Source organism: Devosia sp. Root105 (assembly GCF_001424865.1).
Lineage (GTDB): Bacteria > Pseudomonadota > Alphaproteobacteria > Rhizobiales > Devosiaceae > Devosia_A.
This window is the reverse complement of the sequence record NZ_LMCR01000012.1, coordinates 55,235-110,633: the sequence shown is the minus strand read 5'-3', so window position 1 is coordinate 110,633 and position 55,399 is coordinate 55,235. Positions and strand designations below refer to the sequence as shown.

The following is a 55,399-nucleotide window of genomic DNA, read 5'->3' as shown; positions in this document are numbered from 1 at the left end:
CGACATGGCGTCGCGAATCTTGCCCTTCGGCGCCCATTTGATCCAGACCCTCTCGCCGACCTTCAGCTTGGAGAAGTCGCACCTGGGTCCGAACTGATAGACGTTCCTGCTGCTGAGCGTGACGAGGCACGCCTTGGCGTCGATCAGCTTGATGGTGCCGCGGGCGGTCCTGAAATGCATCGGGGCCGGGACCACTGGCGCGTGTGCGGCGGGGGCGACGGGTGCGACCATGGTGCCGCCGCCACCATAGCCGGCAGCCATTGCGCCGGACGAGGCGCCGAGGGCAGCAACGAGCAGAAGCGGGAGGACAAGTTTGCGCATGACAACTCCAATCGGGTTACGGCCCGGCCGACCAATCGTCGACCTTTCACGGCCGAAAGGATCGTAGGTTCGCGCGCTTACACTGCCCTGTCCGCCGCCTTACATCCGCGCAAGGTTGGCGACGCGGCCCCGCCATTTGGCCGACGCGGCGATCGCGGGCGGCACGCAGTACGCGGTCCTGGCGTCAGAGCCGGATCCCCTTCTCGGCGAGCCCGGCCAGCATCCGGCCGTTGAAGGCCCGGGCGATTTCCGGCTGGCGGACCGGACTGGTGCGGAGCGAGCCGCTCACCACCACCGATCCGGCATTGATCTCGTCGATCCCGAGGTCATGCATATCGCTGGTAATGGCTTTGGCGAACTTCGGGTCAGCCCTGAGCTCGGTGGCCGCCGTCCGCATCTCGTCGATTACGGCCAGCGGATCGGTGCCGCTCGGCACGGTGAAGCGCGGGCGGAGCACGCCAAAATTCCGCGAACTGTTCTTCAGCGCCTTGACGGTCGAGAAGGGAATCGAGTGCAGCGCCCCATCGCTGTCGCGCAGCCGCATGCTGCGCAGCGACAGGCTCTCGACCACCCCGGTGCGATCGCCGGTGCTGATGGTGTCGCCGACGGCAATGGTGTCCTCGGCGAGGATGAAGAAGCCGGTGATCACATCCTGCACCAGCTGCTGCGAGCCAAAGCTCAGGGCGAGACCGAACACCCCGGCGCCGGCGATCAGCGGCGTCACGTCGACCCCGATATTGGCCAGCACCGCAATGCCGCCCAGCACCACCAGGAGGATCAGCACGCCATTGCGCATCAGCGGCAACAGCGTCTGCAGCCGGCTCGAGCGCTGCGCTCCCGGGCGCGTGCCCTTGTCGGGCGCCAGGGTCGTGGCGATCCAGGCATCGAGCGTCACCCAGATCAGCCAGGCCACCGCGACAACCGTCGCCGCGGCCAGCAACGGTCCGACGATGACGCGGCCATCGGTGGTCAGCCAGCCCCAGATATTGAAGCCCCAGACGCCGGCAATGGTGATGGCCATGGCGAAAAGCGTCAGCGCGTCGGCGGCCACCCGCAACAGTTTCAGAATCTTGCCGGCCACGATCTGGCGCAAGGTATGCCTTTGATAGCGATAGCGCGGCGGCGTTGAGGTGGTGAGCCGGTGCAGCCCGGCGATGGTCACCATGCCGACCAGCACCACGGCGAACGACCACAGCATCTGGCTCAGTACATCATTGTCGCGCTGCCCCGCCAGGAGGCTGAAAATGCTGAGGATCAGAAAGCCATAGGCGATGAGGTGCCAGTGTCGCGCCAGGCGCCGGGTGGCGTTGCGGAGCGGGTTGTCGGAGTCCGGGGCACGGGCGGCGGCGCCGAAGATCAGCCGGCCTAGAGCAATTCGGTGGCGCGAGATGAACCCCAGCATGGTGAGCGCCGCAATGCAGTTGAGGATCAGCCCGGCAAAGTCGGCCGCCGACCAGCCGAGCACCTGCCGCAGCGACGGGTCGGCGCTGAGCGCCGCAAAAGTCGCAAAGCTCGCGACCGCCAACCACCACGGGTAGAACCGGCGCTGGCCATAGCGGATCAGCCGCACGCTGCGCACGCTGCCGAAACCCGAAAGCGCCGAGGTCGCAAGATCCGCCGTCAGCATGGCGAGGAGGATGCCGACCGCGAGGCTGGTGAAACTGGTGCTCGCCACCTTCGGCACCGGCAAGAAGCTCACCAGCACCGCAACCACGAACAGCGCCGCCGCCGCCAGCACCACCTTCAGCATCAACCCCATCGCCAGCTTCCGCTTCCGCACCGGCTTCGTCGGCGACACCAACCCGCGCCCAACCCGGCGCAGTCCAATGCCGATGCCGGCCACGATCGCCAGGCCGGGCAGGGCCCAGAGCAGGAACTGCAGCAATTGCCCGCTACTGACCCCACTCTGCACCCGGCTCCCGATCTGCGTCCCGGCCTGCGCCAGCTTCCGGTCGATCGGCACGCCGAAGGTCGCGGTGGGCAGCGAGGTGACGAGCTCGTCGGACCAGCGGTACAGGGTTCCGACTAGGCCGGTGCTACCGCCGCTGTCGGTCTCCTCGGCGCCGGCTGCTGGCGTCGCTGGGTCGGTAGGAGCGGACCGCAGATGCTCGAGTAACTGCTCCCGCAGCACCGGATCCTCCAGCACGACGATGAGCCGATCGACCGCGTCTGAGGATGTTGGCGGAGCCGGTTTGGCCTGCTGGGCATAGGCACTGCCGATCGACAGCATGACAAAGAGAACGGCAATCAGCTGCTTCACGGGTGGGTCTCGCTTGGTCCGGATCCACGCAGATCCTTGGAATCGAAAGGCAATGTGCTTTGCGATTAGACAAACAAGTTGGCGGCATCGTGCCGCTCAAGCGACCCGATGAGATCGCGGTGGCCGTCGAGCATCCAAAGCTCCGCGCCCGGTGCTGGTTAGGGGAGGGTGTGCCCGGCGGCGCGGAACAGGCGGTACCATTCTTCGCGCGTGAGAGTGATGTCCGAGCCGGCGGCGCTCTCGCGGACGCGCCCGGGCTTGGTGGTGCCGAGGACGACTTGCAGGTTGGCCGGGTGCCGGGTGATCCAGGCGATGGCGATGCCCATGGGGGTGATGGCGTATTTCCTGGCCAGCTCATCCATCACGTCGTTGAGCTCGGCATAGTGCTCGCGGTCGCCGATGAACACGCCCTCGAAGAAGCCTTTCTGCACCGGCGACCAGGCCTGGAGCGTCATGCCCTTGAGGCGCGAATAGTCGAGCAGCCCGATATCGCGGGAGACCGACTGCTCGAGCCCACCCATGTTGGCGGCGACGCCTTGGGCGAAGAGGTTGGCGTGGGCGATCGAGAGCTGCAGCTGGTTGAACAGCAGCGGCTGCTTTACCGCCGACTTCAGCAGCTCGATCTGGCCCGGCGTGTGGTTCGACACGCCGAAATGGCGAACTTTGCCGCTGGCGTGGAGCGTGTCGAAGGCCTTCGCCACATCGTCGGGTTCGACCAGCGTGTCGGGGCGGTGCAGCAGCAGCACGTCGAGATAGTCGGTACGGAGCGCCTTCAGCGAGCCATCAACCGATTGCAGGATGTGCTCGGAGGAAAAGTCGAAATAGCCGCGGCGAATGCCGACCTTGCTCTGGATCTGGATCTTCGCCCGGTCGGACGCCGAAAGTTTCAGGGCGTCGCCGAACCGCGCCTCGCAGACATGCGGCGCGCCGCCATAGATATCGGCGTGGTCCATCATGGTGACGCCCACGTCGACTGCTGCGTCGAACAGCGCGCGAACCTCGGCGTCGCTCATCTTGGCGATACGCATCAGGCCCAGCACAACGCTCGACACGGTGACGTCGGTATGGGGAACGGTGAAGGTCTTCATGGCGGGAGCCTGCGCTGGCGGATGGGGGGAGACGCTGTGTATCACAAGCCGGTGGGTGGCGTCGGCAATACGACGCTCGTCGTGGGTCGCGCCAGAACGGGACGAGCGATGCGTCCGGAGGCCCTGGGCCCGGAGGATGAGAACGAAGCGAAGGACCGGAGAGGCGTTTGCCCTCGCGGGTAGTCCGCAGGAAAATATTAGGTTCACGTCTCGCCGGCCAATCGGGGTTTTGGGCTTCATAGCCGCGGATCCGGGGGATTCCCCAGCGCCATCCGCCCGACCCGGCGCCTTATCCCCCGGGCCAGATCCGCGGTGTGTCGCCATTCCGGACGTTTCCGAGCAGGCAGTTCCTCTCCCCGTGGGAGATGACCGCTGGACCGGGGGGATGGTCTCCCCGGCCGTGGCGACGTCTTCTGGCGCGACTGCGGCCTGACAGGGCTACGGCACAATCGGCTGCAACTTGGGTCTGGGCCGGCACGACCGCCAGCCCACCCAACCTCTACCGCAACCAACCACTCGTCCTGATCTCGCTTCGGTGCAGCGGACGAGGGGAGGATGGCACGGGGTGGAAGGGGCGGGGATAAGTTCGGTGAGGGGGCAGGGTCGGATGGGCAGCGACGGCCCCAGCCGGACCGGCAAGCCCTCCATCCTCACCAACCTCGTTAGAACCTGATCCAGTCGCCGATGCACCGTGGTCGCCACAGCGTTTCTGGAGCAGTGACACGCAACGCTCATAGGTAGTCAGGCGGCGGGGGCCGGTCTAGAAGCGAAGGCCGCCGTGCATGTGCCCTTGCTTTCGGAAGTCACGGTAGGCCTCGACAGCCGCCTCAGCAGTAGAAGAGGATCCTCCAAGTAGTCCCGCGGTCGTGAGAAGTTCGTAGCCGTCTTGGAACAGGTTCGCGAACATGCGGTTGTTCTCTGTTCGCCACAGGAATATTCCACCTGGCGCCCAATACCAGATACCGCTGTTTGTCATCTCCTGGAGTCGCAGATGCGAGAACTCAAGAGCAACTAAGTGCTCAACGTCCGCATATAGTCGGCTGGCGGCTTGGTTTGGGAGCGCAATGACGGCGGCATCTGACGTGAAGAGCGGCTCAGCAAATTCACTTTGTGGATAATACTTCCTCTCGTGCCCTTCCAGCCATTTCCATACGTCTTGCTCAAGCACCAAATTTAGAGCGAGCACGAAGTGGCGACTTGTCTTTCCGTCCTGGAGGCGGAAGTGCATTATGTCCTTTGCGCGTTCCAGGTCGCCGCGTGCTAGTGTACCAGCCAATAGCCAATAGAAGCTGATGATCGCAGGCAGTTCCCTGAGGGCTACCCAGACGACATAGCCGGACTGCGAGTCGGTGACATAGCTAAGCGACCGAATTGCTTCAGCCGCTGCTTTGAGAGCTTGCGGGGTACCCCACCGGCCACAGATAAGCATCATCCGGCGAAGCTTTTCAGTCTGTGCCGCAATCTTACCGAGGAGAGCATTGAAGGAGGGAGCAGCAGGCGTATCCGTTGGCCACTGCTCGTCGACGAATGCTCGCAGTGCGGCAACTTCCTCTGAAAGGAGTTCAGTCCACTCCAACTCGAAGGTATCATCCCGCGAGTACTTCTTTGCGAGTGCCGTCGAGACAGATACCGAACTGGGGTGCGGACGATCGTACCTCTCCAGGGACGTTGTTGCGTCAACCAACCGAGAGGAGAATGAGTCCGCGTCGGTAATCTCAACGACACGTGCGCCACGGTGCTCGATTAGGTCACGTGCTGACGTTGACGGCTCGCCACGAGACGCCCAAAAAATGGGGTATCTGCGTGTCGGAGACCGAAGTAGCGCGTTTCGCAGCGCAGCATCCCAATCGCTCGACCAACCGGCGACCACAAGCCCGAACTGGTCGAATATGGTCTGTAGGAAGCCGTCCATTTGCTCGGAGTAACTAGATAGCTCCGTCTCTGTGTTCTTGATCCGGGCGTCCAAATAGTCGCCGTGCACCTTTACGACGGTGCAGGTTGAGTGGACTAGCGGAACCGCGCCGGCTAAGGCGTCATCGCTGGAGATTATCGTCGGCTCGATACGCGCGTTGCGTAGAGCGGTCTCAATGAGGCGGTCGAAGTTGGTCGTGATGATGACCCTGACTTTGCCGCTGGCGACCAACTGTGCGACCGCATCGTGGGCCTTTGTTGGCCGACGCAACTGGTCGCCTTCCGCGGGTTCGATAAACGAAGCAATGATGCTTCTTCTCTCCGCGGCAGTGCTACCCAAGGCATCAAGGACCTCGGAATAGGAGGGTTCGGACCCGTACTTTGTCTTGTACCACTTCGCTGGATCCGAGACGTCCGATGGTGACTCCAGCGTCCCCAGGCGACGGATCAACTCCAGAGTGATCTCCCACCCCGTCGGTATGCCAGCGCTTCGCGACAAGCCTGAGCCAAGCAGGAGTGCATACGCACCCCCGCCATGATGCATCGATAGAGCCAGAGCATCCAGTGGTGGAATCTCGGGCATTCTGCGCTACCGCTGCAGTAGCTTCTACCTCAGCTACACCCAGTCGTCGTCCCGCAATCCTCACAGACCATGCAGTGGCCCGACACCTTCATCCGCATCGAGTTACAGTTGCTGCACTGGTCCCCCGTATAGCCCTGCATCAGCGCCTGGGCGCGGAGCTGCCCAGCGTCCTGCTGGGTCGGCGGGCTCGGGATCGGGTTCAACTCGGCCTCGTTGAGCACGGTCGGACTGGTCTCGATCTTCAACGCCGTTGCGGCCTTCAGCGCCGTGACGGTTGAGGTCTGCATCGAGGCGACGGGGTTATAGGCCTGGGCGGCGGTGAGGCCGCCGGAGACCAGCATCAGGTTCTGGTCCTTCACCTTTCCTCGTGTCATCCCACGAGAAACCAGGTTCTGCGCCGGGATCGGGGCAGGGCGCTGGCCTTCGCCGCTCTGCGACAGCGCCGTCGGGCTGTCGGCGTGGACATGCGCCAGATCCTCGCGGTCGAGATAGGAGACGGCAAGCTCGCGGAAGATGTAGTCGAGGATCGAGGTGGCGTTCTTGATCCGATCGTTGCCCATCACCATGCCCGCCGGTTCGAACCGGGTGAAGGTGAAGGCCTCGACATACTCGTCGAGCGGCACGCCATACTGCAGGCCGAGCGAGATCGAGATGGCGAAGTTGTTCATCATGGCGCGGAAGGCAGCGCCTTCCTTGTGCATGTCGATGAAGATTTCACCCAGCCGCCCGTCATCGAACTCGCCGGTGCGCAGATACACCTTGTGGCCGCCGATATTGGCCTTCTGGGTATAGCCCTTGCGGCGGTTCGGCAGCTTCTCACGCTCACGGCTGACGCGCTCGATGATGCGTTCGACGATCTTCTCGGTGATCTGCGGCACGCGCGCCATCTGGTTGGCGGCGTTCAGCAGCTCGACCGCATCTTCTTCCTCGTCGTCCTCATCGGCGACCAGCGAGGAATTGAGCGGCTGGCTGAGCTTCGAGCCATCGCGATAGAGCGCGTTGGCCTTGAGCGCCAGGCGCCAGCTGAGCTGGTAGGCCTCCTTGGCGTCGGCGACGGTCGCGTCGTTCGGCATGTTGATGGTCTTGGAGATAGCGCCCGAAATGAACGGCTGCGCCGCCGCCATCATCAGGATGTGGCTCTCGACCGACAGGAAGCGCTTGCCGGTCTTGCCGCAGGGGTTGGCGCAATCGAACACCGGCAGGTGTTCGTCCCTGAGGAAGGGCGCGCCTTCCAGCGTCATCGAGCCGCAGACATGGATGTTGGCGGCCTCGATGTCCTTCTTGGAGAACCCCAGGAAGGCGAGGAGGTCGAACGTCATGTCGCCGAGCTGGGCGTCGGTGACGCCGAGGCTCTTCAGGAAATCAGCGCCAAGGGTCCACTGGTTGAAGATGAACTTGATGTCGAAGGCCGACTTGGTCGCGGCGTTGAGCGCGGCGATCTTCTCGTCGGTGAAGCCCTTGCTGCGCAGCGTTGAGGGGTTGATGCCCGGCGCCTGGTTCAGGTTGCCGTGGCCGACGGCATAAGCCTCGATCTCGGCGATCTGCGCCTCGGAATAGCCCAGCGTGCGCAGCGCCGGCGGCACCGCGTTGTTGATGATCTTGAAGTAGCCGCCACCAGCCAGCTTCTTGAACTTCACCAGGGCGAAGTCGGGCTCTATACCGGTGGTGTCGCAATCCATGACGAGGCCGATGGTGCCGGTCGGGGCAATCACCGAGACCTGCGCATTGCGGTAGCCGTGCTTCTCGCCCAGCGTCAGCGCATCGTCCCACACCGCCTTGGCGCGGGTCGAGAGCGTATCGTCGCCGATCGAGGCGTGGTCGAGCGCCACCGGGTTGATCGAGAGGCCCTCATAGCCGTCGGTCTTGCCGTAGGCAGCGGTCCGGTGGTTCCGGATGACGCGCAGCATGTGCTTGGAGTTGCGCGGATAATCCTGGAACGGGCCGAGTTCGCCGGCCATTTCGGCCGAGGTCGCATAGGAAACGCCGGTCATCACGGCGGTGATGGCGCCGGCAATGGCGCGGCCCTGGGCCGAGTCATAGGGAATGCCTGAGGTCATCAGCAGGCCGCCGATATTGGCGTAGCCGATGCCCAGCGTGCGGTAGATGAACGAGCGCTCGGCGATCGCCTTGGACGGGAACTGCGCCATCATCACCGAAACCTCGAGGACCACGGTCCAGAGGCGGGTGGTGTGCTCGAACGCCGCGACATCGAACGACGAGTCGGCGTTGCGATAGGGGAGCAGGTTCACCGAGGCGAGGTTACACGCCGTGTCATCGAGGAACATGTATTCCGAGCAGGGGTTCGAAGCGACGATCTCGCCGGCCTCGGGGCTCGTGTGCCACTCGTTGATGGTGGTGTGGAAATGGATGCCCGGATCGGCCGAAGCCCAGGCGGCGTAGCCGATCTGTTCCCACAGGTCGCGCGCCTTGACGGTCTTGGTCACCTTGCCGGCCTTGGTGCGGCTCAACAGGTCCCACGTCCCATCGGTCTCGACGGCCTTGAGGAAATCGTCGGTGACGCGGACGGAATTGTTCGAGTTCTGCCCTGATACGGTGAGGTAGGCTTCGCTATCCCAGTCGGTGTCGTAAACCGGGAAGTCGATGTCGGTGTAGCCCTGGCGGGCGAACTGGATGACGCGCTGGATGTAGTTCTCGGGAACGAGCGCCTTCTTCGCCGCCTTCACTTCGCGCTTCAGCGCCGGGTTCTTGTTGACGTCGAAGCAATCGTCGCCGGTGCCTTCGCAGTTCACCGCGGCCTTCATGATGGCCTTGAGCGCCTTCGACACCACCTTGGAGCCGGTGACGAGCGCCGCGACCTTCTGCTCCTCCTTCACCTTCCAGTTGATGTAATCCTCGATATCGGGGTGATCGATATCGATCACCACCATCTTGGCGGCGCGGCGGGTGGTGCCGCCCGACTTGATGGCGCCGGCAGCGCGGTCGCCGATCTTGAGGAACGACATAAGGCCCGAGGACCTGCCGCCGCCGGAGAGCTTCTCACCCTCGCCGCGGAGCTTGGAAAAGTTCGAGCCGGTGCCCGAGCCATATTTGAACAGGCGCGCCTCGCGCACCCACAGGTCCATGATGCCGCCCTCGTTGACGAGGTCGTCGGTCACCGACTGGATGAAGCAGGCATGCGGCTGCGGATGCTCGTAGGCGGATTTGGACGAGGTCAGCTTGCCGGTGAAGGGGTCGACATAGAAGTGACCCTGGCCGGGGCCGTCGATGCCATAGGCCCAGTGGAGGCCCGTGTTGAACCACTGCGGGGAATTGGGGGCAACCCGCTGCGTGGCCAGCATGAAGCAGAGCTCGTCGAAGAAGGCGCGCGCATCTTCCTCGCTGGCGAAGTACTTGCCCTTCCAGCCCCAGTAGGTCCAGGTGCCGGCGAGACGCTCGAACACCTGGCGGCTGTCGGTTTCCGAACCATAGCGCTCCGCTTCGGGGAGCTTGGCCAGCGCCTTCTCGTCGGGAACCGAACGCCACAGCCAGCTCGGCACGTCGTTCTCTTCGACGCGCTTCAGGATCTTGGCGACGCCGGCCTTGCGGAAATATTTCTGCGCGATGATGTCGGCAGCCACCTGCGACCAGGTCGAGGGGACCTGCATGCCCTCGAGCTTGAACACGATCGAGCCGTCGGGGTTCTTGATCTCGCTCGTCACCGAGCGGAATTCGATCCCCGCATAGGCGCTGTCATTGGCTTTCGTGAACCGACGTTCGATGCGCATTTGTCTATATATTCCCCAATAAAGCGGACAGGAAAGCCCGCGAGCCGCCAAGGACGGCTTCTGCCTCTTTGTATGACGCTGTCTAACTGACCGTGAAAAACGGCCTAGGAGCCCCGTTTGGGACCTTCGGCGAACTGTCGCCGCCGCGTGGTCCCGGTCGTCCGTCGTGCCGTCTGAACAAGCCCGGCGCAACCCCGAAAGGATGCGTCCGATGCTTCGAGTCGGTCAATGCCGAGGCATGATCACAACATACAACTGCTAGTGGCATTGCTCGGATCCAACGGCTAAATCCAGTATCTCATATGTGGATTACGGGGAAAAGTTCCAACCCCGATTCGACGCGTAAGAGGGTCAATTTTCGGTACCGCACCCTCGCGAACCGCTGGTGGAATCGGCGCTAAACCACGGGAAATCGGCCACTCTTTCGCCACCTTTGAGCACCGCTTGAAGATGAACCGGCCGGGCTAAGTGAGGGGCAGTTTTCGGTGCGAATCCTGTCAAGCGCATTATTTCCGTCACAAATCGACGACCATACACAGCGCCCTCTGGTGGGTCGGCACACCATAGGTAGAGGGCAGGGCAGGCTCGCCTTTATGCTAGGCGGGTGCGCCCCGGCATGTTAGAGCCACAGGCAGAAATGGCGGGCGATTTGTCCCGCGCGAACGGCTTCTGAGACGGGTTCAGACGGTATGGCGAACGGCGGCATGAAGGACTTCCTGATCGAGATCCTGGCCTGGTGGCGGGGCAACACCTGGGGCACGCGCCTCTGGATCGCCACGCAGGGCGAGTTTGTCGGCGAAGACGAGACCGGCAACCGCTACTACCGCTCCAAGAAGGGTTCGAAGCCCGGCCCCAACGGCTACGAGCGCCGCATGGTGATCTATGCCGGCGGCTATGCCGAGCCCACCACCATCCCGCCCGGCTGGTATGGCTGGATGCACTACCGCACCAACACCCCGCCGACCGAGCAGGATTACACCGCCCGTTCCTGGCAACTGCCGCACCAGCCCAACCTCACCGGCACCGCCGCGGCCTATCGCCCGGATGGCAGCCTGCTCAGCAAGGGCGAGCGCCCGCGCGTTACCGGCGATTACGACGCGTGGTCTCCAGAATAATCCCGACCATCGTCCAGCCCATGCAGATGGTCCGCAAGGCAGTTGCCGTCGTTCTCGCCAGCCTTGCGCTGGCGACGCCTGTGCTGGCCGAAACGATCGCCAATCCGGTCGCCCAGTTCTCCGGGCTCGACAAGATCACCGGCCGCATCACCACGTTCGATGTCTATATCGATGAGACGGTGCAGTTCGGGGCGCTGCAGATCACCCCGCGCGCCTGCTACACCCGGCCACCCACCGAGACGCAGCGCACCAGTGTGTTCGTCGAGGTCGACCAGGTGAGCCTCAAGGGCTCGATCGACCGCATCTTCACCGGCTGGATGTTCGCCGACAGCCCGGCGCTCAACGCCATCGACCACGCGGTCTACGATATCTGGCTGCTCGACTGTAAGCAGAGCTCAGATGTTCCGCCGCCATCGGCTGACGCAGGCACGGGCGGCTAACCACCACCGCAACCACGATCAAGTCAGGCGCCTGCCTCTTGCGCTTAGCTCCTCCCGTCCCGACGAGAGGAGCCCAAAATGCTCAGCACCCCTGAGATCGTTAGCCGCCCCGACCAGCCGTTTGCGGCGATCCGCATCAGCCTCGACCGCGGCGAAATCCCAAGCAAGGCGCCGCCGCTGATCGGCGAGGTGGCCGGCTGGCTGGCTGCGCAAGGCGCCGCCCCGGTAGGCGCGCCATTCTTCAGCTATCTCGAAATGCCGGAGGACGGGCCGATGGTGATAGAGGTCGGCTTCCCCACCGCAACGCTGCTCGCCGGCGATTCGAGGGTGAGGACCGGCACCATCCCGGCCGGCCGCTTTGCGACGCTGATCCACACCGGACCTTATGACGGGCTCTATGAGGCCAACGTCGCACTCGGCGAGTGGCTCGGGAAGCAAGGTATCCCGCATCCGATGCCGGAAGACGCCCCCGGCGAATACGACGCGGCCCTGCTGGAAATCTATGCCACCGACCCGGCCGACGAACCCGACCCGCAGAAGTGGGAAACCGAGGTAGCGTTCCGGCTGGGCCGCTAGTGCCCTTCATGGATGAGTTGAACCACCGGCAGAGTCAGTGAGTGATCGCAGGTGGGTGGTATGGCACACGGTGGTCGAGCTGACCCACTGGCATCACCCCACCTACGATGTCATCCCAGCGAAAGCCAACGCGCCGCGGCGCAAGTGGGTAGATGGGTACCAGCTTTCGCTGGGATGACAGCCGGTGGTAGGGCCGGTACCGAGCCCAACCCTTGGGCCGGGCGCCTCATAGTGAATGCTCTAATCCGAGAAAAGTACCGGCCGGCCCGGGAGAGGAACCGGCCGGCCGGAGTTATCCTGCCCGGGCGAGGATGTCTTTTGCGCCGCTCACCAGTTGCGCGGCGGCGTCCTCCGGCGCTTTGGCGCCAAAGCCGATCTCCTGGCTCAACGTGCCCAGCAGCGACAGGCTGATCTCGCCCGCCGCGGCTGGCGGCGGCGGCGGGATTGGTCCAAGCAGCTCGCCCAGATTGGCGAAGAAATCGAGGGTCTGCCGCTCGAGGTCGTTGAGGCCATCGACGATATGGTCGCGTGAGGCCGCCGAACTCGGGATGCCGCGCTCGAGGCCAAGCAGGCTCGCCGCTTCGAGATCGCGCACGAAGAAGTTGATCAGCTCGACCGCCTCGTCCTTGACCCCGGAGGTCGCTGCCAAGGTCCACATCATCGTCGGCTTGCGGTATTGCCCGCCTTTGCCGCCTGCCATCGCCAGCGGCATGTTGCTGACGGCCAGCTTGTCCTTGACCAGCGCCTGGTAGGCGATCAGTTCGTTGACCCCGGTAAAGCCGCTGGCGGCGCGCCCGGTCACCAGCATGCTGGTGTCGATGGTGCCCGTCGAAATCGCCTGCTCCTCGGCGGTCACGCACGCCTCTTTGCTGCGGAGGTCGGCCCAGAGGGTAAACCACTCGGCCGCATCAGCCGTGTCGAAGGCCAGCTCACCTGTGGGGGTATAGAGCGCCTTGCCGCGCTGTCGCAGCCAGTTCTCCAGCGCCGGCTCGTTGCCCGATCCATCGGGCAGCATGCGCATCCCGGCATTGGCAGCGTTGAAATCGCCGACCATCCCCGCGAGGTCGGCATAGGTGGTGGTCGCCCCGGGCACCGGCAGGCCGGCGCGTTCGAAGGCGCTGGCATTGACCTGCAGGCAGAAGCCGCCGGCGCCCATGCTCACGCCGTAGAGTTTGCCGTCGACCCGCCCGGCCTCGATCTGGTCGGCATCGAAATCGCCGAGATCGAGCGTCTTGCCGAGGTAGTCGTCGAGCGGCGTCAGCGCGCCGCGCTGGGCGTATTCGACGATGTAGCGGTAATCCATCTGGATCAGGTCGGGCGCGTTGCCGCCGGCGGTCTGCGTCGCGACCTTGGTCCAGTAGTCGTTGAACCCCATGAACTCGCTGGCCACCGGTGCGGTGCCGAACTTCTTCTGGAACAGGTCGAACACCGCGAAGGTTCGTTCGGCGCGCGCCTGGCCGCCCCAGAAGATGGCGCGGACGCCGTCCGACTGCGCCCGCGCGGCCGGCGCCAGCGCTGCTGCTCCCAGCAGCGCCAGGGCGCCCTGCAGCACGGTTCTGCGACGTGTGGTCATATCGTCTCCTCCTCGTTTGTTTGCGTGTTGTGTTGCGCGCGGCGCCGGTCCTCCCCGGGCGTCGTCGCGAAGTAGGATTTGTACTGGCGCGAAAAGTACTGGGTCGTCGAATAGCCCAGGATCGAGCAGATCTCCCCGATGCTCATCGAGGTGGTCTGCAACAGGTTGCGCGCCTTCAACAGCTTGGTGGATTTGACGAAGCTCGCCGGGCTCACCCCATAGATGCGCCGGAACGTGCGGGTGAAATGCGAGCGGCTGCGAAACACCGCTCCGGCGAGCTCGGAGACATCGTCGTGCTCGGCGGGCATTTCGAGCACCTTGTTGGCCAGCTCGATCACGTCGCGGTCGAGCCGCGAGCTCGGCACGTCTCCGGGCTGCAGCTGCAGCGCCGCGCCCTGCAGTTCGTCGAGCACCGCCCGCAGCAGCATGGCGCTGCGCCGGCCATTGGCGGCGAGGCCCGCCAGCTCCGCCGCATGCAGCTGCACGACCTTGCGGGTCACCGCATCGATGAACAGGAAGTCGGGCGTCCAGCACCAGACCGGGGGCAGGGGGGCGTCGCCTGCCTCATAGGCGTAGTTGAGAAAGGTGACGCCCAGCGGATTGGCTGGGTTGTGCTGCGCCCGGTAGATACCGTCCGGCCGCATCACGCACGTTACCCCGGGCAGCAGGGCAATGTGCTCACCGCCTGATGTCACCAGTTCGCCTTCCCCAGCCCAGATCAGCCAGATGCGATAATTGTCGTGCTTGGCCGGATCGGAGACGAACGACCAGCCCGGATCGCACCGGATCCGCCCCACCGGCGCGCGCAGTTCGACGCCCGGCTCGCCGGTCTCCGATGCTCTGGCGGCCCTCTCGTTCAACAGGTTGCTCCGGCGCCTTCACCGCCGAATATGGCCAGTCGCTCCACCTGATCGCTCGGTTGCGCCTTCTGGTCCATGTAGTGGAACTGCAGCGCTCGGCGCCGCTGCGCCGAGTTGTTCGATGGCGTGCCATGCGGCAACAGGCCATCGAAGAACATGCCGTCGCCCGGGCGCAGCGGGAAGGCTACGGACTTGCGTCCCGCGATGTCGGTATCGCAGATCTGCCAGTCGCGGCGCCGGAAGTGGTGGATGGGCCCAAGCTTGTGCCCGCCATCCAGCACCTGCATGCAGCCATTGGCGATGGTGGCCTCGTCGACCGCGATCCACACACCCACGATGCGGGTGCCCAGCGGATAGTCGAAAAACGCATGGTCCTGGTGCCAGGGTTTTTCGCGGCCGCCGCGCGGCGGCTTCAGCAGCGCCATATCCTGGAACAGCCGCACGTCGCGCTCGAGCAGGTGCCGGCAGATCGCGCCGATCCGCTCGCCCAGCGCGATCCCGGCCAGCCGCTCCTCGTGCGGCACGAAATCGTAGAGCTTGCGCACGGCGTCATAGCGCTCGGCCGCCGTCATCGTATCGATGAGTTCCTTGTATCCTTTTTCGTAAGACACGCCGGAGAACAGCGGCACCCGACCCTCGATCAGGTCGTCGATCGCGGCTTTGGCGCTGGCCAATTCGCCTGCATCCAGCAGCCCTTCCACCGATAGCCAGCCATGCTCGCGATAATGCTGGCGCGATGCCGCGGTCAACGCCGTGGCGATATTCACGCGCGGGGCACTCGATTCCGGGTCGTAGAGCCCGTCCTGGTAGGTCCCGCCCTGTTCCTGGTCGAATTGCAGCATCGTCCGTGATCCCACTCTCCGGAGCTCGCCTTCGGCTCTCGTTGCTAGCGATAGTCACGCCAAACCGCAGCCGATCCAAGGCTACGAAGTCAGCGAAGTTGTGCACTTTTCGCGCATTGTGACGACGCGGCGGACGCGGCCTGGCCCAAGACTTGGCCCAGGACTTGACTCGATGCGCTACCCGGTATTTAACAATCGTGTTATTTAACACGCGTGCAAAATATGGTCACCGATGCCCTCAGCCTCACTCTGTCCGCGCTCGCCGACCCAACGCGGCGGGCGATCTTGCAGCGGCTGAGCCAGGGGGAGGCGTCGGTGAGCGAGCTGACCGCGCCGTTCGACATTTCGATGCCGGCCATCTCCCGCCATTTGAAGGTGCTGGAGCAGGCCGGCCTCGTGGCGCGCACCCGGCATGCACAATGGCGCCCGGTGCAGCTCAACGCGGCGCCGCTGGCGGAGCTGGCCAACTGGGTCGAGCGCTATCGCCGGCACTGGGACCAGAATTTCGCGCGCATGGATGCGTACCTCGCCGAACTTCAGAAGGGGAACCCCAATGGCCCAAAGCAATAGCGTCACGGCCGAACAGGCAGCCCTGGTGCTGGAGTTCGACCGGCTGTTCGACGCGCCACGGGCCCTGGTCTGGCTGATGTTCAAGGAGCCAGAGCACATGGTGCGCTGGCACGGGCCGGAGGGCTATGCGCTCCTCAACTGCGACATCGATTTCCGTGTCGGCGGCAGGTGGCGGCGCTGCATGAGCAACGGCCCGGGACACGCCCACTGGATCCGCGGCGAGTATCTCGAGATCGTCGAGCCGCGCCGGCTCAGCTTCAGCTACATCAACGAGTATGACGGGTTCGAGACCGTGGTGACGATGGATTTCGTCGACGAGCACGGCAAGACCCGCATGTATTTCCGCCAGACCCCGTTCATCAGCGTCGAGGAGCGCGATGGGCATGGCTGGGGCTGGAAGAGCGGCTTCGATGTGTTCGACCGCTATGTGGCGCAGTTCATCGACGACGACTGGAGCCCCAAGGGCCGGCCGCGCAGCGATGGCGTCGCCGAGGATATCGTCGCGGCGCGGCGCCGGGCCGTGGAGAGCAAGCGGGAGGATGACAATGCTCACTCTACCAACGATCGTTGAGCGGACGGCTCAACCCTATGTCGCCATCCGCAAACGGGTGACGATTCCCTTCGGCGAAGTGATAGGGCCGACCATGGATGCCATGTTTTCCGCCGTAAAAGCCAAATCCCTGCAACCGGTTGGGCCGGCATTCTTCAAGTACAACATCGTCAATATGCCCGATCTCGAAATCGAGTTCGGCGTGCCTGTAGGCGCTCCGGTGGCGAGCGACGGCCAACTGATCGGCGGCACGCTGCCGGCCGGCCGCTACGCCCAGACCACCTATTGGGGGCACTACGACAACCTGATGGATGTGAACGCCATCCTCATTGGTTGGGCCAAGGAAAAGGGCCTGGCGTGGGATGCGATCGCCGGCAGCGATGGCGATCATTTCGCCGCGCGGCTCGAAATCTATCCCAACAGTCCGGACGAAGAGCCCGACCCGGACAAGTGGGAAACCACCGTCGCCATCAAGATCAGGGATTGAGCCATGCTGCTTAAGGGTCGGACGGCCATCGTTTATGGCGCCTCCGGCGCAGTCGGCGGCGCCGTCGCCAAAGCCTATGCCCGGGAGGGCGCGCGGGTGTTCCTCGCTGCGCGCAACCGCGAGCGGCTTGAAGCTGTAGCGGCTGAGATTGCCGCAGCCCGCGGCAGGGCCGAGGTCGCTCCGGTCGATGCGACCGACCACGATGCGGTCGAGGCGCACCTCCAGGCGATTGTCGCCAAGGCCGGTCGGGTGAAGGTGATGTTCAATGCCGTGGCGGTTGACGACACCCAGGGCCAGAAACTCATCGATATGCCGCGCGACAAGTTCATCGCCCCGATCGTTACCGGAATGAAGACCTGGTTCTCCACCGGCACGGCCAATGCCCGTCACATGGCGGCCAATGGCGGCGGCGTCATCGTCGGCATTTCGGCGAATGCCGCCCGCGAGGCCTATGACATCATGGGCGGCTTCGGCGTGGCGATGGGCGCCATCGAACACTTCCTCCGCCACCTCGCGGTCGAGAACGGTCCTGCCGGCGTGCGCTGCGTCTGCGTCCGCTCGCCCGGTTCGCCCGACGCGCCAGGCGTGCGGGAGGCGTTCCTGCTGCACGCCAGGGAGGAGGGGATCACCCTCGAGGAAGCCGAACGCCGGGCCGGCGAGCGCACACCACTCCGCCAACTGACGCCGCTGGCCCAGATCGCCGATGTCGCAGTGCTGCTGTCCTCGGACCTCGCGGCTTCCATGACGGCGACGGTGGCGAATGCCACTGGCGGAGCGCAGGTGGATTAACGTTAGTTGCGATGCGTCACGGAGCGAGCCCCCCTCTCCCCTCAGGGGAGAGGGTAGTGCAGCCCGGACCTTTAGGTCCGTAGCGTAACTCGGGTGAGGGGTTCAGCTTCTCAGCGAGCGCTCGTTGCGCCGCTTCACCCCTCAACCGGCCTTCGGCCACCTTCTCCCCTGAGGGGAGAAGGAATGGAGTTGCTCGGCACCGCCCAACCGCTCAGAAAAACTCATCCAGCAGCGTGTACCACTCGAGCTTCGCCCGGTCCGGCTCCGCAATGCCATAGGCCGCGAGGAACGCCGGGATCGAGGCCGCCCCATAGTTCCAATCGAGGCTGCGGCAGGCCAGCGCCAGGTCCTGGTAACGGTCGGCTACGCCCAGCCGGCCGCAATCGATGAAGCCGGTAAAGTGCCCATCCTCAGCCATGAAGTTGGGAAAGCAGGCGTCGCCATGGGTGACGACGAGGTCCTCGGCTGTCGGGACGCCGGCGATGAGCCGGGCATAGTCCGCCGGGCCCTGGTCGGGGTCGTCGCCGTCATAGAGCCCGGCATGGTAGCGCGCCGACGCAGCGGCAACGCGGATGCTGGCGCGATGATCGAACGGGCAGCTCGCGGGATCGAGCCGGTGCAACTGCCGCAGCGCTTCGGCGACCAGCCGGACAGCCGTCTCGGCCGTCACCTCTGAGGTGGACGCCAGGTCATGCCCGGGCATCGCCGTCATCAGCAGCCAGTGCCGGCCGCCATGGTCGGCCGCGTCGATCACCGCGGGGCAGGGCAGCCCGGTATCATGCAGCCAGCGCAGCCGCTCGATTTCGCCCGGCAGCTCGGCCAGCGGCGAGATCGGCTCGGACTTGATGAAATGCGCGGTTCCGGCCCGATACACCCACGCGCCGGATTCGCCGATGGTCTGCGGCACGAGGTCGATGTTGCACACCCAGCCGGGCGGCAGGTCTAGTGGTCGCATGCGAAGAAATCACCCTGGTGCCGCAGCGCCTCGGCGAGGCGCGCCTCATAATCCTCGCGCGGGATCTCGATGCCGCCGAAGGTGCGAAGGTGATCGGTGACGAACTGCGTGTCGAGCAGGTGATAGCCGCCGGCCACCAGCCGCTCGAGCAGATGTGCCATGGCGATCTTCGAGCAGTCGGTCTTGCGATGAAACATCGACTCGCCGAAGAACGCCGCGCCCAGCGATACCCCGTAGAGCCCGCCGACCAGCGCAGCCCCATCCCACACCTCGACGGTGTGGACGATGCCGCGCTCGAACAGCGCGCCATAGAGGCGGCGAATCTCGGGGTTGATCCAGGTCGACTCGCGGTCGACCCCCGCCGTGGCGCAACCCTCTATGGTGCCGGCGAAATCGGTATCGACCTTCACCTCAAAGGGGTGGGTGCGCAGCGTCTTCCTCAGGCTTTTCGAGATGTGGAAGTCGTCGAGCGGGATGACGCCACGCTTCTGCGGGCTGACCCAGAACAGGTCCGGCGAATCCGCATCCTCCGCCATCGGGAAAATGCCCGCCTGGTAGGCCCGGATGATCAGCTCGGGCGTCAAATCGATGGCGAACGGATCGGGCTTCTTGCTCATGGACCGAATATGGGCCTGGCCGGTCGACGAAACAACGCCAAAGCGGGCTTGCAACCGCCGCAAACGCACGCGATATCCCTGACACCGTGGTAGTCAGATGAACAAGTGAGTGCGGCGCATCCTCATCGCGATCGTTACCTTCGCAGTCCTGTTCGTCGCCGCGGGCGGTGTCGGCACCTCCATGCTGATGAACCACCTCTTAACCCCCGGCGGGGTCGACTGGAGCGGCGCCAATAACCCCAACCCGCCAACCGACCCCTACGAGCTCGGCTATCGCGGCGACCCGCTGACCGCGTTGGGGCTGCCGTTCGAGACGGTGAGCTATACGACCGAACTTGGCGCGGCCGAGGCCTGGTTCGTGCCGGCCGCCAATATGGACGGTCCCTGGGCGATCTACGTGCACGGCATCGGCGGCATCCGCGAGAACGGCTACCGGCAGCTGTCGATCCTCAATGAGGCCGGCATCCCGACGCTGCTGATCACCTATCGCAATGACAAGGGCGCGCCGTCACCGGAGAATGCCATCTACAGTTTTGGCGTCGAGGAGTGGCGTGACCTCGATGCGGCGGTGCGCTGGATATCGGAGCGTGGCGCTCCGAGCATCATCCTCGCCGCGGATTCGATGGGTGGCGGTATCGTCGGGCAGTTCCTCAAGCACTCCGCCGAAACCGACAGGGTGGTCGCCCTGGCGCTCGATGCCCCGGCGCTCGATTTCACCGAGGTGGCCGCCGACAAGATCGGCGCGCGGATGATCCCGCTGGCCCGCACCCTGGCGCGCGCCGGCATCATCGCTTTCGACACCTATCGGAAAGCCCGGCTCAACGAGGCGATCAGCCTCGACGCAGTGGCAAAATTCCCCGGCCCGGTGTTTCTCGCCCACGGTACCGCCGACGCGCTGGTGCCGATCACCATCAGCAAGCGCCTGATCGCGGCGCGGCAGGAGCCGACCACGTTCCTCCAGACGAAAGCCAACCACCTGCTGTCGTTCAAGGAAAGCCCCGCGCGCTATCGCGCCGAGATGGGTGGGTTTCTGAAGAGTCTCGGAAGCTAGAGCGTTTCGTTGAAACGCTCCGGGCTCAGCGGATCACCAGCCGCACCAGCAGCGGCAGGCTGATCGCGGCAAGCACGACCGGCAGCATCAGGACGAGGGCGTCGAGGTAATCGATCATGTGCGGCATGGCACGATCTCCTTAGGATGGCGATCCATGCCACCCCACGGCTGAACCGACGCTGGAGTGCTCGTTCAGATTTCGTTAACGAGTCAGGGGCCCCGGGGCAGCGCGGCGATTGCCTTCTCCCCTTGCGGGAGAAGGCGAACCGGTGCCCGTTGCAGCCGCGTGGTCCGCACCGAGGCATCCAAAAAGAACATCCCCGCTTTCGCGGGGATGCATCGAACTTGGGGACGTGCCATCGCCTGACTGTCAGGCCTTGTTGTCCTTGAGGAACTTTTCCAGCCAGTGGATGTCGTAGTTGCCGGCGATGATGTCCGGTTCCTTGATCAGCCGCTGGAACAGGGGCAGGGTGGTCTTCACCCCATCGACCACGAACTCGTCCACCGCGCGGCGCAGGCGCTGCAGGCATTCGGCGCGGGTGCGGCCATAGACGATCAGTTTGCCGATCAGCGAGTCATAGTAGGGCGGGATCGAGTAGCCCTGGTACACTGCACTGTCGACACGCACCCCGACCCCACCGGCAGGATGGTAGAACTGGATCTTGCCGGGCGAGGGCGCAAAGGTCTGCGGGTCCTCGGCGTTGATGCGCACTTCGATAGCGTGGCCGGTGAACTGGACGTCCTTCTGCGCCAGGCTGAGCTTTTCGCCCGAGGCGACGCGGATCTGTTCGTAGACGATGTCGACGCCGGTGATCCGCTCGGTCACCGGGTGCTCCACCTGCAGGCGGGTGTTCATCTCGATGAAGTAGAACTTGCCGTCCTCGTACAGGAACTCGATGGTCCCGGCGCCCGAGTATTTGAGCTTGCGCATCGCGGCGGCGCAGATTTCGCCGATCTCGGCCTGCTCGTCGGCGGGGACGGTCGGCGCCGAAGCCTCTTCCCACACCTTCTGGTGCCGGCGCTGCAGCGAGCAATCGCGGGTGCCGAGGTGCACCGCGTTGCCCTGGCCGTCGCCGAGCACCTGCACTTCGATGTGCCTGGGCTTGCCGAGGTACTTTTCCATATAGACGGATTCATTGCCGAAGGCGGCCTTGGCCTCGGCCCGCGCCGTCGACCAGGCGATCAGTACGTCGGCTTCGGTCGCGGCAACCTTCATGCCGCGCCCGCCACCACCGGCAGTCGCCTTGATCAGCACCGGGTAGCCGATCTCGGCTGCGGTCTGCTTGGCCTCGGTCTCGGTCTTCACTTCGCCTACCGAGCCGGGGACCACCGGAATGCCGAGCTCCACCGCCGTCTTCTTGGCGGTGATCTTGTCGCCCATGATCTCGATATGGTGCGACGAGGGGCCGATGAAGGTGATCTTGTGTTCCGAGAGGATGCGGGCAAAGCGCGCATTCTCCGACAGGAACCCATAGCCTGGATGCACGGCGTCGGCGCCGGTGATCTCGCAGGCCGCCATGATCGAGGGGATATTGAGGTAGCTGTCCTTGGCCGGCGGCGGCCCGATGCAGACGCTTTCGTCGGCGAGGCGCACATGCATGGCGTTGGAGTCGGCGGTCGAATGGACGGCCACCGTCTGAATGCCGAGCTCCTTGCAGGCCCTGAGGATGCGGAGCGCGATCTCGCCGCGGTTGGCGATGAGGACCTTCTGGAACATCCTGGGTTTACTCGATCACGACGAGCGGCTGGCCGTATTCGACCGGCGAGGCGTCTTCGACGAGGATGCGGGTGACGGTGCCCGAGCGATGCGCCGGGATCTGGTTCATCGTCTTCATCGCTTCGATGATGAGGACGGTCTGGCCTTCCGACACCTTGGTGCCGATGCTGGCGAAGGCGGGCTTGCCCGGCTCGGGCGAGAGATAGGCCGTGCCGACCATCGGCGAGGTCAGGGTGCCCGGGTTCGAGCTCAGGTCGTCGCTGGCGGGCGCGATGCCTGCCGCGGAGCCGGCCGGAGCCGTCGGCGCTGCGGCGGCATAGGCCGCGGGAGCCGGCGCGTAGGCCGGCACAGCGACCTGCTGCACCGCCTGGCTGGCATAGGAGCGGGTGACGCGGACGCGCAGGTCGTCGCGTTCGATCTCGATCTCGGCAAGGTTCTGCTCGTTGAGCAGCTTGGCGATGGCCTCGATCAGTTCCTGATCGGTATTCGGGGACGACGCCTTGGTCATATTCTGCCTCTTAGAGTTTTTCGGCCAGTGCGTGGAGCGCCAGCCTATATCCGGTAGCGCCCAGACCGCAAATCACCCCCATCGCCACCGGCGAAACGTAGGAGTGATGGCGGAACGCCTCACGGGTGTAGATGTTGGAGAGGTGAACTTCGATCACCGGCAACGCCACGGCGCGAAACGCATCGTGGATGGCGATCGAGGTGTGCGAATAGGCGCCCGGGTTGATGACGATGGCGTCGAAATTGCCCAGCGCCTCTTGGATCCAGGTGACCAGTTCGCCTTCGATATTGGATTGCTTGCAGGTGACCTCGAGGCCGAGCGTCTTGCCTTCGGCAATCGCCATCTTCTCGATGTCGGCAAGCGTCTGCGAGCCGTAGGTCTGGGGCTCGCGGGTCCCGAGCATGTTGAGGTTCGGGCCGTTGAGAACAAGGACGCGGTGAGCCATGGTTCGTGCCTTTTGCACTGGCCCCCCAGCGGGCGCAAGCGTGGCGCGGAGTAATGCACGAAAAAGGGCGGATTTGCGGCGGCTGGGCGGGTCAAACGCCGCTTTACGCGGTGGCTGTGGACCCCCACCCCTGTCCCCCCCCGCAAGGGGGGAGGGAGACGCTCCCACCGGCGTCAGTGTTTTGGTCTCCCTCCCCCTCAGGGCGACATCTTGTCGTCCCTTGCGGGGAGGGGACAGGGGTGGGGGGCGGCTCGCGCCGGCGGAGAGGTTGATCGCCTAAGTCACTCAGCCCGGCTGCTCCGTGGTGCACACCGTCGCCCCGCACGCCCGCATATTGGCGATGCGCTGCTTCAGGGCGTCGAGGCCGATGGCGCCGGGGATGATCTCGTCGCCGATGATGAAGGTCGGGGTGCCGGTGATCTTCAGCCGGTCGGCGATGCGGTAGCTTTCCTCGATCACCTTGTCGACTCTCGGCGTCGCCATGCCCATCTCGAGGGTGATGGGGTTGAGCCCGAGGTCCGCCGCAGCCTTCAGCGCCGCCGCCTTGTCGACCTGGCCGCGGCTGGTGAACAGCGCCTGGTGGAAGGCCCAGTAGTCGACATCGGCGTCAGCCACCTGCGCGGCGATGCGCGCGGCATCCACCGAGCCCTGCGACAGGATCGGGAACTCCTTGAGCACCACCTTGAGGTTCTTGTCGCTGTCGAGCAGCGCCGCGAGATCGGGCAGGGCCTGCCGGCAATAGCCGCAATTATAGTCGAACATCTCGACCAGCGTGACGTCGCCATTGGGGTTGCCGAGCACGATGCCGTTCTCGGACTCGAAGATCGCGGGCTTGAGCTCGACCATCGCGGTGCGCGTCGCGGCCATGCGCTCGGCGGTCAGTTCGGCATCGAGGGCGGCGGAAACCTTCTGCAGGATGCGCGGATTGCCGAGCAGGTATTTCTCGATCATCGGATCGATGGCCGACTGCTCGAGCGCCGCCACCGGTTGCGGGGTGTCCTGCTTGGGTTGCTTGGCGATCAGGTCGGCGACGATGGTTTCGACCGCCGAAGCGGTGAGGCCTGGCTCCGGCTTGGCCTTCGCCACCACGTTCTCGGCGATGGCCGTGACGGCAGCTTCATCGAGCTTCGGCGCCGACAGCAGCGTCGCGCCGAGCCCGCCCGCCAGCACACCGACGGCAAGCACGAGGATGGTGGTGAGGCGAGACATGCGAACTCCGGAACGACCCTGTTGCGGTCCTGTCTAGCAGACCAGGCCGATTATGCCATGCTGCGCCGCCCGGACCGAACGCCGCGGCTTCAATTCTAGTTGAGGCGGCGCGGCAATTCCCGTAGCCAAGGCGCCATGCAGACCGACGAAAAACTCACCGGCCTGAGGCCGTTCTACGTGATGGAAGTCACCGCGCGCTCCAAGCTCGTCGAAGCGAGCGGTCGCAGCGTGATGCACATGGAATCGGGCGAGCCGGGTGCGCCGCCGGCGCCGCGGGTGCGCGAGGCCGTTGCCGCCGCGCTGGAACTGCCGCAGCACTACACCCATTCGGCCGGGCAGATCGAACTGCGCCGCGCCCTGGTCGACTATTATGGTTCGCAACACGGCGCGACGGTCGATCCCGAGAGCATCGTCGTGACCATGGGCTCGTCTTCGGGCTTCATCCTCGCCTTCCTCGGGGCATTCGGGCCTGGTGCGAAGATCGCGGTGACCCGTCCCGGTTACCCGGCCTACCTCAACACGCTCGATGCCCTCGGCATGCAGGCGGTCGAGATCCCGGTGACGGCCGCCGCCGGCTGGCGGCTCAGCGCCGCCGATGTCGAGGCGGCCTATGCCCGCGAAAAGTTCGATGGCCTGCTGTTCGCCTCGCCGGCCAACCCGACCGGCGCCGCGGTGACGCGCGAGGCGCTGAAGGAGATCGTCGAGGTCTGCGCCCGGCTCGGCGTGCAGTTCATTTCCGACGAGATCTACCACGGGCTCGACTACCGGGCGCCGTCGGTTTCGGCACTCGAGTTCACTGACGACGCCATCATCATCAACAGCTTTTCAAAGTACTACTGCATGACTGGCTGGCGCATCGGCTGGATGGTGCTGCCCGAGCGGTTCAACCGCCGCACCAACATCCTGCAGCAGAACCTGTTCATCGCTGCCCCGACCCTCAGCCAGATCGCCGGCCGGGTGGCGCTCGGCGAGCGGGACTATTCCGAGCAGCAGAAGGCTCAGTACGCGGTGAACCGGCACGTGCTGGCCGAGGGGCTGGCGCAGTTCGGTCTTGCCTCCGCCAACGAGGGCGACGGCGCGTTTTACGCCTATGTCGATTTTTCCCGCTTCACCAATGACTCGCTCAGCTTCTGCATGCAGATGCTCGACGCGGTCGGGGTGGCGGCAACGCCTGGCATCGACTTCGACCGGCTCAACGGCAACCGCTTCGTGCGCTTCTCCTATGCCGGAACGCGGGCGACGATCGACGAAGGGCTGAACCGGATCGAGAGGTTCTTGAGGGGGCGCTAAGGCTATGACCGGGCTGGTGATTCCTCCGATCGAGACGGTGCGGCTGCGCTTGCGTCCGCCGGCCCTCGCGGATTTTCCCGCGTTCGAGCAGATCATGATGTCGGACCGGGCCAGGTATATGGGCGGGCCATTCGACCGCTGGGGCGCCTGGGGCATGTTCTGCCACGACATCGCCAGTTGGGACCTCTTCGGGCATGGCGGGCTGATGGTGGTCCGGCACGACGGCGTGTGCGTCGGCGAAGTGAGCATCAACCACGGCCCGCTGTTTCCCGAGAAGGAACTGGGCTGGATGCTCTATGACGGCTTTGAGGGGAAAGGATACGCGACAGAAGCCGCAGCGGCATTCCGCGACTGGGCCTTTGCGACGCTGCGGCTGCCGAGCCTCGTCAGCTATTTCGATCCGGCCAACACCCGCTCGATCGCCGTGGCCGTGCGCCTCGGTGCGGTGCGGGACGACGATGCCCCGCGCCAGGACGCAGAAGATCTGGTCTACCGCCACCACCGGCCCGTCTGAGCGAGCCGGCGTTTCGGCTGTCGTTATTGAGCCCCTCTCCTCGGGGCGTTACCGCGGTCCCCGAGGGACGAGTGGTCCCTGCGAACATCGCGCGCGCTGCATCCCTCCCCGTCACGGGCAGGGCTATCGCATATAGAGCACTGACAGTAGTTGGAGTGCCTTCTCCCCTTGTGGGAGAAGGTGGCCGAAGGCCGGATGAGGGGTTCTCCTTCGTTGCGCGGACCCCTCATCCGCCCTTCGGGCACCTTCTCCCACAAGGGGAGAAGGCAAGAGGTGCCCAGCGCCGTCATATGCGATAGCCCTGCCGTCACGGGGAGGGTGCCGGCCGGTGCTTGTGGCTACGTCTGGCCACAACCTCGATGCCCACCTCCCCCTTGACGGGGGAGGCAAGCGCAGCTTGGGAGCGCAGCGAGGCTAGCGCAGCTCGGAGGGGGTGTGCCGACGCCACGGTACTTGTGGCTGCGCCTCCATCAGCTTTGCTGGTGATGCTCCCAGTGAAACCGCCCTAACGCGGATTATCCGCCAGCACGAACGGGCGCAGCCGGTGGCCATCAAGATCCTCGACCACGAAGGTGAAGCCGAAATCCATCTCGGTCGGCGCCTGCAGCACCTTCAGCCCCAGCTTGCTCCACTCTTCGAAGGTAGCGCGGACCGCGTCCTGGCTGTCTTCGCTGAACGAGATCTCGACCCCGCCGGCGGCGTTCGGCCTAGGCTCCATCTCGTCGGCCAGCCACAGGCCGATCTTCAACCCAGTGGGCAGCACGTAGAGCACGAAGGTCGGGGCTTTCTCCACCGGCTCGCGACCGAGCAGCTTGCTGTAAAGCTCAGCGCTCCGCAGCGGGTCGCGGACGGCGAGGAGCAGGTAGTTGAGGGTGCGCATGGGAGGTCTCCGTTGTTGATGGAGACCGTCTAGCCGGCAGCACTGACAGTTTCCGGCAGTGGTCGATTTCCCGCTGCTCAGCGAACCGGAATACCCTCGCGCTCGCGCCACTCCTTCAGCATGGCGGCGCGTCGGCGCGGGTAACGCTCAGCCAGGATCTCCATGCGGTCGATACGATCGAGCCGAAAATGCCGATAGTCGGTGCGCAGTTCGCACCAGCCGATGACCACACGCACCCGGTCGAAGAAGCCGATGGCAAACGGCCAGATGGTGCGCTCGGTCGCCGTGCCGCCGGCATTGCGATAGGCGATCACCAGCTTCTTCTGCTCGCGGATGGCGAGGCGGATGGCCGAGAGGTCGACCTGCGCCGGGATCACCTCGCCGCCGCCGACCAGGAGGTTCGAGCCGTCGACGCTGTCGCGCAACTCGCTCGGCAGCACCGCGGTGATCTTGCTCAGGGCATTGGCTGCCGCATCGCCCAGCCGCGGATCCTCGGCGCGACGGGCTACCCAGCGCGAACCGAGCACCAGCGCCTCGATCTCGTCAGCCGAGAACATCAGCGGCGGTAGCGTGAAGCCAGGCCGGAGCACATAGCCAAGTCCGGGTTCGCCCTGGATATCGGCGCCCTGCGCCTGCAGCGTCGCGATATCGCGGTAGAGCGTGCGGATCGAGATGCCGAGTTCATCGGCAAGGGCAGGGCCGGTCACCGGCGCCCGATGGCGGCGCAGCAACTGGATCAGGTCGAGCAGGCGTTCGGTGCGGGACATGCGCCTCAGATATCAGATTGACGGCGGAGCGGCGTCGACTTCCAGACGCTGCCATTTTTCAGCAAGATCAGTCGAGCGTACCTTCCGGCACGTTGGCAGAGTGATCGCGCCACAGGAGGGCAGGATGACGACGCGGCAAGCGGCCCATGACGCGCGCATGAAACGGGTGTTGAGCTACATCGACCAGCATCTTGAGGACGATCTTGGCCTCGATGCGCTGAGTGCCGTTGCGGCCTTGTCGAAGTACCATTTCCATCGCCAGTTCAGGGCATCCTTCGGCATCTCCGTGCATCGCTATGTCCAACTGGTCCGCATGAAACGAGCGGGACAAGTGCTGGCGTTCACGCAGGGGGCGAGCGTAACCGAGGCCGCACTGGATGTCGGCTACACTGCCCCCGATGCCTTTGCCCGCGTATTTCGGGAACGGTTGGGACAAACCCCTTCCGCATTCCGGGATACTCCCAACTGGGAGGAGTGGCTTGCCGGTCTGTGGCCAATGACCAACGCCAGGAGCAGGCTCATGAAAACGAAGTACTCGTTGGACGACGTTCACACCGTGGACGTGCCGGAAACACCCGTCGCGGTCCTGCAGCACCGAGGCAACCCGGCCCTGGTCGGTGCGACCATCCAGAAGTTCATCGGCTGGCGACGCGCAGTAGGTCTGAAGGCGGCTGCGAGTCAGACCTACAATGTCTTTCATTCGGATTCCGAGATCACGCCGGCGGACGAGTTCCGCGTCGACATCTGTGCCGCGACGGACCGAACAATCGAACCAAACGAGCAGGGCGTGGAGGCCGGTGTTATCCCGGCCGGACGTTGTGCGGTGCTGCGAGCCATCGGCAGCGAGAATGTCGAGCCGGCGATCGAGTTCCTGTATCGCGACTGGTTACCGTCAAGCGGTGAAACCCTGCGGGATTTTCCGCTCTACTGTGAGCGGGTGAGCGTTGTTCCGGTCGTTGCCGAACACGAGGTCGTCACCGACATCTTCCTGCCGCTGGCCATGACAAGCCATATCGAGGCGCGAGACCGGCGCTTGAGGCGAGCCTGCAACGAGAAAGGGCGGGAGATGATCCCGCCCTTTTCGATTCTGCATGTGTGCTTTCGCTTAGCCGCCGAGGCCCAGGCGGCGCTGCCACCAGCCGGCCTTCTTCGGCTTGGCGTCTTCCGCCGGCTGCTCTTCAGCGGCCGGGGCGGTCGAACTCACGACGATCTCGCCTTCCGGGATGACCTTCTTGGCGCGACGGCGCGGTGCGGCCTCGGGCTCCGGCGCGGGAGCCGCGGCAGCTTCGGCGACGGTTTCCGCCGGCGCAGCTTCGGCAGCCACGGCCTCAGCCGGCGCGGCCTTGGGCTTGCGGGCCCGCGACGGCTTGGGCTTCGGAGCATCCTCGGTGACGGCTTCCGGCTCGGCAGCCGGCGCGGCCTTGGGAGCAGCCTTCTTTGCCCCCCGAGCGGGCTTCTTTGCGACCACGGGAGCATCCGCGACTACGGGTGCTGACGCTTCTGCGACCTCGGGAGCAGCTTGCGCTGCAACCACCGGAGCAGACTCCTCTGCCACAGGCTCGGGCTTCTTGCGGCGACCACGCTTCGGCTTTTCGGCCGGCGCTTCGTCGGCTGCCACCGAACCGGCCGCGCTGGCCGGCGCTTCGGCAACCACTGCCACGGCCGGCGCGTCGGCTGCAGCGACGGCTTCTTCCGAACTCGGCTCGGCCGTCACGCCATCACGCTGCTCGCCACCCTCGCCATCGCGACGGTTGCGACGACCGCCACGACGACCGCGGCGGCGGCGACGACGCGGCTCGCCGTCTTCACCGACGGCACCTTCACCCGCCTGGCGCGGCGCCTCATCGCCTTCACCGTCCTCGGACTCGTCGTCCGATGCGGCCTCGACGGGCTGGCGCGGCTGCTGCTGTTGCTGGCCACCCTGCGGACGATCCTCGCGATCGCCACCACGACGGCGACGACGACGACGACGGCCGGAGCGTTCGCCACCTTCTTCGGTCCGCGCCTGACGCTCGCCACCACCGGTAGCGGCTTCTTCTTCCTCCTCGTCGTCCTCATCCTCGATCAACGCGTCGGCCGCTTCGGCCTCGGCGTCGATGATCGTGGTGGTGTCGACGCGGACGTGCGTGCCGGCAGGCTCGCTGCGGTCGAGTACGCGGGCCTCGCCACGTTCGATGGCGAAGTGCGAGGGACCGACATGGTCATCGGCGACGATGGTGATCGAGAGGCCATACTTGGCCTCGAGGTTGTTCAGCGTGCCGCGCTTGGTATTGAGGATGTAGAGCGCCACATCGGTCGGTACCCGCACATTGATCGACTGGCCAGGCTTGCGCAGCACGTGGTCTTCCACGTTGCGCATCACCATCAGCGCCAGGCTCTCCACCGAGCGGACAAGGCCGGTGCCCTGGCAGGTCGGGCACTTGTGCGTCGAGCTTTCGACCACGCCAAAGCGGATACGCTGACGGCTCATCTCGAGCAGGCCGAAATGGCTGATACGGCCGACCTGGATGCGGGCCCGGTCGTTCTTCAGGCATTCCTTGAGCTTGCGCTCCACCGCCCGGTTCGAGCGGTTCTCCACCATGTCGATGAAGTCGATGACGATCAGGCCGGCCAGATCGCGCAACCTCAGCTGGCGGGAGACTTCCTCCGCCGCCTCGAGGTTGGTCTGCAGCGCCGTGTCCTCGATATTGTGTTCCTTGGTGGCGCGGCCGGAGTTCACGTCGATCGAGACCAAGGCCTCGGTCGGGTTGATCACCAGATAGCCGCCCGACGGCAGGGTGACCTGCGGCGAGAACATCTGGTCGAGCTGACCTTCGACGTTGAACTTGCTGAACAGCGGCGCGTCATCCTTGTAGAGCTGCACGTTCTTGGCGTGGCTCGGCATGATCATGCGCATGAAGTCTTTGGCTTCGCGGTAGGCGTCGTCGCCCGCCACGAACAGCTCATCGATATCCTTGTTGTAAAGGTCGCGGATGGTCCGCTTGATCAACGAGCCTTCCTCGTAGACGAGGCAGGGGGCCTGCGACTTGAGCGTCAGCGAGCGGACGTTCTCCCACAGCCGCTGCAGGTACTCGAAGTCGCGCTTCACCTCGGCCTTGGTGCGGCTGGCGCCGGCCGTGCGCAGGATGATCCCCTGGCCCTGCGGCACTTCAAGATCCCCGACGATGTCCTTGAGACGCTTACGGTCTGCAGCGTTGGTGATCTTACGGGAAATCCCGCCGCCACGCGCGGTATTGGGCATCAGCACCGAATAGCGGCCGGCGAGCGACAGGTAGGTGGTGAGAGCCGCGCCCTTGTTGCCGCGCTCTTCCTTGACCACCTGCACCAGCATCACCTGCCGGCGCTTGATCACTTCCTGGATCTTGTACTGGTGGCGGCGCTGCGACGGACGACGGCGTTCCTGCACGTCTTCCAGCGCATCCGAACCACCGACGCTTTCGACCGGCTCGTTGCTGGTCGGCGCCTGCTCGATGTGGCTGTGTTCTTCATCGCCCTCGGCGTCGTCATGCTCCGACGAAACCTCGGCTGGCGCGGCGGCATTGGCCGCGGCGTGCTCGTGTTCGTGCTCGTCGTCGTCATGCGCCTCGTCGCGCAGCAGCGCTTCGCGGTCGGCAATGGGGATCTGGTAATAGTCGGGATGGATTTCCGAGAAGGCGAGGAAGCCGTGGCGGTTGCCGCCATACTCGATGAAAGCCGCCTGGAGCGAGGGCTCCACGCGAGTCACCTTGGCGAGGTAGATATTACCCCGCAGCTGCCGCCGCTGGGCGGATTCGAAATCGAACTCTTCGAGCCGGTTCCCGTTAGTGACGACGATCCGTGTTTCTTCCGGGTGGATGGCATCCACCAGCATGCGCTTTGTAGCCATAGACTAAGTCTCCGCGCCGTCGCGCGCCGACACCGATCGACCGGCGAACCGGTCCTCCCGGCGTAGCGCAATGCGAGGCGAATGGTTTTAGGAGGATGGCGCGCGAGGCGCCGGCAAAAGCAACGGCGCGCGCGCCGCCGCGAGACTGGAGAGCGAAGGCAGCCGGGACTTCGACGACAAAAGCGCAACCGCTGTTCGGGATCGCGTCACTCTTTGTCTGCCCGATGGCCATCAGACCTCTTCCTTGAGAACAGGCCAGCGCTAATCAAACCGCCTGTTCTTCGACCCCGAGGGATCGAGATTCTATCGCGAGGCGCCAAATGTGCCGCACTTCAGACCGGGTCACCTCAGGTGATTTCCGATCCGCCGCTGCCGACCACGAGGGCCAGGGGCGCCGATTGCGCCGCTCCGGCATATGGTGGCGGCAGCAGGCCGCCTCAAAGATGGCTTTAGGGTTGTTGCCGCAAATTGGCAACAGGAAACTCAAAACCCATGGGTACGGGCGGCTTCCAGATCGATCACATTATTGCATTGTCGACGCGCCGTGCGTAACGCCGCAGAATCGCCCGAGTGATCTGGCGTCTTGCACCACTCTCAGGGAGCGCTGCTGTCTTGTTGAAATCTGCCGGTTCCGCCGGCCATACCCGCGGATTTGCTGGGTTTGCGGCGATTGTGCTTGTCCTCGTGGCCAGCCTGTTCGCCGCGCACCCGACCTTCGCCCAGCTCGAATCGATCGACGATTACCCCGATGTCATCGATGCGCGTGTCACCGCGACGCCGCAGCGGGCGCGGCTGATCATCGATCTCTCGGGGCCGACCGAGTTTGCCATCGTCTCGCTCGATAAACCCAACCGTATCGCCATCGACGTCAAGGCGTTCGAGCTGAAGATCCTCGCGCCGGCCGACGTTGCGGGCAAGGGCATCGTCACCGGCTATACCGTCGAGATGGCCGAAAAGGGCAGGGCGCGCACCATGCTGACGCTGGCCGAACCGGCCCAGGTGCAGCAGGCCTATATCCTCGATGCGGTCGCCGACCAGCCGGCCCGCCTCGTCGTCGACATCATTGCGGCGACCCCTGAGGAGTTCGCGACCAAGGTCGCCTCCGACCTCGCGGCCTCCATCGCCAACCAGGGCGCCGCTCCCGCCACCATTCCTACCGACCCTGGCACACACGCGCCGATCACTGCCACCCGTCCGCTGGTGGTGCTGGACCCAGGCCATGGCGGCGTCGACAACGGCGCCAGTGCACCCAATGGCACGCACGAGAAAGACATCACTCTCACCTTCGCGCTGCAGTTGCAGAAGGTGCTGATCGATTCCGGCCGCTTCGATGTGGCGCTGACCCGCGAGGATGACACCTATCTGTCGCTCAACGAACGCGTCGATCTTGCCCGCCAGAACAAGGCCGACCTGTTCATCTCGCTGCACGCCGACAGCTTCCAGCAGCCCGAGATCCGCGGCGCCAGCGTCTACACCCGTGACGAGAACGCCACTGACGTGCTCGACAAGGTGCTGGCCGACGGCGAGAACCGCTACGACATCGTCGCCGGCTTCTCGGTACCGCAGGCAACGCCCGCGGTGATGGACATCCTCGTCGATCTTATGCGGCGCGAGATGCGCAAATCGAGCTTCCTCGCCGCCGAGGCCATCGTCCACCAGCTCGAGCCGAGCGTGGCGCTGCGCCGCTTCCCGGTGCGGCAGGCCGATTTCTTCGTATTGCAGGCGCCGGACGTGCCCTCGGTGCTGGTCGAGCTTGGCTTCCTTTCCAATGCCTCCGACATCGCCAACCTGCAGCAGTCCGATTGGCGCGACCGGGTGGTGAACGCCCTGGCTCGCGGCATCGCCGACTATTTCGACAGCACGCAGAAAGCCGCGGTGGCGCCGCAGTGACGTTTTGGGTACGCGTCGCTTCGCAAGTTATTGAAAGGCAAGTTCCCGAAAGGACGCCCTTGTCCACATTTCCGCCCTTGTCTGGTATGATTCCGCAATATTCCGCGCCGCATCCGATCGGACCCATGGCGCCCGCTCCAAGGTTCACGATCTGATGCTCAGACTTCTCGGCTGGCTCTTCGGTTTCGGCGTGTTCTGCGCCCTGGGTGCCGTTGCGGTTGGCGCCGTCTATCTCAACCAGCTGAATGCGACGCTGCCCGATTACACCGTGCTGAAGGACTATCAGCCGCCGGTGACGACGCGCGTGCACGCCGCGGACGGGACGCTCCTGGCCGAATATGCGCGGGAGCGCCGGCTGTTCCAGCCGATCGAAACCATCCCGCCGCTGATCATCAACGCCTTCATCTCGGCCGAAGACAAAGACTTCTATACCCACTCGGGTATCGCCGTGGACGGCGTGGTCCGCGCCCTTCGCGACAACATCATGGCGCGCGTCGAGGGCAATGACTCGATCCAGGGGGGCGGCTCGACCATTACCCAGCAGGTGGCGAAGAACTTCCTTCTCACTTCCGAGCAGACCTGGGACCGCAAGATCCAGGAAGCCATCCTGGCGCTGCGCATCGAGTCGACCTTCTCGAAGAACAAGATCCTCGAGCTCTACGTCAACGAGATATTCCTCGGGCTCAATTCCTATGGCGTGGCCGCGGCGGCGCTCAACTATTTCGACAAGGCCCTCTACGAGCTGACGCTCAGCGAGGCCGCCTATCTCGCGGCACTCCCTAAGGGCCCGAACAACTACCACCCGTTCCGCCGCCCCAAGCAGGCCATCGAACGCCGCAACTGGGTGATCGACCGCATGGTCGAGAATGGCTACGTGACGGCCGAGGAGGCTGCCAAGGCCAAGGAGGAGCCGCTCAACGTCAAGCCGCGCACCTCCGGCAGCCAGCTGTTCTCGGCCGAGTATTTTACCGAGGAAGTGCGCCGCCAGCTCGGCAAGCTCTATGGCGAAGCCGAGCTCTATGGCGGCGGGCTCAGCGTCCGCACCACGCTCGACCCGCATCTGCAGGATTATGCGCGCCGTGCCCTGATGGATGGGCTGATCCACTATGATCACGGTGAAGGTTTCCGCGGTCCCATCGCCAGCGTCGATATCAGTTCGGACTGGGGCGCCGCGGTCAACGCCGTCAAGCCGCTCAGCGACGTGCCGGAATGGACCCTCGCCGTCGTCCTTGAGATGGGCGACAACGAAGGCCGCATCGGCATTCGTCCCGCCACCGATATCGAAGGCAAGGTCTCGGCCGAACGCGTCACCGGCACGATTGCAGGCCCAGATATCAAGTGGGTGAGCAAGAAACTCGGCTCGATTTTGAAGCCCGGAGACGTGATTTATGTCTCGAAGCTCGCCGACCGCGAGGGCGCCTACACCTTGGAGCAGGTGCCCGAGCTAGAAGGCGCGCTCGTCGCCATGGATCCGCGCACCGGTCGCGTGCTCGCCATGGTCGGCGGCTTCTCCTACGCCGAGTCCGAGTTCAACCGCGCCACCCAGGCGATGCGCCAGCCCGGCTCCTCGTTCAAGCCGATCGTCTATTCGGCGGCGCTCGATAACGGCTACACCCCGGCCTCGGTGGTGCTCGACGCCCCGATCGAAATCGTCAATGGCGACGGCTCGGTCTGGCGGCCGGAGAACTACGCCCAGGAATTCTATGGTCCGCAGACGCTGCGCCGCGGCATCGAGCGCTCGCGTAACGTCATGACCGTGCGTCTCGCCAAGGATCTCGGCATGCCGCTGATCTCGGACTATGCCAAGATGTTCGGCATCTATGACGAGCTGAACCCGGTGCTGGCCATGGCGCTCGGCGCCGGCGAAACCACCGATATGCGGATGACCGCTGCCTACGCCACCATCGCCAATGGCGGCCGTCGGATCGTGCCGACACTGATCGACCGAATCCAGGACCGTTACGGCAAGACCATCTACCGCCACGATGAGCGCGTCTGCGACGGCTGCGCCGCCGAAACCTGGAACCAGCAGGGCGAGCCGCTGATCATCGACAATCGCGAGCAGGTGCTCGACCCGATGACCGCCTACCAGATCACCTCGATGATGGAAGGCGTGGTGCAGCGCGGTACCGGCACCGGCGCCAAGAGCCTCGGCCGTCCGGTCGCCGGCAAGACCGGCACCTCGAACGACTACAAGGACGCCTGGTTCATCGGCTTCACCCCCGAGCTGGCGGTTGGCGTCTATGTCGGCTTCGATACGCCGCGCAACATGGGCCGCCAGTCGACGGGCGGCGAGATGGCCGTGCCGATCTTCACCGAGTTCGTCTCCAAGGCCCTGAAGGGCAAGCCGCCGACCCCGTTCAACATGCCCGGCGGCATGGCTCAGGTGTGGATCGATCCGGGCACCGGCGTGAAGGCCAATGGTGGCGACCAGGCGATCTACGAGGCGTTCAAGCCGGGCACCGGCCCGAACCTCGTCACCTCGGTGATCGGCGTCGACTCCAACGCCTTCCAGGCCATCCAGGCCGGCCAGGATCCGGCCGCGACCGACATGACGCTGGGCCGCGGCGGGCTGTTCTAGCCCGATGATCGTCGGCTATCCCGATCCGCGGCTCACCCGCAAGGCCGAGCCGCGGCTGCTGGATGACAGCCTCAGGGCCATCGGCAACCGCCTGCTTGAGGCGCCGCGCGCCGCCAATGCTTATGGCCTCGCCGCCGTCCATATCGGCGCCGTCGCCCCGGTCGTGGTGATCAGCGCCGACGAGGACCCGGCAAAGCGCGACTACCTCGTGCTCTACAATCCCGCAATCGTCTCCACCGACGGCCCCAGCATTCCCGGCCCCGAAGGCTCGGTGTCGATGCCCGGCGTCGAGGTGGAGATCACTCGCCCTTACGCCGCGGAAATCGCCTGGGACGACGAAACCGGCGCCCGCCAGCAGCGCCGCTTCGAAGGCTTGCCGGCCCGCATCGCGCAGCACGAGATCGACCAGGTGAACGGCACCTTCTTCCTCGAGCGCCAGTCTCGGTTGAAGCGGGACATGGTGCTCAAGAAGTGGAAGAAGCGGGGTGGGGAGTAGGCTCGGCAGCGCCACGGATTTCAAACACGGCGCACTGCATCGTTCGTCGCGCCAAAAGCGGCTTAGGCGGGCGTCCTCCGGTTGCGTCAATCGATGCGAGCCAACAGCTGAGCTGGGTCCCTAAAGATGGCGCAACATCAATCCCCATCGGGCGTCTCGTAGCCATCCGATCGCAGAATGACGGCGCAGTCGTCAGCTTTGAACCATTTCGTCGACTGGGCAAGGGCGAGTGCGTAGGCATTGTCGTAGCCTGAAGCGGAGGCGCCCACCTCAGACGCGTCGTCGTAGCCGTTGGAACAGTAGGTAACGACGATGAATTGGTCGTCAGGGACCGCGGCCAGCACCGTGCAGGCGTAATCCGGAGATACGAATGCGTTGCACCTCCGCAGCGCCTCCGACTTGGCGTCGTCCTCTGTCGATCTTCCGGTGACGAAAGCGAAATTGCTGTCCCAGGATCCTGCAACCGCCTTCCAGTTAGTCGTGTCCTGCGCCGCAGCATGGCTTCCTATGGCGCATGCCAAAACGAGGCCCAACAGAATTAACAGTGAGCGCATGGTCGTCCTCCCCAGTCCCTGTCAATCCGATCCAGGAAACGAGAGCCTCCTCCTTTTAGACCACGATAGGCAAGTGTATCGGCGCGGTTTGCTTCATCTGCGGAGCCGACAAAAGTACTCCTCCAGCGAACCGGCGGATTGCGCAATTAAGCTTTGAATAGCGGCATGGAGACAGCAAATCGACTAGACGATCGGCAAAAAGACTCATCACTATCCCGATTGGCATTGTGCCGTGGGGGTGAATCATGGAAACCGTCGATCTTAGTACCGGAGCAGTCTCCGAGATATTCTCGGGAGTGGCGGGTCTCCTAAAATTCGGGCCGTTGGGCCTATCTGCGCTGCTCCTTCTATTGGCGATATACGCGCTGAGGCGCGAGAGAATTCCACCAGTGACTGCGCAGTTGCTGCGGCAATTCATGTGGGTGGGAGCTGGCTTAGCGGTGTTCTTCGGGGTCATCGCATTTCTCCCGAGCACCATGACGCCGACCAGTCACATGGTTCACCTGCGGGTCGATCCACTCGAGAGTGATGCGTCAGACCTTCCAGCACCGGTGGCGATCGTCAACAGCGTCAAATACAGCCCGCCATTGAACATCATCGTCGGGCAAGAGGTGACTGCAATCGTGGACGTTACCAAGGCGATGAACGTTGCACGGGCGTCGGTTGCCAAGAGCAACGCGCAAGATGCCGCGCTGGCGCAGATTTCTCGAGATCTGGCCAACGCCTTACCCGCTCTTCAACAGGCGGCCATCCAATCTACCGACGCGTGCCCCGGTGGTGCGCATGGGGTGCCGGCTCAAAGCCAGGGGGCCGTGCTCGCGAACCTCTCGAAGGCCGAGTCTGCGATCACCAGCGCTACGACTCGCATATCGGCGCTTAACTAAGGTGCTGAAATTATTGGTGCCGGCAGCAAGAATCGAACTCGCGACCCACTGATTACAAATCAGTTGCTCTACCAACTGAGCTATGCCGGCCCGACGCGGTCGATAGCACTGGCTGCCGGATGGCGCAAGGCGCGCCGCAGCATGCGCGCCGGGCGGCGACGGCTTGTCTTAGATGTGGCATCCTCGCCGTGCAAATATCCGGCTGGCTGGTGATTCACTGGCGGAGGAGACGCCGTGGGAGGCGAACGAAGCGCATCTGTTCCGGCCCGCATCCTGCCGCGGCACGCCGCCTTCTATTGGGGCGTCGGCGTCGGGCTGGCGGTGTTTGTCGCGTGCCTGCTGCTGTCGCCCAAATATGCGGTCGCCGCCGCCGCCAATGCGATGTTCGTCATCTACCTGCTGCTCGTACGCATCGAGTTTCCCTGCCTCACCGCCGAGTTCCTGCAGCAGCGGCCCGATGACGCCGATTCTCCCGTCGCGGCGATCTTTCTCGTCACCCTCCTCGTGGCGGTTGTGGCAGTGATCTTCCTGTTCCTCGCGCTCAACGATGGGCAGGGCAGGGCCGATCCGCTCGAAATCGCGGTCAGCGTCGTTTCGGTGGTGCTCGGCTGGTTCACGGTGCACACCATGGCGGCGCTGCATTATGCGCACGAGTATTATCGCGATGATCCGGACGAGCAGGGCAAGGTGCTCGCCGGCCTGGCGTTTCCGGGCGACGAGCCGCCCGACGGCGCGGCGTTCCTCTATTTCTCCTATGTGCTCGGGATGACCGCGCAGGTCGCCGATGTCGCGGTGACGTCGCGGGCGATGCGGCGCCTGGTGACCCTGCACGGCGTCGTCTCGTTCTTTTTCAACACGGTCATTGTCGCGGCGACGGTCAACGTTGTCGTGGCGATCGCCGGCAAATGAGGCTGGGCGTCTCCGGCGACCCAGGCAAACAGGTCACTCGCGGCGGGCGGCTGTCCCGGGCGCCAAAACTTCGAAGAGGAAACCGACCATGAAACGAACGCACCTTCTGGCCCTGCCGGTCGCCCTGTCATTGGGCCTGCTGCTCGCTGCCTGCGACAACAACTCGGCACCGCCGCCGGCCAAGCCGGCCGCCGAAGCCCCCGCTGCGCCGGCCGCCACCGCTGATGCGGATAAGGCTGCAGCGGAGCAGAAGGCTGCCGAAGAAAAGGCCGCTGCGGACAAGGCCGCTGCGGACAAGGCGGCTGCAGACAAGGCGGCTGCAGACAAGGCGGCTGCAGACAAGGCGGCTGCGGACAAGGCAGCCGCGGATAAGGCAGCCGCAGACAAGGCAGCCGCAGACAAGGCAGCCGCGGATAAGGCAGCTGCGGACAAGGCGGCTGCGGACAAGGCGGCTGCAGACAAGGCGGCGGCAGATAAGGCCGCTGCAGACAAGGCGGCTGCGGACAAGGCGGCTGCGGACAAGGCAGCTGCGGACAAGGCAGCTGCGGACAAGGCAGCGGCGGATAAGGCAGCTGCGGACAAGGCAGCTGCGGACAAGGCAGCCGCAGATAAGGCAGCCGCAGATAAGGCAGCCGCAGATAAGGCAGCCGCGGATAAGGCAGCCGCAGATAAGGCCGCGGCAGCCACGGCCGCCAAGGCGGAAGCGGACAAGCAAGCGACGGTTGCTGCGGCCGCCGCCAAGGGCAAGGCTGACGCCGAGGCCGCTGTTGCGGCCGCCGCCGAAGCCGCTCCGGCTGCCGCGGCGCCGGCCTCCGCAGAAGCGAAGGGCGCTGCCGATGCTGCTGCTGCTGTTGCCGCGGCTGATGCCGCTCCTGCGGCCAGCGCTACGCCGGCCGAGTCAAAGGGTGCGGCCGATGCTGCCGCTGCCGTTGCCGCGGCTGAGGCGCCGGTGATGACCACCCCGGCCATGGGTATCCTGCCGGCCGATGGCCTGAAGCCGGATACTCGGCTGGCGGCTAATGCCGATCGCAGCGAGATTGGTTATCTCGGCGTCTGGGCGCCGACCTACGATGCCTGCGGCACGGTCGACCAGGCCGGCGGCACCGGCTACGTGGTGATCACCAAGATCTCCGTGCGGCAGGGTAGCGAGATCACGCTCGTGGATGCCGTTCCAGCCACGAACGGCAAGGCAAGCCTCAAGGCGGGCGACAAGACGATCGAGATCGCCCAGGCCGGGACCGACGTGTTGAACGTGAATGGGACCGATCTGGTGCGCTGCACCACGCCGTGAGGTACTGAGGGTCCGCGGGTATCCCCGCGGGCCCTTATGCCCCCGCGCGGCCCGCGGTTACCGCGAACAGTGCGATCGCCGCCGCGTTCGAGACGTTGAGCGATTTGATCGGCCCGGGCATGTCGAGCCGCACCATTTCGTCGCAGAGTTCGCGCGTCCGCTGCCTGAGGCCTTTGCCCTCGGCGCCGAGGACGATCGCCATCGGCGCATCGTCGGTGCGTGGGCGGATCGGAGCAGGGGCCTCCGAATCGAAGCCGATCACCGTCAGCCCGCGCTCCTTGAGCTTCTCGATGGCGTCGCCGAGATTGCGCACCTCGATCATCGGCACCATGTCGAGCGCCCCGGACGCAGCCTTCGCCATGACCCCGGTCTCGCGCGGCGAATGCCGGGCCGTGGTGACCACCGCATCGGCGCCGAAGGCACAGGCCGTTCTGAGGATCGCCCCGACATTATGCGGGTCGGTCAGCTGGTCGAGGATCACCACCAGCCGGGGATTGGGCACATCGTTGAGCCCGAAGCGGCTGACCGCCTCGACTTCCAGCGCCACACCCTGGTGCACGGCGTCCGCACCGAGCAGCCGATCGAGATCCCTGGGCGTCGTTTCGGTGAAGCGCATCTCCACCGGACCGGTCTCCCTGAGGCGCATCAGCGCATTGGGAGTGACCAAGAGGTTCCGCCGTTCGCGCAGGGGATTGTCGAGTGCCGCCCGCACCGTATGCAGCCCATAGAGGTAGACCGGCCCGGTATCCGGGTCGTACTTGGGCTTGGGCGGGAATTTGTTGCGGCTCATAGGGATGCCCTAGCGGTTTTGATGCAGGACAGCAAGGCGAGCACTGCGATGCGCAAAGGGCGGATTGGGTGTTGACAGGCGTTCACCGCCCCGACATAAACCGCCCCGACGACGCGCCCGGGGACGGGCGCCGTTCGTTTCTCCGGCTCTGAATGGAGGGGTGGGAGAGTGGTTAAATCCGGCAGACTGTAAATCTGCTCGCTTAGCGTACACTGGTTCGAATCCAGTCCCCTCCACCACCCCCTTGAAGCGGTCGGTATTCATTAGAGCCCCGGCAGGCTTACTCAGTGAGCTCGTCCGGCGATGGGGCCTCGAACAGGCCCATCCAGTCTTTGAGCCTGGCCTCGGGGATGTGAAACGTCCCGGAAGGCAACTGGCCATTCCGGGCCCTGATGCGTTCCAGCAGCTGCCCCTCGGTCGCATCGGCAAAGTGGATTGTGAAGCCGACGCCGAGATCGCGAGCTTTTGCTCGCAGTTCGTCTCGCTCGCGCCTGGTCCAGAAGCCGAAATCGAGGATCACGTCCACGCCAAGGACCAGAACCCGCGACGCAGTCTCCCACAGCAGCGCCTCGATGGCCGCGTGCCTGGCGTTGTGTGTCGCGAGATCACCGTCGTCAATGTGCTCCTCGACGTCCATGCCGAACAACCGGACATGCCACTCGTCGACGGTAAGGCGGAGCGCGCCGTAATCGACCTCCAGCTTCCGGGCCAGCGTCGTCTTGCCGCTGCCTGGCAGTCCAACCATCAGATGAAGTGTTGCCATGACCCGCCAGTCTCGGTTGCCTCCACATGTGGCCCCACCTCCACCGGAAGCGCAACCGGCTCTCGCTGATCCCAGGGTCGGCTCTCGCCGATCCCAGGGTCGGCTCGCCGATCCCCGAAGGCAGAGGCGGCGCGGCCTAGGCGTCGCCCTCTGCGCCAGCTTCTTCCATCAATACCGAGCTCACCGGCGCCTCGAGCGTCCATGTAATGCGCGACGCGGTGCGCGTGGTACTGGCTCGGCCATTGAGGGCGACCGGTGTTACGCGCTCGAGTACGACGGTTCCGAACCCACGCCCGGCTTGCGGCTCGGCTACCAGCGGCTCGTCAAAGTTCTCGTCCCAGGTCATCGCCAGCTCGGCCGCCGGCCCCCGACTCACCGACCATGACACCGTGATGGCGCCGCCGGCACCGGAGAGCACCCCGTACTTGGCGGAGTTGGTGCCCAGCTCGTGGAAGGCCATACCGAGGTTCTGCACGGCGTTGGGCGAGATCGAGACCAGGGGGCCCGAAATGGTCACCAGGTTCTCGTGTCCGAACGGCGCCAGTTGCGCCTTGACCAGTTCGGCCAGCGTCGAGCCGGTCCATTCCGAGCGGACCAGCAGGTCATGCGAGGCCGCGAGGCTGGCGATGCGGGTGCGAATCTTGGCCTGGAACTCGTCAATCGATACCGAACTCAGCCCGGTCTCGCGGATCAGCGACAGGATCACCGCATACTGGTTCTTCACCCGATGGTTGATCTCGCGCAGCAGCACCCGGATCCGCCGTTCGCTTTCCTTCGATTGGGTGATGTCGCGGGCGATCTTGGAAGCGCCCACCACCTCGCCGCTCGGGTTGCGGATCGGCGATACGGTCAGCGACACGAACACCGTGCTGCCGTCCTTGCGCAGCCGCACGGTCTCATAACTCTCGATCCGCTCATTGGCGCGGATGCGCCGGATGATGTCGGTTTCCTCGCTTTGCAGGTGCGGCGGGATCAGCATGGTGATGGAGCGGCCAATGGCTTCCTCGGCCGTGTAGCCGAACATCCGTTCGGCTGCCGGGTTCCAATGCGTAATCACGCTGTTCAGATCCTTGGCGATTACAGCATCGAAGGACGAATCAATGATCGCGGCGAGCCGCGCCTCGATGATGCGCTCGCCCTCGTCCAGGTTCTCTCGTTCACCCTGCATATAGTCCCCCAGACACCCGCCAGTGAACGAGAGGGACGCACATTGGTTCCGGGGCGCGAGAGATTCTCCGCGTCCTGCCGCTATTCGATCAGCAGACGGTGCGAGCGCGGTTGCCAGCCGATGAGTCGAGCGGCCTTCGACAGGTCGTGTTCCTCCCCGGTCTCGTCGCCGACGATGAACAGGGCCTCGAACCCGCCAGGCGCGGGCGGCGTCACCGCTTCGATGGCGCCGAGATAGGCGTTAGCCATGTCCTCCTCATCGAGCGGGTAGACATAGCTGCCGTCGCCGGCGCGCTGCGGGTGGCGGCGTTGCGCAAGATAGTCGGCGCGCTTGCGCGGTCCGCTGATCCTCAGCCCGATGATGTTCATGCCGAACCAGTGCGCGAAATAGGCGCAGATCTCTTCGCCCAGTCCCTTGCTGAGGCCATAGACGGAGGGCGAGTCGAGTGGCACCTGGTCCTCGCCCGGATAATTCGGGCGACCGCGATAGTGGACGCTCATCGAGCTGGTGTAGACCCCACGCTTCACCCCAGCTTCCTGTGCCAGGTAAAGGAACAGGTGCAGGGCTTTGGTGTTCAAGTCATAATTGTTGACGATGGTTTCGATGTCCTGGTCGGTGACCATGCCGCCCTGGGCGCTGCGCATCGCCAGCCAAACGAAACCATCGACCCCGGTGAGCGCCTCGCGGATCGCCTCGGGGTCGAGCACCGAGCCCTTCACATGCTCGACATCGGGGTCGGCGGGTGGGGTGAGGTCGAGCACCCTGAGCGTGTGCCTCGCCTTCAGATAGGGGGTGATCAGCTGGCCGACATGGCCGGCCCCGCCGACGAGCAGCAGTTTCATCGGGCAGCCTCCGGCTTATCGCCGACATCGAGGATGCGGATGCCGCGCTCGCCGGCGATCCGGTGGAACAGTGCCCCGACTTCGGGCAGTTCCTCGCTCGAGTTGCCCTCGGCGATCAGCGGATAGTCCGGGTCGAGCGCCTCTAGCCGGCTGAACAGCGTCGCAAAGTCCATCAGGCCCTTGCCGGGGCAGCCGTCCTGCAAGTGGATCGCCAGCCGGTTCTCCACCCAGATATCCTTGGCATGGGCACTGCAGATGTGGCGGCCGAGCCGGTCGAAATGCGCGTTGAGCGCACCGCCGGTATCGTAGATCGTCTCGAGCGTGATCCAGTTGGCGGAATCATAGTCGCAGCGCACCCATGGCGAATCCACTGCATCGAGGATGCGGGCGGCGATTTCAGGAGTGCGCGGCGTCACCAGCGAGTGCGATTCGAGGCTGAGCAACACTCCCGCATCCTCCGCCGCCTTGGCGCACTCTTTGAGCGAGCGGACCAACTGGTGCTCGGCCCTGGCCGTCCAGTTATCGGGATGCGGGAACCAAGGCCCGGCTGGGTTCATCGAACCGGGGCCGGTGTCGATACCGCGGGCGCCCATCCAGCCTGCGAGCTGCAGCGCCGCCTGCACGACGCGCACCGACTGCGCCCGCGCCGTCTCGTCGGAGGTGACGAGGTTCTGCCAGTAGCCGGTGGTCTGGAACAGTGCCACGCCCTCGTCGGCGAGCAGGGCTTTCAGCCGCTCCGCGTCCTCGCGACGCGCGGTCAGCGGGTCGTTGTCGCGAAAGCGCGTGAAGATGCCGGAAAAACCTGCATCGCGAACCCGTCGGCACATCTCTGGGGTCAGGTCATTCATGTCCGCGGGCAAAAAACACCCGCTCATACCAAGCCGCATCATCGTCCTCCTCGAGACGCGGCATCCATCCGGCGGCAGCGCCCGGAGTCAATTATACGTTTGCCTCGCGTGGGGCAGGGGCTGCGCCGGCGCCACTTGGCTAGCCGCACCAGTCCGGCGATGCCGGCGTCCTCGCCTGGGCCAGCCCCTCGGTGATCAGCTGCGCACCCAGCGACTGTCCATCCCGCGACACCAACGCCAACGCCGATCCATCGGCATCCCCGATCTCGAAGGTCCCGGCATTCAGCAGGTCACGCAGTCGCAGCGCCGAACTCCACGAGAGCTGGCTCGCCTTGGGACATTCCGAGGTGTAGCGCTCCGGCGTGACGGCGTCGGCGAGGCGGATCACCTTGCCGCGCAGATAGAAGCTGTCACCGGACCACACGCAGGTGAGGTGGGGCAGGGCCTCGCACAGCATGAACCGTGCATCCTCGGCGTGGGCCGGAAGGGCGGCCGCCAGCAGCGGCAGCATCAGCAGGGCAATCGCAGCTCGCATGCCTCACGCTGACTCCGATCTGGCGCGTGAGCAACGCACAATGGTGGGATCGAAGAGGCTTGGGTGGGATCGAAGAGGCTTGCCAGCATCGCGCCTCAGCCACTAAGAAGCGCTGGCGCTCCGGCGCGGGTGTAGCTCAATGGTAGAGCAGAAGCCTTCCAAGCTTATGACGAGGGTTCGATTCCCTTCACCCGCTCCAGCCCTTCCCGCCCGTCGACCTAACGGCATGAAAACGCGGCGTTTCAGCTCTATCCCTGCAGCCAGCCTGCCGGTTTGTGAAGGAGGCTGATATCGACGAGGCGATGCGGCAGATCTTCTTCGGCCACCGACGCACCGGTCAGGAGTAATCGGCGGCGGCTACCAGTTGATCAGGCCGGATGCCTCCAGCGCCGCGACCACCGCGCCGCGTGACTCGTGCAAGTCTTCGATGAGCTTCATCGGCCTGAAGCGAGACATGTTGCCGTCCCGCGGCACAGCAACTGCGTTAAGCGGTATCAGGCTGCCAATACCTCCAAGCAGTTGCTCGAACTGGACGGCGGTTCGTCGATCCGATGTCGTCTTTGTCACCGCGTAGTAGGGGAGGCGCTCTCCGGCTGAAATGGCGGTGCCGCCAATAAGGAACGTGTTGGTGTTCAGGAAGAATTCCTTAGTGGGGCGGTCCGAGGGATCGACCTGGAAGCCTTCGAGAATCTCGAAACCGTGCGGACCGTAGGTGAGGTATCCACCGACATCCGTCGCGGTCCCCGGAGCCACCTCCACGGTAGCATCCATCTTGCTGGCGATGTGCGCCCCGACGATGTCGGCATCGAGCGTTGCAAGCAGGTTATCGATATTGGAGATTTGCCACAAGCGCGGGGAAATGCCGTCTATGCTGTGGTGGGCAGCGAGCAGCTTCGGAACCTCGCCATGGCCGGGTGGGCTGAAACTCGGAGTTCCATCCGCTTGCAGCAGCAGGTGCCCATCCTCGAGTAGCCGTGGCAGCACCGACTGCGTTACGACTTTGATGCGCAGCCTCGCATGGCTCTGGCTTTCGAGCACCTTGAGCACGGCGAGTTCAGTCGCAGGGCTGACCACGACGATTACTGCCAACGTTGTGTCGTGCGCCGCAGCGACCCCTGCCAGCGCTTCCAGCTTTACACGCAGCAGCGTCCAGCCCGGCAACAACTCTACGGCCGCCTTTGCCCCGCCGCCAAAGCGGGTTGCAAGGCCACCACACAGAATGACAGCGCCGACATCGCCGGCCGATATCGTCGAACTGCCGATTTTGCGGTGGGCCTCGTCCGGCCAGTGGGACTGGATATCGGCTCGCGTTGCATACCGGATGTCGGTCAGGAGGGGCGTAGAGAGTGAGTTGCTCCTGTAGTCGCGACGCAGGCGCTCAAACAGCGCGTTATCGTAGTATTGCGTTGCTGGCGCCTCCTCCTCAAACCGAGGGTCCATGCCTTTCCTCCCAATCACGGTCAACTTTTGAACTCGACATAGGCCTTGGAGCTCTGCGGCCCCCTGCTACCTTGGTATTTCCCACTATACAGGACGATGTTTCCGCGAACGGTGCAGAACGTAACCTGCCCAATCCGCATGCCGGGGTATACACGAACCGGCTGCACGGGGTTCAGCTGTAGCGTCCACTGGTTGACCGAACCGATATCTATCAAGTCCGCCGTGACATGAACGAACGGGCCCATGCGCGGGGGGCAATACCCAGGGATTAGTGGTGGCAGAGGAGTGATCTGCCCCCACGCTTGAGCTCATCAATCCCCTTAACTCGCTCCAGCCCTTCCTAATTGATCGGCTTGCCCGCCTCCTCGACCACCCAGTCGCGGAACGCCTTGATCTTGGCGACGTTGCGGCGTCCCTCGGGGTAGGCGAGCCAGAAGCTGGTGCCTTCGCCGAACACTCGTTCGAACGGCTGTATCAGTCGCCCTTCCGCCAGCTCGCGTTGAAAATAGTCGGGGGTGAGCAGGGTGACGCCCTGGCCGGTCATGGCGGCGATCGCGTCGAAGGTCTGCATGTTCATCGAGGGTGTCTTCTGCTGTTTCAGCACATCGTGCGGCAGGCCGTAGGCGTCGAGCCAGAGGATCCACCAGGGGTCGTCGGCGTCGAGCAGCGGCAGTTTCAGGATGTCGGCCGGCTCATGCACTCCACCGATGCTCGCTGCCAGCGCCGGCGACAGCATCGGGGTGAAGCGCACATCGAGCAGCTTGACCGCGTTGAGCCCCGGCCAGACGCCTTTGCCGGCGCGCACGACAACATCCACTTGCTCGCGACTGAAATCTACCAGCCGGTCAGTGGTCTCGAGCCGCACCGCGATCTCCGGGTGCCGGAGCTGGAAGATGCCGAGCCGCGGCGCCAGCCATTGCGCGGCAAAGGTGTGCATGGTGTTGACGATCAGCGTCCCATGCTCGCGCGCTCCGAAATCGATGAAGGCTTCGCGCAGAATCTCGAAAGAGCGGCTCACCTCCGGCGCCAGCCGCTCGCCGGCCTCGGTGAGCGCCACCTCGCGCGGCCGCCTGAGGAACAGCGGCGAGCCCACCCGCTCCTCGAGCAGTTTGATCTGGTAGCTCACCGCAGCCTGCGTCATGCCCAGTTCCTGGGCGGCGCGGGTGAAGCTCAGGTGCCGGGCAGCCGCCTCGAAGACGCGGATCGCAGCAAGTGGGGGTAGGTGATCTGACATAAGGCCTCCTTATGCATGATACTCGAGCTTTGGTTGGAAATCAAAGCTCTGGAGGCGCATCTACCCTTCACACGTATCAAAGCTGACGGTGATCGAAATGCTCTACCAGGCCCCCAAGTCCCGCGCTGCCCGCCTGTTCGGCTGGGTGAAGCACGTCATCCTGCCGCCTCGCGCCCACCCCGTGGCCGATATCCGGGAGCTGAGTTCGTACCTGCGCACCGATATCGGCGCCAACGACACGCACTATCCTTTTCACCACCCGTAATGAGCGGCGCCGCTTCCGCGAGGGACCATAACAAAGGCCCGGCATCGCTGCCGGGCCTTCTGTTTGTGCGGACAGATTCAAGATCAGCAGTCGAGCAGGTGGCCCGAACCCTTGGGCGCGGCGGTGCAGGTCCACAGCGTCGGCAGCTTGAGCTTGGTTGCGGTGGTTTCGGTCGCCGTGGCAACCGTCTTCGGCGTCGCCTTCAGCATCTCGGCGCCTTTCTCCCAGCATTCCTTCTTCAGGGCGGGGAAGATCAGGCAGTTCACTTCCGAATCCGAGAGCACCGAAGCGGCAGCGGCAGGCAGGACAGGCACGGCGAAACCGGACGCGACGAGCGCGGCAACGAGAACGAGTCTCTTCATCTATTTCCCCTGGTTACCTCCAAAGCGCAGCCCCTTGGTGAAAGGCCTTGGACCGCGCGGCACAGAGCCTAATCCCGCGCCACAGCGGCGCGCAATCATCACGCGAAGGTTGCCCCCTTGCCACTTGCGCGGCGCGAGGCTTTTCAGTAGAGGGAGGGCCGCAGGTTTAGGGGTATAGCTCAGTTGGTAGAGCATCGGTCTCCAAAACCGAGGGTCGAGGGTTCAAGTCCTTCTGCCCCTGCCACCTGCACCTAGCCGGTCCGCGAGCGGCCAGCGCCTCTCCGCGCTCCCAAATGTTTTCATTAGGTTGCTCAGCTGCAACAGCTTTTTGGCGTGGGGCGTGGCAAGCAACGCACTCCCTTTGGAGTGATTATTGATGGCTCGGTTTATTGCTCTTCTTGTCGCGAGCGTTTCGCTCGCGGCCCTCGCCGCGACTTCCGTACACGCTGCCGATCTTATCATCGATACACCGGCGGAGCCTGGCGTCGTGGATGTCGGCGGCAACTGGGATGGCGCCTATGTGGGCGTGTTCGGGGGTTATGGTACCGGCGACTTCGAAATCAACGACAGCGGTTTCCTGTTTGACTTCGACGGATGGCTTCTCGGTGTAGCCGTGGGTGCCAACTTTGCGGTGGCCGATGGCATCGTCGCTGGCGTGGTTGGCGATATCGCGTGGTCGAACATCGCTATCGACCCCGCCGACTTCGGTGGCAACGAGTACAACGTGGATTGGGTCGGCTCGCTGCGTGGTCGCTTGGGTTTCGATGGCGGCGCTTTCCTGCCGTACTTGACCGCCGGCCTGGCTGTCGCCGGTGGCGAGTCGGTCGACCCGCCTGTCAGCGATACGGCCGTGCATGTAGGCTGGACCGCGGGTGCGGGTGTCGAGTTCGCGGTGGCCGACAACCTGTCGGTCGACCTGCTGTACCGCTATTCGGACTACGGCACCGCTACCTACGATCTGGGGCCGGACTTCGATATCGACTTCCAGACCCATCAGGTCAGCGCCGGCCTGAACTGGCGGTTCTAAGCGCAGCGACTAACACCGAGCGGCCCCGGTCTCCACCTCGGAGGCCGGGGCCGTTCCATTCCGGGCAGGGCCGGCTACAGCATTCCCAGATACATGGCGATCGGCGTCGCCAGCATCGCGGCGACCAGCGTGGCGAACAGGACTTTGAGGAAGAGTGTCTCGAGCATAGTGCCCTCGGGAGAAAGACAGCGGGCGCGACACGAGTTGCCACCAGAGTCAGCAGCCCGCTGCTTCCTCCCGAAGACGTCACTCTAGGTCGGTTGCGAAAGGCGCGCATTTAACAAAGACATCCCGGTGATCGGCGCGATCAACTCTCGCCAATGCGGCGGCCCGCTGCATGGCAGTCCCTTGCGGGCGCTGCCGATCTATCCCAAGAAGGCGTGGGGCTTGGGGATTTGACGACATGAAAGTGACGCTCGACCTCGACGATCTCGTCCGGCGCGGGGATCTCACGCAGGCGGAGGCCGATCGGCTGAAGGGCTTTGCCAAGGCCGATACCGGCGCGCTTGGCACCAATATTCTGCTCTCGTTCGGCGCCGCCGCCATCGTCATCGGGCTGGGCGCGCTGTTTCCCACCGCCGAGACCGCCATCGGGCTCGGCGGGCTGCTTCTGGCGCTCGGGCTGGTGCTCAGGTTCAACGGCATCGAGCGCTGGACCTTGTTCGGCCAGGTCTGCGTCACCATCGGTGCCCTTGCCCTCTCGGGCGGCATCTCGATCCTCGCTGAGGGGTCGGTGCCGATCAATCTGGCCATCGGAGGAGGGCTGGCAGTGGCGGCGGTGGCGGCGCGCTCGGGCCTCCTGGCGGCATTATCGGTGATCATGCTGACGGCAACAGTGGGCGGAGCAACGGCCTACAATGGCAGCTTCTTCTGGCAGCCGGCCCTGACCATCGGCATCCTCGCGGCGCTGACGCTCGGGCTCTATCTGCTCTCGCTGCGGCTGTCCGCGGACTATGAGCGGTTGGCGATCATCGCGGCGCGCGTCGCTATCCTGATGCTGAACTTCGGCTTCCTCATCGGCTCGCTGTTCGGCGACGATGCACTGAAGCTTCCGCCGCTGGCCTTCAGCGTCGCCTGGGCCCTGGTGCTCATCGTCACGGGCCTTTGGGCGATCCGCGCCAACCGCCGTTGGGTGGTCAATGCCGCCGCCGTGTTCGGAGCGATCCACTTCTTCATCCAGTGGTTCGCAACGCTGGGGCCGTCGCCGCTCTCCATCGTCGGCGGCGGGCTGCTGCTGGTCGGCTTTGGCTTTGCGATCAGGTGGTTCAACCGCAGCCAGCACGCAAAGGCGCCGTCGGAATCTGACGTGACCATCCCCGATTCCATTGTCGGTCCGGGCGGCGCGGCCTGATCGCCCCGGTGCGGTGCGCCGAATTCGATAGGTGGCTGTCGAATGGGGGCGTACAGTACCTGGGCGCACCAACGCGCCGCCAGCGAAAGCGACCCCCCCTATATGCCCGTGGATCATCCCGACACCGCGCCCGTCGCGGTTCGTCGCATGCCCAGTCGCACGCTGACGGTGGCGCTGAGCTTCTTCATCACGCTCGGCGCACTGTTCGTGTTGGCGCCGCTGCTGCGCTTCGGCACCAGTTTCGGCTGACGGAGACAGCGTCCATGCCGCGCAGCCCTCTTTCCGGGTTCGATGCCGATCCCAGCGTCGGCGCCGAGGAGCCGTCCGGACCGTTCGACTACACCGAACCGGCCGATCTCTACTTTCCGGTGCAGGTGGGGCGGAAGGCGGGTCTCGACTACCGTCGCTTTCCTTCGGCCACCCTGGCGCTGCGCTATGCGATGGAATCGCTGCTTCCGGGCAAGCTGAACTCGGCGACGCTGGAGGTCGATGGCGAACGCTACGACAGCGTCGCGATGCGCCGGCTCTATGCTTCGTCGGATTTTCCGGCGTCGTGAGGCGGCGGTACGTCGATGCCGTCTTCGAGATACTCGTGCAGCTTGTTGCGCAGCGTTCGGATGCTGATGGCAAGGATGGCGGCCGCGTGCGTGCGGTTGCCGTGGGTGGCGCGCAGCGTTGCAAGGATCAGTTCGCGCTCGACATCCGCGGCCTGCAGGCCGACCAGTTGCAGCGTCGCGGCTGGATCGGGATGGAGGTTGTAGGCGTTGAGCATCGAGGCCTCGCGCTATTCCATGTCGACCGGCAGGGTGAGGCTGAGATCAAGGGCGGCGAGGAAGGCGACGACAGCGGCGGCGGCCATGATCACCACTGGCAGCCAGTGCCCGAACTGGGCTCGCGTCATCGCTTGCAGCAACGCCCCCTTCCCCATCGCCCCAGAATCACGCCGCGGGTCCGTAGGCTTGTGGTAACGGAGGCAACCTGACGGATGGCTGACAGCCCTCGTGCACAGGCGCCGGAGCGCCGACATCACGGTGTCATTGGGACTTGCAATAGCCGAGGCAAGCCATTAGATACCGCTTCCCAAGCCGCCCGGGGTGACTCGCGCGGTTCGTCGTTTTTGGCCTGATGGCCCGACCGGAAGTAGAGCTGATGGCTGCACTGAACCCGCTGAAGTTCCTGCAAGAGGTTCGTCAGGAAGTCGGCAAGGTCACCTGGCCGACCCGCAACGAGACCCTGGTCTCGACGGTGATGGTGCTGGTGATGGTGGTCATCGCGAGCGTCTTCTTCCTGCTTGCGGATCAGCTCATTGCGATGGCCGTGCAGTTCGTCCTGTCGATCCGCTGAACGGTAAACTGAACTTTTAGGAGCTTCGACGCGGCATGGCCAAGCGCTGGTATATCGTTCAGGCGTACTCGAACTTCGAGCGCAAGGTGGCGGAAGACATCCGCCAGAAGGTTGCGCAGAAGAAGCTTGAAGACCTGTTCGACGACGTGATCGTGCCAACCGAGAAGGTGGTCGAGATGCGTCGCGGCCGCAAGGTTGACGCCGAGCGCAAGTTCTTCCCGGGCTACGTGCTGGTGAAGATGGATATGACCAACGAGGCATTCCATCTGATCAAGAACACGCCGAAAGTTACCGGCTTCCTCGGTTCGGGCGACAAGCCCATGCCGATCTCGGAGAAGGAAGCCATGGCCATCCTGCAGCAGGTGCAGGAAGGCGTCGAGCATCCGAAGCCCTCGGTCTCGTTCGAGGTCGGCGAGCAGGTGCGTGTCTCCGACGGTCCCTTCGCCAGCTTCAACGGCGTGGTGGAAGAAGTCGACGAGGAGCGTTCGCGCCTCAAGGTGGAAGTTTCGATCTTCGGGCGTCCGACGCCCGTCGAACTGGAATACGGTCAGGTCGAGAAGGTCTGATCACCCCGTCGTTGCGCAAGCACGACTGGCTTACTCGTCGTTGCGCAAGCACGACTGACTGACTGAAGAATTCCGGCGCAAGCCGGATACTCGCAGCCTGAGCGTTGCGAGAAAACCGTGGGAGGGCAGGGCGGTCGCCAACCGCTCGTAAAGCCCGGACCACGGCGTCTCACAGATCCGGTGACGCGGATCACCCGCCCGATCCTGGGCACATATGGAGATTGAACCATGGCAAAGAAAATCACTGGGTACCTGAAGCTTCAGGTCCCAGCCGGCTCGGCGACCCCGTCGCCCCCGATCGGCCCCGCGCTGGGTCAGCGCGGCCTCAACATCATGGAATTCTGCAAGGCCTTCAATGCGAAGACCGCCGAGCAGGAAAAGGGTGCCCCGACCCCGGTCGTGATCACCATCTATGCCGACAAGAGCTTCACTTTCGAGACCAAGCTCCCGCCGGTCACCTACCTGATCAAGAAGGCCGTGAACCTGAAGTCCGGCTCCAAGCTCCCGGGCAAGGAATCTGCTGGCACGATCACGCAGAAGCAGATCCGTGAGATCGCCGAAAAGAAGATGGCCGATCTCAACGCCTATGACGTCGACCAGGCCGCGACCATGATCGCCGGCTCCGCCCGCTCCATGGGCATCCAGGTGGAAGGCTGATCATGAGCAAGCTCGGTAAGCGTACTGACGCCGCCCGCGTGGGCATCGATCGCAAGAAGCTCTACGCGCTCAGCGACGCCGTGAAGATGGTCAAGGAACGCGCCAAGGCGAAGTTCGACGAGACCGTCGAAGTTGCGTTCAACCTGGGTGTTGACCCGCGTCACGCCGACCAGATGGTCCGCGGCGTGGTGAACCTGCCCAACGGCACCGGCAAGACCGTTCGCGTCGCCGTGTTCGCCAAGGATGCCAAGGCCGATGAGGCCCGCAAGGCCGGCGCCGATATCGTTGGCGCCGAAGACCTGGTGGAAATCATCCAGGGTGGCAAGATCGAGTTCGATCGCGTGATCGCCACCCCGGACATGATGCCGCTGGTCGGCCGTCTCGGTAAGATCCTCGGGCCGCGCAACCTGATGCCGAACCCGAAGGTCGGGACCGTGACCCCCGATGTCGCCGGTGCGGTCAAGTCCGCCAAGGGCGGTGCCGTCGAGTTCCGCGTCGAGAAGGCAGGCATCCTGCACGCCGGCGTCGGCAAGGCCTCGTTCTCGGAAGAGGCCCTGTTGCAGAACATCAAGGCGTTCGCCGACGCGATCCAGAAGGCTAAGCCTGCTGGCGCCAAGGGCACCTACGTCAAGCGCGTCGCCGTGTCCTCGACCATGGGCCCGGGCGTGCACGTCGATCCCTCGTCGGTCAACGCTTAAGACCGACTACCAATTCCTGGCGGCAGCGATGCCGCCAGGATGCCGATCTTCGGATCGGTGAAGTCCTGTCCGAGACTGCGGGTCTGCCCGAAAGGGCGCTAATCCCGAGCCTGCGACGCGCTCGCGCGCATCAAAGGAACCCAGCGACGCGCTAGCGCGCGATCAAGGGAACAAGGGGCCCGCATAGATGGGGTGACAACCGGAATTCGTGTCCGGTTCGAACCAGGCCAGTTGCCGCCAAGGGGCATTTCGCCCTCCGACGGTCAGCCGGTTGACAGGCATCAACCGCTGCACTCCCAAACGGAGGGCAGCAATTGGCAAACGGTCCGGGGCCTATCTCCGGACCAAATGTGGAGACTAGCAGTGGAAAGAGCGGAAAAGGCTGAGCTCATCGCCTCGCTCCAGTCGTCGTTCGCGACGGCCGGATCGATCGTTGTTGCCCAGAATGCCGGCTTGACCGTTGCCGACCTGGAAAATCTGCGCAGGCAGATGAAGCAGGCCGGCGGGACGATCAAGGTGGCCAAGAACCGCCTTGCCAAGCTTGCTCTGAAGGAAACCGACAACGCCGATATGTCGGCCCTGTTCTCAGGTCCGACCGTCGTCGCCTTCGCCAAGGATCCCATGATCGCGCCGAAAGTCGCGGCCGCTTTCGCTGACAAGAACCAGAAGTTCGTGGTTCTCGGTGGCGCAATGGGGAAGACCGGGCTCGACGCCAACAACGTCAAGGCGCTCGCCACCATGCCGTCGCTGGACCAGCTTCGCGCCACGCTCGCAGGGATGCTCAAGCAGCCCGGCACGCGTATCGCGTCGGTCCTCCAGGCCCCTGGTGGTGCGGTTGCACGGGTCATCTCGGCGCACGCCGAGAAGAGCAATGCAGCATAGGCAAACTACCCACGTGGGGCCGATCCGGCCCTCCACGGTTCGAACTGAAACATCAAAGAGAGTGAACTCAAATGGCTGATCTCGCCAAACTCGTAGACGACCTGTCTGCCCTGACCGTTCTGGAAGCTTCCGAGCTGTCGAAGCTTCTCGAAGAGAAGTGGGGCGTTTCGGCTGCCGCTCCGGTCGCCGTCGCTGCCGGCCCGGCCGCTGCTGCTGCCGCTCCGGTGGAAGAGAAGACTGAATTCGACGTGATCCTCGCTTCGTTCGGCGAGAACAAGATCAACGTCATCAAGGAAGTCCGCGCCATCACTGGTCTGGGCCTCGGCGAAGCCAAGGCGCTGGTCGAAGCGGCTCCGAAGGCCGTCAAGGAAGGCGCCAACAAGGCCGAAGCCGAAGACATCAAGAAGAAGCTGGAAGCCGCCGGCGCCAAGGTCGAGCTCAAGTAAGCTCGTCTCCGGACAACGATCTCGGGCAGCGCGGCAGAATTGCCGCGCTGCCTTATTTGCGTCGCATT

Annotated in this window: 54 protein-coding genes, 4 tRNA genes and 2 pseudogenes (1 of these 60 only partly in view); 30 read left to right on the top strand and 30 right to left on the bottom strand. The window is 64.5% G+C overall.

The window, feature by feature from the left end:
• The 5 genes from ASC68_RS09140 to ASC68_RS09120 all read right to left on the bottom strand — a co-directional run.
• Positions 1-321: the 5' portion of a DUF1344 domain-containing protein gene (locus tag ASC68_RS09140; protein WP_055878044.1), read on the bottom strand. Its footprint begins 15 nt before the window's first position; only the first 321 of its 336 coding nucleotides appear in the window; it begins with the start codon at positions 319-321; its stop codon lies beyond the left edge, outside the window.
• 184 nt (positions 322-505) lie between these two features.
• Positions 506-2,581, bottom strand: coding sequence for a mechanosensitive ion channel domain-containing protein (locus ASC68_RS09135; RefSeq protein ID WP_055878042.1), 2,076 nt, complete (start codon positions 2,579-2,581; stop codon positions 506-508).
• A 158-nt stretch (positions 2,582-2,739) separates the two neighbouring features.
• Positions 2,740-3,669: an aldo/keto reductase gene (locus ASC68_RS09130; RefSeq protein WP_055878040.1), complete on the bottom strand. Its 930-nt coding sequence runs from the start codon at positions 3,667-3,669 to the stop codon at positions 2,740-2,742.
• A gap of 760 nt (positions 3,670-4,429) precedes the next feature.
• A complete protein-coding gene (locus tag ASC68_RS09125; protein ID WP_082528028.1) occupies positions 4,430-6,163 on the bottom strand; it encodes an SIR2 family protein in 1,734 nt (577 codons plus the stop codon).
• A 29-nt stretch (positions 6,164-6,192) separates the two neighbouring features.
• On the bottom strand, positions 6,193-9,888 hold the full coding sequence (locus ASC68_RS09120) for a vitamin B12-dependent ribonucleotide reductase (RefSeq protein ID WP_055878037.1): 3,696 nt from the start codon (positions 9,886-9,888) through the stop codon (positions 6,193-6,195).
• 704 nt (positions 9,889-10,592) lie between these two features.
• On the opposite strand from ASC68_RS09120, the gene ASC68_RS09115 reads away from it, so the two are divergent.
• The 3 genes from ASC68_RS09115 to ASC68_RS09105 all read left to right on the top strand — a co-directional run bounded on the left by ASC68_RS09115 (position 10,593) and on the right by ASC68_RS09105 (position 12,019).
• The gene (locus ASC68_RS09115) at positions 10,593-11,003 is read left to right on the top strand and encodes an NADH:ubiquinone oxidoreductase subunit NDUFA12 (protein WP_055879769.1); all 411 of its coding nucleotides are present in this window, start codon (positions 10,593-10,595) and stop codon (positions 11,001-11,003) included.
• 26 nt (positions 11,004-11,029) lie between these two features.
• Positions 11,030-11,443, top strand: coding sequence for a DUF2155 domain-containing protein (locus ASC68_RS09110; RefSeq protein ID WP_055879767.1), 414 nt, complete (start codon positions 11,030-11,032; stop codon positions 11,441-11,443).
• Positions 11,444-11,521: 78 nt separating this feature from the next.
• Positions 11,522-12,019: a GyrI-like domain-containing protein gene (locus ASC68_RS09105; RefSeq protein ID WP_055878036.1), complete on the top strand. Its 498-nt coding sequence runs from the start codon at positions 11,522-11,524 to the stop codon at positions 12,017-12,019.
• A gap of 292 nt (positions 12,020-12,311) precedes the next feature.
• Here the strand turns inward: ASC68_RS09105 and ASC68_RS09100 are convergent, their stop codons facing one another.
• From ASC68_RS09100 to ASC68_RS09090, 3 genes are read right to left on the bottom strand one after another with little or no spacing between them, the layout of a single operon-like run.
• Positions 12,312-13,592, bottom strand: a complete 1,281-nt coding sequence (locus tag ASC68_RS09100) for an extracellular solute-binding protein (protein WP_055878034.1) — start codon at positions 13,590-13,592, stop codon at positions 12,312-12,314.
• A complete protein-coding gene (locus ASC68_RS09095; RefSeq protein ID WP_055878032.1) occupies positions 13,589-14,452 on the bottom strand; it encodes an AraC family transcriptional regulator in 864 nt (287 codons plus the stop codon). Before ASC68_RS09095 ends, ASC68_RS09100 begins: the two co-directional genes overlap by 4 nt.
• A complete protein-coding gene (locus tag ASC68_RS09090) occupies positions 14,449-15,294 on the bottom strand; it encodes a phytanoyl-CoA dioxygenase family protein (protein ID WP_055878031.1) in 846 nt (281 codons plus the stop codon). Before ASC68_RS09090 ends, ASC68_RS09095 begins: the two co-directional genes overlap by 4 nt.
• 222 nt (positions 15,295-15,516) lie before the next feature.
• Between ASC68_RS09090 and ASC68_RS09085 the strand changes: the two genes are divergently transcribed.
• From ASC68_RS09085 to ASC68_RS09070, 4 genes are read left to right on the top strand one after another with little or no spacing between them, the layout of a single operon-like run.
• Positions 15,517-15,864, top strand: a complete 348-nt coding sequence (locus ASC68_RS09085; RefSeq protein ID WP_055878029.1) for a metalloregulator ArsR/SmtB family transcription factor — start codon at positions 15,517-15,519, stop codon at positions 15,862-15,864.
• Complete coding sequence (locus tag ASC68_RS09080) at positions 15,848-16,435, top strand: SRPBCC domain-containing protein (RefSeq protein WP_055878027.1); 588 nt, start codon at positions 15,848-15,850, stop codon at positions 16,433-16,435. The genes ASC68_RS09085 and ASC68_RS09080 overlap by 17 nt, the downstream gene beginning before the upstream one ends.
• Positions 16,410-16,901: a GyrI-like domain-containing protein gene (locus tag ASC68_RS28275; protein ID WP_197421146.1), complete on the top strand. Its 492-nt coding sequence runs from the start codon at positions 16,410-16,412 to the stop codon at positions 16,899-16,901. Before ASC68_RS09080 ends, ASC68_RS28275 begins: the two co-directional genes overlap by 26 nt.
• Before the next feature lie 3 nt (positions 16,902-16,904).
• On the top strand, positions 16,905-17,690 hold the full coding sequence (locus ASC68_RS09070) for an SDR family oxidoreductase (protein WP_055878023.1): 786 nt from the start codon (positions 16,905-16,907) through the stop codon (positions 17,688-17,690).
• A gap of 211 nt (positions 17,691-17,901) precedes the next feature.
• On the opposite strand, the gene ASC68_RS09065 is transcribed toward ASC68_RS09070, so the two are convergent.
• Positions 17,902-18,645, bottom strand: a complete 744-nt coding sequence (locus tag ASC68_RS09065) for an APH(3') family aminoglycoside O-phosphotransferase (protein WP_055878021.1) — start codon at positions 18,643-18,645, stop codon at positions 17,902-17,904.
• Entirely contained in the window at positions 18,633-19,262 is a 630-nt protein-coding gene (aat, locus tag ASC68_RS09060) for a leucyl/phenylalanyl-tRNA--protein transferase (protein WP_055878019.1), read from the bottom strand. The genes ASC68_RS09065 and aat overlap by 13 nt, the downstream gene beginning before the upstream one ends.
• A gap of 109 nt (positions 19,263-19,371) precedes the next feature.
• Here aat and ASC68_RS09055 point away from each other — a divergent pair, with 109 nt between their 5' ends.
• Positions 19,372-20,313, top strand: coding sequence for an alpha/beta hydrolase (locus ASC68_RS09055; RefSeq protein WP_055878017.1), 942 nt, complete (start codon positions 19,372-19,374; stop codon positions 20,311-20,313).
• Between the two features lie 370 nt (positions 20,314-20,683).
• Here ASC68_RS09055 and accC read toward each other — a convergent pair whose 3' ends face one another.
• The 4 genes from accC to ASC68_RS09035 form a co-directional block, all read right to left on the bottom strand.
• The gene (accC, locus tag ASC68_RS09050; protein ID WP_055878015.1) at positions 20,684-22,030 is read right to left on the bottom strand and encodes an acetyl-CoA carboxylase biotin carboxylase subunit; all 1,347 of its coding nucleotides are present in this window, start codon (positions 22,028-22,030) and stop codon (positions 20,684-20,686) included.
• 7 nt (positions 22,031-22,037) lie between these two features.
• The gene (accB, locus tag ASC68_RS09045; protein WP_055878013.1) at positions 22,038-22,538 is read right to left on the bottom strand and encodes an acetyl-CoA carboxylase biotin carboxyl carrier protein; all 501 of its coding nucleotides are present in this window, start codon (positions 22,536-22,538) and stop codon (positions 22,038-22,040) included.
• 10 nt (positions 22,539-22,548) lie between these two features.
• Complete coding sequence (aroQ, locus tag ASC68_RS09040; protein WP_055878011.1) at positions 22,549-22,983, bottom strand: type II 3-dehydroquinate dehydratase; 435 nt, start codon at positions 22,981-22,983, stop codon at positions 22,549-22,551.
• A 285-nt stretch (positions 22,984-23,268) separates the two neighbouring features.
• Positions 23,269-24,192 (bottom strand): DsbA family protein, encoded by a 924-nt coding sequence (locus tag ASC68_RS09035; protein WP_055878010.1) that lies wholly within the window; start codon positions 24,190-24,192, stop codon positions 23,269-23,271.
• A gap of 135 nt (positions 24,193-24,327) precedes the next feature.
• Between ASC68_RS09035 and ASC68_RS09030 the strand changes: the two genes are divergently transcribed.
• Entirely contained in the window at positions 24,328-25,482 is a 1,155-nt protein-coding gene (locus ASC68_RS09030) for an aminotransferase class I/II-fold pyridoxal phosphate-dependent enzyme (RefSeq protein ID WP_055878007.1), read from the top strand.
• A 4-nt stretch (positions 25,483-25,486) separates the two neighbouring features.
• Positions 25,487-25,996 (top strand): GNAT family N-acetyltransferase, encoded by a 510-nt coding sequence (locus ASC68_RS09025; RefSeq protein ID WP_055878004.1) that lies wholly within the window; start codon positions 25,487-25,489, stop codon positions 25,994-25,996.
• A 505-nt stretch (positions 25,997-26,501) separates the two neighbouring features.
• Here the strand turns inward: ASC68_RS09025 and ASC68_RS09020 are convergent.
• On the bottom strand, positions 26,502-26,876 hold the full coding sequence (locus ASC68_RS09020) for a VOC family protein (protein ID WP_055878003.1): 375 nt from the start codon (positions 26,874-26,876) through the stop codon (positions 26,502-26,504).
• Positions 26,877-26,953: 77 nt separating this feature from the next.
• Entirely contained in the window at positions 26,954-27,643 is a 690-nt protein-coding gene (locus ASC68_RS09015; RefSeq protein WP_055878001.1) for a YafY family protein, read from the bottom strand.
• A gap of 124 nt (positions 27,644-27,767) precedes the next feature.
• Here ASC68_RS09015 and ASC68_RS28270 point away from each other — a divergent pair.
• Positions 27,768-28,640, top strand: a pseudogene (locus ASC68_RS28270) (AraC family transcriptional regulator); the annotation flags it as partial.
• 108 nt (positions 28,641-28,748) lie between these two features.
• Here the strand turns inward: ASC68_RS28270 and ASC68_RS09005 are convergent.
• Positions 28,749-31,508 (bottom strand): ribonuclease E/G, encoded by a 2,760-nt coding sequence (locus tag ASC68_RS09005; protein ID WP_055877998.1) that lies wholly within the window; start codon positions 31,506-31,508, stop codon positions 28,749-28,751.
• 672 nt (positions 31,509-32,180) lie between these two features.
• Between ASC68_RS09005 and ASC68_RS09000 the strand changes: the two genes are divergently transcribed.
• From ASC68_RS09000 to ASC68_RS08990, 3 genes are all read left to right on the top strand, one after another.
• Positions 32,181-33,398 carry an N-acetylmuramoyl-L-alanine amidase gene (locus ASC68_RS09000; RefSeq protein WP_156387294.1) on the top strand — a complete coding sequence of 406 codons (1,218 nt, stop codon included), beginning with the start codon at positions 32,181-32,183 and terminating at the stop codon, positions 33,396-33,398.
• A 154-nt stretch (positions 33,399-33,552) separates the two neighbouring features.
• A complete protein-coding gene (locus tag ASC68_RS08995) occupies positions 33,553-35,979 on the top strand; it encodes a penicillin-binding protein 1A (protein ID WP_055877994.1) in 2,427 nt (808 codons plus the stop codon).
• A gap of 4 nt (positions 35,980-35,983) precedes the next feature.
• Positions 35,984-36,475: a peptide deformylase gene (locus tag ASC68_RS08990; protein ID WP_055877992.1), complete on the top strand. Its 492-nt coding sequence runs from the start codon at positions 35,984-35,986 to the stop codon at positions 36,473-36,475.
• 137 nt (positions 36,476-36,612) lie between these two features.
• On the opposite strand, the gene ASC68_RS08985 is transcribed toward ASC68_RS08990, so the two are convergent.
• Positions 36,613-37,029 (bottom strand): DUF4189 domain-containing protein, encoded by a 417-nt coding sequence (locus ASC68_RS08985; protein WP_055877991.1) that lies wholly within the window; start codon positions 37,027-37,029, stop codon positions 36,613-36,615.
• A gap of 245 nt (positions 37,030-37,274) precedes the next feature.
• On the opposite strand from ASC68_RS08985, the gene ASC68_RS08980 reads away from it, so the two are divergent.
• On the top strand, positions 37,275-37,913 hold the full coding sequence (locus tag ASC68_RS08980; RefSeq protein ID WP_055877989.1) for a hypothetical protein: 639 nt from the start codon (positions 37,275-37,277) through the stop codon (positions 37,911-37,913).
• A 14-nt stretch (positions 37,914-37,927) separates the two neighbouring features.
• Here the strand turns inward: ASC68_RS08980 and ASC68_RS08975 are convergent.
• A tRNA-Thr gene (locus tag ASC68_RS08975) sits at positions 37,928-38,003 on the bottom strand.
• Positions 38,004-38,147: 144 nt separating this feature from the next.
• On the opposite strand from ASC68_RS08975, the gene ASC68_RS08970 reads away from it, so the two are divergent.
• A complete protein-coding gene (locus ASC68_RS08970) occupies positions 38,148-38,822 on the top strand; it encodes a DUF1345 domain-containing protein (RefSeq protein ID WP_055877987.1) in 675 nt (224 codons plus the stop codon).
• Between the two features lie 88 nt (positions 38,823-38,910).
• Positions 38,911-40,113 (top strand): hypothetical protein, encoded by a 1,203-nt coding sequence (locus tag ASC68_RS28955; protein WP_197421144.1) that lies wholly within the window; start codon positions 38,911-38,913, stop codon positions 40,111-40,113.
• A gap of 34 nt (positions 40,114-40,147) precedes the next feature.
• On the opposite strand, the gene rlmB is transcribed toward ASC68_RS28955, so the two are convergent.
• Positions 40,148-40,903, bottom strand: coding sequence for a 23S rRNA (guanosine(2251)-2'-O)-methyltransferase RlmB (gene rlmB / locus ASC68_RS08960; protein WP_055877986.1), 756 nt, complete (start codon positions 40,901-40,903; stop codon positions 40,148-40,150).
• 154 nt (positions 40,904-41,057) lie between these two features.
• On the opposite strand from rlmB, the gene ASC68_RS08955 reads away from it, so the two are divergent.
• Positions 41,058-41,142: transfer RNA gene (locus ASC68_RS08955), tRNA-Tyr, on the top strand.
• Positions 41,143-41,183: 41 nt separating this feature from the next.
• Here ASC68_RS08955 and ASC68_RS08950 read toward each other — a convergent pair.
• The 5 genes from ASC68_RS08950 to ASC68_RS08930 form a co-directional block, all read right to left on the bottom strand.
• On the bottom strand, positions 41,184-41,666 hold the full coding sequence (locus ASC68_RS08950) for an AAA family ATPase (protein ID WP_244488411.1): 483 nt from the start codon (positions 41,664-41,666) through the stop codon (positions 41,184-41,186).
• Positions 41,667-41,802: 136 nt separating this feature from the next.
• Entirely contained in the window at positions 41,803-42,834 is a 1,032-nt protein-coding gene (locus ASC68_RS08945) for a PAS domain S-box protein (RefSeq protein WP_055877984.1), read from the bottom strand.
• A gap of 80 nt (positions 42,835-42,914) precedes the next feature.
• The gene (locus tag ASC68_RS08940) at positions 42,915-43,676 is read right to left on the bottom strand and encodes an NAD(P)-dependent oxidoreductase (protein WP_055877982.1); all 762 of its coding nucleotides are present in this window, start codon (positions 43,674-43,676) and stop codon (positions 42,915-42,917) included.
• Positions 43,673-44,503 (bottom strand): sugar phosphate isomerase/epimerase, encoded by an 831-nt coding sequence (locus tag ASC68_RS08935; protein ID WP_197421141.1) that lies wholly within the window; start codon positions 44,501-44,503, stop codon positions 43,673-43,675. The genes ASC68_RS08940 and ASC68_RS08935 overlap by 4 nt, the downstream gene beginning before the upstream one ends.
• Before the next feature lie 160 nt (positions 44,504-44,663).
• The gene (locus ASC68_RS08930) at positions 44,664-45,059 is read right to left on the bottom strand and encodes a hypothetical protein (protein WP_055877979.1); all 396 of its coding nucleotides are present in this window, start codon (positions 45,057-45,059) and stop codon (positions 44,664-44,666) included.
• Positions 45,060-45,184: 125 nt separating this feature from the next.
• On the opposite strand from ASC68_RS08930, the gene ASC68_RS08925 reads away from it, so the two are divergent.
• A tRNA-Gly gene (locus tag ASC68_RS08925) sits at positions 45,185-45,258 on the top strand.
• Between the two features lie 158 nt (positions 45,259-45,416).
• On the opposite strand, the gene ASC68_RS08920 is transcribed toward ASC68_RS08925, so the two are convergent.
• Positions 45,417-46,499 (bottom strand): UTP--glucose-1-phosphate uridylyltransferase, encoded by a 1,083-nt coding sequence (locus ASC68_RS08920; RefSeq protein ID WP_055877977.1) that lies wholly within the window; start codon positions 46,497-46,499, stop codon positions 45,417-45,419.
• Positions 46,500-46,839: 340 nt separating this feature from the next.
• A complete protein-coding gene (gcvA, locus tag ASC68_RS08915) occupies positions 46,840-47,733 on the bottom strand; it encodes a transcriptional regulator GcvA (RefSeq protein ID WP_055877976.1) in 894 nt (297 codons plus the stop codon).
• Between the two features lie 97 nt (positions 47,734-47,830).
• Between gcvA and ASC68_RS28620 the strand changes: the two genes are divergently transcribed.
• Complete coding sequence (locus ASC68_RS28620) at positions 47,831-47,998, top strand: hypothetical protein (protein ID WP_156384537.1); 168 nt, start codon at positions 47,831-47,833, stop codon at positions 47,996-47,998.
• Positions 47,999-48,081: 83 nt separating this feature from the next.
• On the opposite strand, the gene ASC68_RS08910 is transcribed toward ASC68_RS28620, so the two are convergent.
• Positions 48,082-48,360, bottom strand: coding sequence for a hypothetical protein (locus ASC68_RS08910; RefSeq protein ID WP_055877974.1), 279 nt, complete (start codon positions 48,358-48,360; stop codon positions 48,082-48,084).
• 168 nt (positions 48,361-48,528) lie between these two features.
• Between ASC68_RS08910 and ASC68_RS08905 the strand changes: the two genes are divergently transcribed.
• The 4 genes from ASC68_RS08905 (at position 48,529) to ASC68_RS08890 (ending at position 51,295) form a co-directional block, all read left to right on the top strand.
• Positions 48,529-48,604, top strand: a tRNA-Trp gene (locus tag ASC68_RS08905).
• Between the two features lie 132 nt (positions 48,605-48,736).
• Entirely contained in the window at positions 48,737-49,387 is a 651-nt protein-coding gene (locus ASC68_RS08900) for an outer membrane protein (protein ID WP_082528022.1), read from the top strand.
• Positions 49,388-49,790: 403 nt separating this feature from the next.
• Complete coding sequence (locus ASC68_RS08895; RefSeq protein ID WP_055877971.1) at positions 49,791-50,738, top strand: hypothetical protein; 948 nt, start codon at positions 49,791-49,793, stop codon at positions 50,736-50,738.
• A 263-nt stretch (positions 50,739-51,001) separates the two neighbouring features.
• Positions 51,002-51,295: a hypothetical protein gene (locus ASC68_RS08890; RefSeq protein WP_055877969.1), complete on the top strand. Its 294-nt coding sequence runs from the start codon at positions 51,002-51,004 to the stop codon at positions 51,293-51,295.
• On the opposite strand, the pseudogene ASC68_RS08885 reads toward ASC68_RS08890, so the two are convergent.
• Positions 51,265-51,462: pseudogene (locus tag ASC68_RS08885) on the bottom strand (helix-turn-helix domain-containing protein); the annotation flags it as partial. The gene ASC68_RS08890 and the pseudogene ASC68_RS08885 overlap by 31 nt on opposite strands.
• A gap of 60 nt (positions 51,463-51,522) precedes the next feature.
• Positions 51,523-51,651: a hypothetical protein gene (locus ASC68_RS29325; RefSeq protein WP_282569957.1), complete on the bottom strand. Its 129-nt coding sequence runs from the start codon at positions 51,649-51,651 to the stop codon at positions 51,523-51,525.
• Between the two features lie 236 nt (positions 51,652-51,887).
• On the opposite strand from ASC68_RS29325, the gene secE reads away from it, so the two are divergent.
• From secE to rplL, 6 genes are all read left to right on the top strand, one after another.
• A complete protein-coding gene (gene secE / locus ASC68_RS08880; protein ID WP_055877966.1) occupies positions 51,888-52,082 on the top strand; it encodes a preprotein translocase subunit SecE in 195 nt (64 codons plus the stop codon).
• 35 nt (positions 52,083-52,117) lie between these two features.
• Positions 52,118-52,648: a transcription termination/antitermination protein NusG gene (gene nusG, locus ASC68_RS08875; protein WP_055877965.1), complete on the top strand. Its 531-nt coding sequence runs from the start codon at positions 52,118-52,120 to the stop codon at positions 52,646-52,648.
• A 228-nt stretch (positions 52,649-52,876) separates the two neighbouring features.
• A complete protein-coding gene (gene rplK, locus ASC68_RS08870; RefSeq protein WP_055877963.1) occupies positions 52,877-53,305 on the top strand; it encodes a 50S ribosomal protein L11 in 429 nt (142 codons plus the stop codon).
• A gap of 2 nt (positions 53,306-53,307) precedes the next feature.
• A complete protein-coding gene (gene rplA, locus ASC68_RS08865) occupies positions 53,308-54,003 on the top strand; it encodes a 50S ribosomal protein L1 (protein WP_055877960.1) in 696 nt (231 codons plus the stop codon).
• Between the two features lie 363 nt (positions 54,004-54,366).
• The gene (gene rplJ, locus ASC68_RS08860; RefSeq protein ID WP_055877957.1) at positions 54,367-54,885 is read left to right on the top strand and encodes a 50S ribosomal protein L10; all 519 of its coding nucleotides are present in this window, start codon (positions 54,367-54,369) and stop codon (positions 54,883-54,885) included.
• Between the two features lie 71 nt (positions 54,886-54,956).
• Positions 54,957-55,331 (top strand): 50S ribosomal protein L7/L12, encoded by a 375-nt coding sequence (rplL, locus tag ASC68_RS08855; protein ID WP_055877952.1) that lies wholly within the window; start codon positions 54,957-54,959, stop codon positions 55,329-55,331.
• Positions 55,332-55,399: the final 68 nt, after the last annotated feature.

Bases quoted from the DNA above. Each gene is read 5' to 3' on its own strand.
- ASC68_RS08895 (WP_055877971.1), top strand. From the start codon at position 49,791: ATGAAAGTGACGCTCGACCTCGACGATCTCGTCCGGCGCGGGGATCTC.
- ASC68_RS09080 (WP_055878027.1), top strand. From the start codon at position 15,848: ATGGCCCAAAGCAATAGCGTCACGGCCGAACAGGCAGCCCTGGTGCTG.
- ASC68_RS09020 (WP_055878003.1), bottom strand. From the start codon at position 26,876: ATGCGCACCCTCAACTACCTGCTCCTCGCCGTCCGCGACCCGCTGCGG.
- ASC68_RS09110 (WP_055879767.1), top strand. From the start codon at position 11,030: ATGGTCCGCAAGGCAGTTGCCGTCGTTCTCGCCAGCCTTGCGCTGGCG.
- ASC68_RS09120 (WP_055878037.1), bottom strand. From the start codon at position 9,888: ATGCGCATCGAACGTCGGTTCACGAAAGCCAATGACAGCGCCTATGCG.
- ASC68_RS09085 (WP_055878029.1), top strand. From the start codon at position 15,517: ATGGTCACCGATGCCCTCAGCCTCACTCTGTCCGCGCTCGCCGACCCA.
- accC (WP_055878015.1), bottom strand. From the start codon at position 22,030: ATGTTCCAGAAGGTCCTCATCGCCAACCGCGGCGAGATCGCGCTCCGC.
- accB (WP_055878013.1), bottom strand. From the start codon at position 22,538: ATGACCAAGGCGTCGTCCCCGAATACCGATCAGGAACTGATCGAGGCC.
- ASC68_RS08910 (WP_055877974.1), bottom strand. From the start codon at position 48,360: ATGAAGAGACTCGTTCTCGTTGCCGCGCTCGTCGCGTCCGGTTTCGCC.
- ASC68_RS28275 (WP_197421146.1), top strand. From the start codon at position 16,410: ATGCTCACTCTACCAACGATCGTTGAGCGGACGGCTCAACCCTATGTC.
- ASC68_RS09005 (WP_055877998.1), bottom strand. From the start codon at position 31,508: ATGGCTACAAAGCGCATGCTGGTGGATGCCATCCACCCGGAAGAAACA.
- ASC68_RS08920 (WP_055877977.1), bottom strand. From the start codon at position 46,499: ATGGACCCTCGGTTTGAGGAGGAGGCGCCAGCAACGCAATACTACGAT.
- ASC68_RS09105 (WP_055878036.1), top strand. From the start codon at position 11,522: ATGCTCAGCACCCCTGAGATCGTTAGCCGCCCCGACCAGCCGTTTGCG.
- ASC68_RS08945 (WP_055877984.1), bottom strand. From the start codon at position 42,834: ATGCAGGGTGAACGAGAGAACCTGGACGAGGGCGAGCGCATCATCGAG.
- rlmB (WP_055877986.1), bottom strand. From the start codon at position 40,903: ATGAGCCGCAACAAATTCCCGCCCAAGCCCAAGTACGACCCGGATACC.
- ASC68_RS28620 (WP_156384537.1), top strand. From the start codon at position 47,831: ATGCTCTACCAGGCCCCCAAGTCCCGCGCTGCCCGCCTGTTCGGCTGG.
- ASC68_RS08900 (WP_082528022.1), top strand. From the start codon at position 48,737: ATGGCTCGGTTTATTGCTCTTCTTGTCGCGAGCGTTTCGCTCGCGGCC.
- rplL (WP_055877952.1), top strand. From the start codon at position 54,957: ATGGCTGATCTCGCCAAACTCGTAGACGACCTGTCTGCCCTGACCGTT.
- ASC68_RS09130 (WP_055878040.1), bottom strand. From the start codon at position 3,669: ATGAAGACCTTCACCGTTCCCCATACCGACGTCACCGTGTCGAGCGTT.
- ASC68_RS08890 (WP_055877969.1), top strand. From the start codon at position 51,002: ATGCCGCGCAGCCCTCTTTCCGGGTTCGATGCCGATCCCAGCGTCGGC.
- aat (WP_055878019.1), bottom strand. From the start codon at position 19,262: ATGAGCAAGAAGCCCGATCCGTTCGCCATCGATTTGACGCCCGAGCTG.
- ASC68_RS09115 (WP_055879769.1), top strand. From the start codon at position 10,593: ATGAAGGACTTCCTGATCGAGATCCTGGCCTGGTGGCGGGGCAACACC.
- aroQ (WP_055878011.1), bottom strand. From the start codon at position 22,983: ATGGCTCACCGCGTCCTTGTTCTCAACGGCCCGAACCTCAACATGCTC.
- ASC68_RS08940 (WP_055877982.1), bottom strand. From the start codon at position 43,676: ATGAAACTGCTGCTCGTCGGCGGGGCCGGCCATGTCGGCCAGCTGATC.
- ASC68_RS08980 (WP_055877989.1), top strand. From the start codon at position 37,275: ATGGAAACCGTCGATCTTAGTACCGGAGCAGTCTCCGAGATATTCTCG.
- ASC68_RS08995 (WP_055877994.1), top strand. From the start codon at position 33,553: ATGCTCAGACTTCTCGGCTGGCTCTTCGGTTTCGGCGTGTTCTGCGCC.
- ASC68_RS28955 (WP_197421144.1), top strand. From the start codon at position 38,911: ATGAAACGAACGCACCTTCTGGCCCTGCCGGTCGCCCTGTCATTGGGC.
- nusG (WP_055877965.1), top strand. From the start codon at position 52,118: ATGGCCAAGCGCTGGTATATCGTTCAGGCGTACTCGAACTTCGAGCGC.
- ASC68_RS08950 (WP_244488411.1), bottom strand. From the start codon at position 41,666: ATGGCAACACTTCATCTGATGGTTGGACTGCCAGGCAGCGGCAAGACG.
- ASC68_RS08985 (WP_055877991.1), bottom strand. From the start codon at position 37,029: ATGCGCTCACTGTTAATTCTGTTGGGCCTCGTTTTGGCATGCGCCATA.
- ASC68_RS09015 (WP_055878001.1), bottom strand. From the start codon at position 27,643: ATGTCCCGCACCGAACGCCTGCTCGACCTGATCCAGTTGCTGCGCCGC.
- ASC68_RS09090 (WP_055878031.1), bottom strand. From the start codon at position 15,294: ATGCTGCAATTCGACCAGGAACAGGGCGGGACCTACCAGGACGGGCTC.
- ASC68_RS08935 (WP_197421141.1), bottom strand. From the start codon at position 44,503: ATGTGCCGACGGGTTCGCGATGCAGGTTTTTCCGGCATCTTCACGCGC.
- ASC68_RS09035 (WP_055878010.1), bottom strand. From the start codon at position 24,192: ATGTCTCGCCTCACCACCATCCTCGTGCTTGCCGTCGGTGTGCTGGCG.
- secE (WP_055877966.1), top strand. From the start codon at position 51,888: ATGGCTGCACTGAACCCGCTGAAGTTCCTGCAAGAGGTTCGTCAGGAA.
- ASC68_RS09125 (WP_082528028.1), bottom strand. From the start codon at position 6,163: ATGCCCGAGATTCCACCACTGGATGCTCTGGCTCTATCGATGCATCAT.
- gcvA (WP_055877976.1), bottom strand. From the start codon at position 47,733: ATGTCAGATCACCTACCCCCACTTGCTGCGATCCGCGTCTTCGAGGCG.
- ASC68_RS09030 (WP_055878007.1), top strand. From the start codon at position 24,328: ATGCAGACCGACGAAAAACTCACCGGCCTGAGGCCGTTCTACGTGATG.
- rplA (WP_055877960.1), top strand. From the start codon at position 53,308: ATGAGCAAGCTCGGTAAGCGTACTGACGCCGCCCGCGTGGGCATCGAT.
- ASC68_RS09065 (WP_055878021.1), bottom strand. From the start codon at position 18,645: ATGCGACCACTAGACCTGCCGCCCGGCTGGGTGTGCAACATCGACCTC.
- ASC68_RS08930 (WP_055877979.1), bottom strand. From the start codon at position 45,059: ATGCGAGCTGCGATTGCCCTGCTGATGCTGCCGCTGCTGGCGGCCGCC.
- rplK (WP_055877963.1), top strand. From the start codon at position 52,877: ATGGCAAAGAAAATCACTGGGTACCTGAAGCTTCAGGTCCCAGCCGGC.
- ASC68_RS09025 (WP_055878004.1), top strand. From the start codon at position 25,487: ATGACCGGGCTGGTGATTCCTCCGATCGAGACGGTGCGGCTGCGCTTG.
- ASC68_RS09100 (WP_055878034.1), bottom strand. From the start codon at position 13,592: ATGACCACACGTCGCAGAACCGTGCTGCAGGGCGCCCTGGCGCTGCTG.
- ASC68_RS08990 (WP_055877992.1), top strand. From the start codon at position 35,984: ATGATCGTCGGCTATCCCGATCCGCGGCTCACCCGCAAGGCCGAGCCG.
- ASC68_RS09070 (WP_055878023.1), top strand. From the start codon at position 16,905: ATGCTGCTTAAGGGTCGGACGGCCATCGTTTATGGCGCCTCCGGCGCA.